The organism is Microterricola viridarii, from assembly GCF_900104895.1.
Classification (GTDB): domain Bacteria; phylum Actinomycetota; class Actinomycetes; order Actinomycetales; family Microbacteriaceae; genus Microterricola; species Microterricola viridarii.
Map to the genome: position 1 here is coordinate 1195073 of NZ_LT629742.1, position 55363 is coordinate 1250435.

At 70.0% G+C, this 55363-nt stretch carries 53 protein-coding genes and 2 riboswitches (2 of these 55 cut by a window edge); of the genes, 17 read left to right on the plus strand and 36 right to left on the minus strand.

Annotated features, from left to right (window positions below):
- The 3 genes in view from nagZ to BLT62_RS05450 are tightly spaced (at most 3 nt apart) and all read left to right on the plus strand, a layout consistent with a single transcriptional unit that may run on beyond the window.
- Positions 1–972, plus strand: the 3' portion of a protein-coding gene (nagZ, locus tag BLT62_RS05440; protein ID WP_083363144.1) for a beta-N-acetylhexosaminidase. The gene continues 552 nt to the left of window position 1, outside the view; only the last 972 of its 1524 coding nucleotides appear in the window; the start codon falls outside the window, past its left edge; its stop codon occupies positions 970–972.
- Positions 969–1892, plus strand: a complete 924-nt coding sequence (locus tag BLT62_RS05445; RefSeq protein WP_083363145.1) for an ROK family protein — start codon at positions 969–971, stop codon at positions 1890–1892. Before nagZ ends, BLT62_RS05445 begins: the two co-directional genes overlap by 4 nt.
- A gap of 3 nt (positions 1893–1895) precedes the next feature.
- The gene (locus BLT62_RS05450) at positions 1896–2681 is read left to right on the plus strand and encodes a glucosamine-6-phosphate deaminase (RefSeq protein WP_083363146.1); all 786 of its coding nucleotides are present in this window, start codon (positions 1896–1898) and stop codon (positions 2679–2681) included.
- Between the two features lie 74 nt (positions 2682–2755).
- Here the strand turns inward: BLT62_RS05450 and BLT62_RS05455 are convergent, their stop codons facing one another.
- Together BLT62_RS05455 and purU are read right to left on the minus strand one after the other, a co-directional pair.
- The gene (locus BLT62_RS05455; protein WP_231919357.1) at positions 2756–3133 is read right to left on the minus strand and encodes a YrdB family protein; all 378 of its coding nucleotides are present in this window, start codon (positions 3131–3133) and stop codon (positions 2756–2758) included.
- A 35-nt stretch (positions 3134–3168) separates the two neighbouring features.
- Positions 3169–4050 (minus strand): formyltetrahydrofolate deformylase, encoded by an 882-nt coding sequence (purU, locus tag BLT62_RS05460; RefSeq protein ID WP_083363148.1) that lies wholly within the window; start codon positions 4048–4050, stop codon positions 3169–3171.
- A 166-nt stretch (positions 4051–4216) separates the two neighbouring features.
- Between purU and BLT62_RS05465 the strand changes: the two genes are divergently transcribed.
- Positions 4217–5422 carry an MFS transporter gene (locus BLT62_RS05465; RefSeq protein WP_083363149.1) on the plus strand — a complete coding sequence of 402 codons (1206 nt, stop codon included), beginning with the start codon at positions 4217–4219 and terminating at the stop codon, positions 5420–5422.
- A 10-nt stretch (positions 5423–5432) separates the two neighbouring features.
- On the opposite strand, the gene nagA is transcribed toward BLT62_RS05465, so the two are convergent.
- The 6 genes from nagA to BLT62_RS05495 are packed head-to-tail and all read right to left on the minus strand — an operon-like array spanning position 5433 to position 11064.
- Entirely contained in the window at positions 5433–6620 is a 1188-nt protein-coding gene (nagA, locus tag BLT62_RS05470; RefSeq protein ID WP_231919358.1) for an N-acetylglucosamine-6-phosphate deacetylase, read from the minus strand.
- Complete coding sequence (locus BLT62_RS05475; protein WP_083363151.1) at positions 6617–7405, minus strand: DeoR/GlpR family DNA-binding transcription regulator; 789 nt, start codon at positions 7403–7405, stop codon at positions 6617–6619. The genes nagA and BLT62_RS05475 overlap by 4 nt, the downstream gene beginning before the upstream one ends.
- Entirely contained in the window at positions 7402–8259 is an 858-nt protein-coding gene (locus BLT62_RS05480; protein ID WP_083363152.1) for a class II fructose-bisphosphate aldolase, read from the minus strand. The genes BLT62_RS05475 and BLT62_RS05480 overlap by 4 nt, the downstream gene beginning before the upstream one ends.
- The gene (locus BLT62_RS05485; RefSeq protein WP_083363153.1) at positions 8256–9203 is read right to left on the minus strand and encodes a 1-phosphofructokinase family hexose kinase; all 948 of its coding nucleotides are present in this window, start codon (positions 9201–9203) and stop codon (positions 8256–8258) included. The genes BLT62_RS05480 and BLT62_RS05485 overlap by 4 nt, the downstream gene beginning before the upstream one ends.
- Complete coding sequence (locus BLT62_RS05490) at positions 9200–10159, minus strand: ROK family protein (RefSeq protein WP_231919359.1); 960 nt, start codon at positions 10157–10159, stop codon at positions 9200–9202. The genes BLT62_RS05485 and BLT62_RS05490 overlap by 4 nt, the downstream gene beginning before the upstream one ends.
- On the minus strand, positions 10156–11064 hold the full coding sequence (locus tag BLT62_RS05495; RefSeq protein ID WP_083363155.1) for an SIS domain-containing protein: 909 nt from the start codon (positions 11062–11064) through the stop codon (positions 10156–10158). Before BLT62_RS05495 ends, BLT62_RS05490 begins: the two co-directional genes overlap by 4 nt.
- Positions 11065–11438: 374 nt before the next feature.
- Between BLT62_RS05495 and BLT62_RS05500 the strand changes: the two genes are divergently transcribed.
- The 3 genes from BLT62_RS05500 to BLT62_RS05510 are packed head-to-tail and all read left to right on the plus strand — an operon-like array spanning position 11439 to position 14609.
- Positions 11439–12695 carry an extracellular solute-binding protein gene (locus BLT62_RS05500; protein ID WP_083363156.1) on the plus strand — a complete coding sequence of 419 codons (1257 nt, stop codon included), beginning with the start codon at positions 11439–11441 and terminating at the stop codon, positions 12693–12695.
- Between the two features lie 40 nt (positions 12696–12735).
- The gene (locus BLT62_RS05505; RefSeq protein ID WP_083363157.1) at positions 12736–13686 is read left to right on the plus strand and encodes a carbohydrate ABC transporter permease; all 951 of its coding nucleotides are present in this window, start codon (positions 12736–12738) and stop codon (positions 13684–13686) included.
- Between the two features lie 2 nt (positions 13687–13688).
- The gene (locus BLT62_RS05510) at positions 13689–14609 is read left to right on the plus strand and encodes a carbohydrate ABC transporter permease (protein ID WP_197675170.1); all 921 of its coding nucleotides are present in this window, start codon (positions 13689–13691) and stop codon (positions 14607–14609) included.
- Between the two features lie 96 nt (positions 14610–14705).
- Here the strand turns inward: BLT62_RS05510 and BLT62_RS05515 are convergent, their stop codons facing one another.
- Positions 14706–15164, minus strand: coding sequence for an endonuclease domain-containing protein (locus tag BLT62_RS05515; RefSeq protein ID WP_156786248.1), 459 nt, complete (start codon positions 15162–15164; stop codon positions 14706–14708).
- 556 nt (positions 15165–15720) lie between these two features.
- Entirely contained in the window at positions 15721–17355 is a 1635-nt protein-coding gene (locus BLT62_RS05520) for a family 20 glycosylhydrolase (RefSeq protein WP_156786249.1), read from the minus strand.
- Positions 17356–17498: 143 nt separating this feature from the next.
- A riboswitch (ZMP/ZTP riboswitch) is annotated at positions 17499–17583 on the plus strand.
- 82 nt (positions 17584–17665) lie between these two features.
- Between BLT62_RS05520 and glyA the strand changes: the two genes are divergently transcribed.
- Together glyA and BLT62_RS05530 are read left to right on the plus strand one after the other, a co-directional pair.
- Positions 17666–18943 (plus strand): serine hydroxymethyltransferase, encoded by a 1278-nt coding sequence (gene glyA / locus BLT62_RS05525; protein WP_083363159.1) that lies wholly within the window; start codon positions 17666–17668, stop codon positions 18941–18943.
- Positions 18943–19824: a bifunctional methylenetetrahydrofolate dehydrogenase/methenyltetrahydrofolate cyclohydrolase gene (locus BLT62_RS05530; protein WP_083363160.1), complete on the plus strand. Its 882-nt coding sequence runs from the start codon at positions 18943–18945 to the stop codon at positions 19822–19824. The genes glyA and BLT62_RS05530 overlap by 1 nt, the downstream gene beginning before the upstream one ends.
- A gap of 67 nt (positions 19825–19891) precedes the next feature.
- On the opposite strand, the gene BLT62_RS17595 is transcribed toward BLT62_RS05530, so the two are convergent.
- Positions 19892–20080, minus strand: coding sequence for a hypothetical protein (locus BLT62_RS17595; protein ID WP_156786250.1), 189 nt, complete (start codon positions 20078–20080; stop codon positions 19892–19894).
- A gap of 77 nt (positions 20081–20157) precedes the next feature.
- Here BLT62_RS17595 and BLT62_RS05535 point away from each other — a divergent pair, with 77 nt between their 5' ends.
- Complete coding sequence (locus BLT62_RS05535) at positions 20158–20559, plus strand: arsenate reductase ArsC (RefSeq protein WP_083363161.1); 402 nt, start codon at positions 20158–20160, stop codon at positions 20557–20559.
- 159 nt (positions 20560–20718) lie between these two features.
- On the opposite strand, the gene BLT62_RS05540 is transcribed toward BLT62_RS05535, so the two are convergent.
- On the minus strand, positions 20719–21255 hold the full coding sequence (locus BLT62_RS05540) for a gamma carbonic anhydrase family protein (protein WP_083363162.1): 537 nt from the start codon (positions 21253–21255) through the stop codon (positions 20719–20721).
- 41 nt (positions 21256–21296) lie between these two features.
- On the opposite strand from BLT62_RS05540, the gene BLT62_RS05545 reads away from it, so the two are divergent.
- Positions 21297–21779 (plus strand): YbaK/EbsC family protein, encoded by a 483-nt coding sequence (locus BLT62_RS05545; RefSeq protein ID WP_083363163.1) that lies wholly within the window; start codon positions 21297–21299, stop codon positions 21777–21779.
- A 15-nt stretch (positions 21780–21794) separates the two neighbouring features.
- On the opposite strand, the gene dhaK is transcribed toward BLT62_RS05545, so the two are convergent.
- From dhaK to BLT62_RS05570, 5 genes are all read right to left on the minus strand, one after another.
- Positions 21795–22790 carry a dihydroxyacetone kinase subunit DhaK gene (gene dhaK, locus BLT62_RS05550; protein WP_083363164.1) on the minus strand — a complete coding sequence of 332 codons (996 nt, stop codon included), beginning with the start codon at positions 22788–22790 and terminating at the stop codon, positions 21795–21797.
- A gap of 32 nt (positions 22791–22822) precedes the next feature.
- Positions 22823–23485 carry a dihydroxyacetone kinase subunit DhaL gene (gene dhaL / locus BLT62_RS05555; RefSeq protein WP_083363165.1) on the minus strand — a complete coding sequence of 221 codons (663 nt, stop codon included), beginning with the start codon at positions 23483–23485 and terminating at the stop codon, positions 22823–22825.
- Positions 23482–24273 (minus strand): HAD-IA family hydrolase, encoded by a 792-nt coding sequence (locus BLT62_RS05560; RefSeq protein WP_083363166.1) that lies wholly within the window; start codon positions 24271–24273, stop codon positions 23482–23484. Before BLT62_RS05560 ends, dhaL begins: the two co-directional genes overlap by 4 nt.
- A gap of 2 nt (positions 24274–24275) precedes the next feature.
- Positions 24276–25136: a class II fructose-bisphosphate aldolase gene (locus tag BLT62_RS05565; RefSeq protein WP_083363167.1), complete on the minus strand. Its 861-nt coding sequence runs from the start codon at positions 25134–25136 to the stop codon at positions 24276–24278.
- Positions 25137–25254: 118 nt separating this feature from the next.
- Complete coding sequence (locus tag BLT62_RS05570) at positions 25255–27078, minus strand: hybrid sensor histidine kinase/response regulator transcription factor (RefSeq protein ID WP_083363168.1); 1824 nt, start codon at positions 27076–27078, stop codon at positions 25255–25257.
- A gap of 369 nt (positions 27079–27447) precedes the next feature.
- Between BLT62_RS05570 and BLT62_RS05575 the strand changes: the two genes are divergently transcribed.
- Positions 27448–27750 carry a GIY-YIG nuclease family protein gene (locus BLT62_RS05575; RefSeq protein ID WP_083363169.1) on the plus strand — a complete coding sequence of 101 codons (303 nt, stop codon included), beginning with the start codon at positions 27448–27450 and terminating at the stop codon, positions 27748–27750.
- Positions 27751–27939: 189 nt separating this feature from the next.
- Here the strand turns inward: BLT62_RS05575 and BLT62_RS05580 are convergent, their stop codons facing one another.
- The gene (locus BLT62_RS05580) at positions 27940–29814 is read right to left on the minus strand and encodes an ABC transporter ATP-binding protein (RefSeq protein WP_083363170.1); all 1875 of its coding nucleotides are present in this window, start codon (positions 29812–29814) and stop codon (positions 27940–27942) included.
- 82 nt (positions 29815–29896) lie between these two features.
- Positions 29897–31255 carry an MFS transporter gene (locus tag BLT62_RS05585; RefSeq protein ID WP_083363171.1) on the minus strand — a complete coding sequence of 453 codons (1359 nt, stop codon included), beginning with the start codon at positions 31253–31255 and terminating at the stop codon, positions 29897–29899.
- 231 nt (positions 31256–31486) lie between these two features.
- Here BLT62_RS05585 and BLT62_RS05590 point away from each other — a divergent pair, with 231 nt between their 5' ends.
- A complete protein-coding gene (locus BLT62_RS05590) occupies positions 31487–31942 on the plus strand; it encodes a DUF2269 family protein (protein ID WP_083363172.1) in 456 nt (151 codons plus the stop codon).
- Positions 31943–32021: 79 nt separating this feature from the next.
- Here the strand turns inward: BLT62_RS05590 and ribH are convergent, their stop codons facing one another.
- The 5 genes from ribH to BLT62_RS05615 form a co-directional block, all read right to left on the minus strand.
- On the minus strand, positions 32022–32504 hold the full coding sequence (gene ribH / locus BLT62_RS05595; protein WP_083363173.1) for a 6,7-dimethyl-8-ribityllumazine synthase: 483 nt from the start codon (positions 32502–32504) through the stop codon (positions 32022–32024).
- Positions 32501–33793 carry a GTP cyclohydrolase II gene (gene ribA, locus BLT62_RS05600; RefSeq protein WP_083363174.1) on the minus strand — a complete coding sequence of 431 codons (1293 nt, stop codon included), beginning with the start codon at positions 33791–33793 and terminating at the stop codon, positions 32501–32503. The genes ribH and ribA overlap by 4 nt, the downstream gene beginning before the upstream one ends.
- A complete protein-coding gene (locus tag BLT62_RS05605; protein ID WP_083363175.1) occupies positions 33790–34425 on the minus strand; it encodes a riboflavin synthase in 636 nt (211 codons plus the stop codon). The genes ribA and BLT62_RS05605 overlap by 4 nt, the downstream gene beginning before the upstream one ends.
- 1 nt (position 34426) lies before the next feature.
- A complete protein-coding gene (gene ribD / locus BLT62_RS05610) occupies positions 34427–35452 on the minus strand; it encodes a bifunctional diaminohydroxyphosphoribosylaminopyrimidine deaminase/5-amino-6-(5-phosphoribosylamino)uracil reductase RibD (RefSeq protein ID WP_083363176.1) in 1026 nt (341 codons plus the stop codon).
- A 99-nt stretch (positions 35453–35551) separates the two neighbouring features.
- Positions 35552–35685, minus strand: a riboswitch (FMN riboswitch).
- Positions 35686–36317: 632 nt separating this feature from the next.
- A complete protein-coding gene (locus BLT62_RS05615; protein WP_083363177.1) occupies positions 36318–37286 on the minus strand; it encodes a sugar-binding transcriptional regulator in 969 nt (322 codons plus the stop codon).
- A 176-nt stretch (positions 37287–37462) separates the two neighbouring features.
- Here BLT62_RS05615 and BLT62_RS05620 point away from each other — a divergent pair, with 176 nt between their 5' ends.
- From BLT62_RS05620 to glpK, 3 genes are all read left to right on the plus strand, one after another.
- Complete coding sequence (locus tag BLT62_RS05620) at positions 37463–39199, plus strand: glycerol-3-phosphate dehydrogenase/oxidase (protein ID WP_083365325.1); 1737 nt, start codon at positions 37463–37465, stop codon at positions 39197–39199.
- Positions 39200–39433: 234 nt separating this feature from the next.
- Positions 39434–40159 (plus strand): MIP/aquaporin family protein, encoded by a 726-nt coding sequence (locus BLT62_RS05625; RefSeq protein WP_231919409.1) that lies wholly within the window; start codon positions 39434–39436, stop codon positions 40157–40159.
- Between the two features lie 53 nt (positions 40160–40212).
- Complete coding sequence (gene glpK, locus BLT62_RS05630; RefSeq protein WP_083363179.1) at positions 40213–41727, plus strand: glycerol kinase GlpK; 1515 nt, start codon at positions 40213–40215, stop codon at positions 41725–41727.
- A 148-nt stretch (positions 41728–41875) separates the two neighbouring features.
- Here glpK and BLT62_RS05635 read toward each other — a convergent pair whose 3' ends face one another.
- From BLT62_RS05635 to BLT62_RS05665, 7 genes are read right to left on the minus strand one after another with little or no spacing between them, the layout of a single operon-like run.
- The gene (locus tag BLT62_RS05635) at positions 41876–42634 is read right to left on the minus strand and encodes an HAD family hydrolase (RefSeq protein WP_083363180.1); all 759 of its coding nucleotides are present in this window, start codon (positions 42632–42634) and stop codon (positions 41876–41878) included.
- Positions 42631–43203 carry a GNAT family N-acetyltransferase gene (locus BLT62_RS05640; protein WP_083363181.1) on the minus strand — a complete coding sequence of 191 codons (573 nt, stop codon included), beginning with the start codon at positions 43201–43203 and terminating at the stop codon, positions 42631–42633. The genes BLT62_RS05635 and BLT62_RS05640 overlap by 4 nt, the downstream gene beginning before the upstream one ends.
- A gap of 8 nt (positions 43204–43211) precedes the next feature.
- Positions 43212–44222 carry a tryptophan--tRNA ligase gene (trpS, locus tag BLT62_RS05645; RefSeq protein WP_083363182.1) on the minus strand — a complete coding sequence of 337 codons (1011 nt, stop codon included), beginning with the start codon at positions 44220–44222 and terminating at the stop codon, positions 43212–43214.
- 55 nt (positions 44223–44277) lie between these two features.
- Positions 44278–45138: an exodeoxyribonuclease III gene (locus BLT62_RS05650; protein WP_083363183.1), complete on the minus strand. Its 861-nt coding sequence runs from the start codon at positions 45136–45138 to the stop codon at positions 44278–44280.
- Between the two features lie 4 nt (positions 45139–45142).
- On the minus strand, positions 45143–46465 hold the full coding sequence (locus BLT62_RS05655; RefSeq protein ID WP_083363184.1) for an ArgE/DapE family deacylase: 1323 nt from the start codon (positions 46463–46465) through the stop codon (positions 45143–45145).
- The gene (locus BLT62_RS05660) at positions 46462–48117 is read right to left on the minus strand and encodes an amidohydrolase (RefSeq protein WP_083363185.1); all 1656 of its coding nucleotides are present in this window, start codon (positions 48115–48117) and stop codon (positions 46462–46464) included. The genes BLT62_RS05655 and BLT62_RS05660 overlap by 4 nt, the downstream gene beginning before the upstream one ends.
- 3 nt (positions 48118–48120) lie before the next feature.
- Positions 48121–49434: an MFS transporter gene (locus BLT62_RS05665; protein WP_083365326.1), complete on the minus strand. Its 1314-nt coding sequence runs from the start codon at positions 49432–49434 to the stop codon at positions 48121–48123.
- 32 nt (positions 49435–49466) lie between these two features.
- On the opposite strand from BLT62_RS05665, the gene BLT62_RS05670 reads away from it, so the two are divergent.
- A complete protein-coding gene (locus BLT62_RS05670; RefSeq protein WP_083363186.1) occupies positions 49467–50441 on the plus strand; it encodes a LysR family transcriptional regulator in 975 nt (324 codons plus the stop codon).
- Positions 50442–50710: 269 nt separating this feature from the next.
- Here the strand turns inward: BLT62_RS05670 and BLT62_RS05675 are convergent, their stop codons facing one another.
- The 5 genes from BLT62_RS05675 to sdhC form a co-directional block, all read right to left on the minus strand.
- On the minus strand, positions 50711–51955 hold the full coding sequence (locus BLT62_RS05675; RefSeq protein WP_231919360.1) for a YihY/virulence factor BrkB family protein: 1245 nt from the start codon (positions 51953–51955) through the stop codon (positions 50711–50713).
- Between the two features lie 91 nt (positions 51956–52046).
- On the minus strand, positions 52047–52814 hold the full coding sequence (locus BLT62_RS05680) for a succinate dehydrogenase iron-sulfur subunit (RefSeq protein ID WP_055834340.1): 768 nt from the start codon (positions 52812–52814) through the stop codon (positions 52047–52049).
- 2 nt (positions 52815–52816) lie between these two features.
- Entirely contained in the window at positions 52817–54631 is a 1815-nt protein-coding gene (gene sdhA / locus BLT62_RS05685) for a succinate dehydrogenase flavoprotein subunit (RefSeq protein ID WP_083363187.1), read from the minus strand.
- A gap of 31 nt (positions 54632–54662) precedes the next feature.
- On the minus strand, positions 54663–55115 hold the full coding sequence (locus BLT62_RS05690) for a succinate dehydrogenase hydrophobic membrane anchor subunit (protein WP_083363188.1): 453 nt from the start codon (positions 55113–55115) through the stop codon (positions 54663–54665).
- A 16-nt stretch (positions 55116–55131) separates the two neighbouring features.
- Positions 55132–55363 carry the 3' portion of a succinate dehydrogenase, cytochrome b556 subunit gene (sdhC, locus tag BLT62_RS05695; RefSeq protein WP_083363189.1) on the minus strand. Its footprint extends 194 nt past the window's final position, so the window shows 232 of its 426 coding nt (coding positions 195–426); the start codon falls outside the window, past its right edge — the gene reads right to left on this strand; it ends in the stop codon at positions 55132–55134.

Below are 55363 nucleotides of genomic sequence, written 5' to 3' on the forward strand. Positions count from 1 at the left end.
GACACAGCCGTCGACTCTCACCTCGCACTGCCCGTGATCGACCGGAGCGCCGCCGAGCTGCGCGAGCGCGAGCTCGTCCCGTTCCGCGCGGCCATCGCCGCCGGGGCGCGCACCATCATGAGCTCGCACATCCTGCTGCCACAGCTGGACGCCGAGCGACCGGCCACCTTCTCGCGCACCATCCTGCAGGGCCTGCTCCGCGAGGAGCTCGGCTTCGGCGGCGTCATCGTCACGGACGCCCTCGACATGAAGGGCGCCAGCGGCGAGCACGGCATCGCGGAGGCAGCCGTGCTGGCCCTCGACGCCGGCTGCGACCTGCTCTGCATCGGAACCGAGAACACCGACGCGCAGCTGGGCGAGATCGAGGCCGCCGTGCTGGCGGCGCACGAGGCCGGGCGCATCGGGGCCGGGCGCATCGCCGAGGCCGCGGGCCGCGTCATCCGCCTGGCCGAGGAGGGCCTCGAGCTGGAGGCGACTGTGCCGATCCCGGCCCCCGTCGACACCGAGCTGGACCCGACGCTGGCCGCCGCCCGCGTGGCCGCCACCTTCGACGTGTCGGATGCCGCAGCGCGCTGGCTCGCCGGCGGCGAGCCGGGCAGCGTCGTGCGGATCGACACCGAGGCGAACATCGCCGTCGGCGTCGCGCCGTGGGGCCCGTTCGCTGCACTCGGCACGGACCCCGGCCCCGCCTGGGCCGAGCAGAGCGTGCAGATCGTGGCAGAGGGAGGCCAGACGCCGACCGGCCTGGCCGGCCGCGTCGTCGTCATCGGCAAGGACAACCATCGGCATGCCTTCGCCCGCGCCGCGATCGACGCGATCCGGGCCAGCGGCGCCGACGTGCTCGTCGTCGACATGGGCTGGCCCTCCGACGACCGGGCCTACGCCGACATCGCCACCTTCGGTGCCTCCCGGCTGCTCGGCCGTGCTCTCCTGGAGCTGCTCGGCGCCCCGGCGGAGGAGCGCGCGGCGTGAGGATCGGCATCGACATCGGCGGAACGAAGACCGCCGCAATCGCCGTCGCCGACAACGGCAGCTTCGGCGAGCCGCTCCGGCGGGCGACGGGGTTCGGCGCGCGGGCCGTGCTGGACAGCGCGGAGGCCAGCGTGCGTGCGCTCGCCGAGCGCGCGGGCCTCGACGTCTCCGCGTTCACCTCGATCGGCGTCGGCATCCCCGGCGCCGTGGACAACGCGAACGGCGTCGTCTCGCACGCCGTGAACCTCGGTGTCTCCGAGCTCGCGCTCGGCCGCGAGCTGGGCGACCGGGTCGGCGTCCCCGTGCGCGTGGAGAACGACGTGAAGGCGGCCGCGCTCGGCGCTCACCAGCTGAGCATCGACGGCGCCACGGCCTCCGGCGAGCTGCTCGGCGGCAGCATGGCCTACCTGAACCTCGGCACCGGGCTCGCCGCCGGCATCGTGCAGAACGGGGTGCTGCTGCGCGGCGCCACCGGCACGGCCGGCGAGATCGGCCACCTGCCGATGGACCCGCGCGGGGTGCTCTGCGGCTGCGGCCAGGTGGGCTGCCTGGAGACTGTCGCATCCGGATCGGCCATAACCCGAATGTGGCCGAGCGATGCGGAGTACCCGGTGCTCGAGCTGTTCGAGCTGGCGGCGGCCGGCGACGCCGCGGCGCTCGCGGTGCAGCGCACCTTCTTCGAGGGGGTGGCCGCCGGGGTGCGTGCGCTGGTACTCACCGTCGATGTGGACCGAGTCGTGATCGGCGGCGGTTTGAGCGCCATCGGTGAGCCGTTGCTTCGCGGTGTGCGCGGCGTACTGGCAGACTGGTCGGTGAGCTCGCCGTTCCTGGCCTCCCTGGCCCTGGCGGAGCGGGTGCGGCTCATCCCCATCGGATTTCCCGCCGCTGCCTTCGGCGCGGCATTAGTAGGAGTGAAATAATACGTGGCTGAAATCGTCATTGTCCCGAACGCAGATGCCGCAGGCGAGCTGGTTGCCGACGCGATCCTGCGCCTCGTCGGACGCACCCCGGATGCCGTGCTCGGGCTGGCAACGGGCTCGACCCCGCTGTCGAGCTACCAGGCGTTGGCCGCCAAGGTCGCGGCACAGCCCGTCGACCTGAGCGCGGTACGCGGTTTCGCCCTCGACGAGTACGTCGGCATCCCGGTCGGCCACCCGGAGAGCTACCGCTCCGTGATCAACAGGGAGGTCGTGCAGCCGCTCGGCCTGAACCCGGACCTCGTGCACGTGCCGAACGGCGCGCTGGACGGCATCCAAACCGCAGGAGACGAGTACGAGGCGGCGATCCTCGCCGCGGGCGGCATCGACCTGCAGATCCTCGGCATCGGCCGCACCGGGCACATCGGCTTCAACGAGCCCGGCTCCTCGCTGACCTCGCTGACCCGCACCAAGACCCTCACCGAGCAGACCCGCATCGACAACGCGCGCTTCTTCGACTCGATCGACGACGTGCCCGTGCACTGCATCACGCAGGGCCTCGGCACGATCCTGCGGGCGCGCCACCTGGTGTTGCTGGCCTTCGGCGAGGCCAAGGCCGACGCCATCGCCGCCGCCGTCGAGGGCCCCGTGTCGGCCAGCCAGCCGGGCTCGGTGATCCAGCTGCACCCGCACGCCACGGTGATCATCGACGAGGGCGCCGCCTCCAAGCTCGCCAACAGCGACTACTACCGCCACGTCTGGAACACCCGCTTCGACTGGGAAGAGCTCTAGGCCGCCGGCCCACGCACGCAGAAGCCCCGCATCTCCTCGAGATGCGGGGCTTCGTGTTTCGCGTCGGGTGCCGCCTAGAGGCGGCTGCGGCCGTTGATCACGCCGCTGACGGTGGCCAGCAGGGCGAAGGCGCCGGCGACGATGGGCAGGCCCATGCTCCACCAGGCCAGGGCGACAGAACCCATCACGATGATCTCGAACAGGGCGCGGCCGAAGGCATCCACCTGGAACACGGCCTTGGGCGAGAGGAAGAGGGCCCAGAGCAGGATCGCGATCAGCGGCGCGCCGATGGCGAAGGCGACGCCCGGCCAGGGCATCGGCCACATCGTGAGGCCCCAGATCGCGAGCGAGATCACCGCGACGACCTCGAGGATGAACCGGATGATGTCGTTCGGGGTCACGCGAGGGGCCGCGGATGCCGTCGGGCTGGGGGTGTCGGGCGTATCAGTCACCCCACCAGCCTAACCGGCGCGGCCCAGCCTCCGGATCAGCGGAAGATGATGGTGCGGGCGCCGTCCAGCAGCACCCTGTCCTCCGCGAACCACTTGACGGCCTGGGTGAGCGTGCGGCTCTCCTCGTCCTGGCCGATGGCGACCAGCTCGGAGGCGCTGCGGGAGTGGTCGACGCGCACCACGTTCTGCTCGATGATCGGGCCCTCGTCGAGGTCGCTGGTGACGAAGTGCGCCGTCGCGCCGATCAGCTTGACGCCGCGGGCGTGCGCCTGCTTGTAGGGGTTGGCGCCCTTGAAGCCGGGCAGGAAGCTGTGGTGGATGTTGATGGCGCGGCCCTCGAGGGCGGTGCACAGCTCGGGGGAGAGGATCTGCATGTAGCGGGCCAGCACGACCAGCTCGATCTCGTGCTCCTCGACGGCGCGGAGGATGCGCTGCTCGAAGGCGGCCTTGCTCTCGGCATCCGTCACCGGGTAGGCCTCGAACGGCACGCCGTAGAAGCCGGCCAGGTCGCGCAGGGTGCTGTGGTTGGAGAGCACGAGCGGGATGTGCACCGGCAGCAGACCGGCCCGCTGGCGGAACAGCATGTCGTTCACGCAGTGCGCGGCCGTGGAGGCCAGCACGAGGGTGCGCAGCGGCCGGCCGACGACGTCGAGCCGCCAGTTCATGCCGTAGTGCGCCACGACGGGAGCCAGGGCCGCCTCGAGCACCTCGCGCCCCGCCTGGGTCTCGATCTGCAGGCGCATGAAGAAGCGGCCGGTGTCGTTGCTGGCGAACTGCTGGCTCTCGGTGATGTTGCCGCCGGCCTGCACCACGGCGCCGCTGATGGCGTGCACGATCCCGGGGCCGTCGACGCAGATGAGCGTCAGCACCCAGTGGTGTTGGGCGGGCGGGGGCGTGAGGGCGGCGTCGAACTCCATCCCTCCAGCCTAGCCACCCGGGGCGCCTGTCTGCGGTGCGCCCCGTGCCCTAGGCTGGACGCGGCTGTGCGATCTGACACGGCCCTGGGCGCGCACAACAGCGCGTAGTCGACCCGCCCCTCCGCCCGCGAGGCCGAGCGGGGAACGCCATTCATGGGTATCACGAATGACTGAAACTGCTCCCTCCCGCCACGCGCCGCCCGCATTCCCCTGGGTGGGCCTCCTCACCCTGGCCGTCGCGGTGTTCCTCTCGATCACGATCGAGATGCTGCCGATGGGCCTCCTGCCCGACATGAGCGCCGAGCTCGGCGCCAGCGAGCCAGAGGTGGGCCTGCTCGTCAGCGTCTTCGCCTTCACCGTCGTCCTCTCCAGCGCCCCGCTGATGGCCCTGACCCGCCGACTGCCGCGGCAACCGCTGCTCGTCGGGGTGCTGGTGATCCTCGCGCTCTCCGCCGTGCTGACGGCCATCGCCCCCAGCTACGAGTTCATCGTCGCCACCCGGGTGCTCGGCGGCGCCGCGCACGGGCTGTTCTGGTCCATCGTCGGCGCCTACGCCGGCCACCTGGTGCCCAAGGAGCAGCTGGCACGCGCCGTGGCCATCACCACGGCGGGCGGCTCGCTCGCCTTCGTGCTCGGCGTCCCGCTCGGCACGGCGCTGGGGCACGCCTTCGGCTGGCGAGTGGCGTTCGCCGGAATCGCCGGCCTCACCCTCCTCGGTGCCCTCCTGGTCTGGCGGCTGCTGCCCGGCGTGCAGCACCGGCACGCTCCGGCCGCCGGCGCCGAGCACGTCTCGGTGCGCCGCGACCCCACCCTCGTCGGCGTGATCGTGGTCTGCGTCGTCACCGGCGTGGTCATGATCGGCCAGTACGCGGTCTACACCTACATCGCGCCGTACCTGATCGAGGTGCTCGGGGCGGATGCCGCGGCCGTCGGCCCGCTGCTGTTCGGCTACGGCATCGCCGGCGCGCTCGGCCTCCTGCTCGCCGGCACGGTGCTCGGCCGGCACCCGACCCGCGGCCTGCTCATCGCCTTCGCCGGCGTCGGCGTCGGGGTCGCCGCGCTCGCCCTGCTCAGCGAGACGCCCGCGCTCGCCATCGCCGCGTTCCTGTTCTGGGGCGTGGCCTTCGGCGCGCTGCCGCCGATGCTCAACACGCGCCTGCTGCACACGGCGTCCGCCCGCATCAGGGACGCCGCAGCGGCCTTCTACACGACGGCGTTCAACCTCGGCATCGGCGGCGGTGCGCTGCTCGGGGCGGCGCTCTACGCCACCCTGGGGCTGCAGGCGCTGCCCTGGGTGTTCGTCGGCATCCTGGCGCTCTCCTTCGTGCTCGTGCTGGTCACCTCGAGGCGCCCGCACGTGCACCCGCACTAGCTGGACCGCGTCAGACCAGCTGCGCCCCGTCGGCCCAGACGGCCGCAACGGTGAAGTCGTCGTTCAGGATGAGCGCATCGGCGGCGAACCCGGCCGCGAGCGTGCCGAGGTCGTCGCCGCGCCCGATGGCGCGGGCGGGGACAGCCGTGACCGCCGCGATCGCGGTCTCGATGTCGATGCCGACCTCGGTGACCGCGCGGCGCACCGCGTCGTCGAGGGTGAGCGTCGAACCGGCGATGGAGCCGCCGTCGACGAGCCGGGCAACGCCATCCGTGACGGTCACCGCGAGGTCGCCGAGCAGGTAGTCGCCGTCGGCCGAGCCAGTCGCGGCCATGGCGTCGGTGATGAGCGCGATGCGGCCGGGGGCGGCGTTGAACGCCATCCGCACGACCTCCGGGTGCACGTGGGTGCCGTCGTTGATGACCTCCAGCGTGACGCCACCCGCGTGCATGGCGGCGGCGACGGGGCCCGGCGCGCGGTGGTGGATGCCGCGCATGCCGTTGAAGGCATGGGTCAGGATGCTGGCGCCGGCGTCGAAGGCCGCGAGGGCCTGGTCGTAGTCGGCGGCGGTGTGGCCGACGGCGACGGCGACCCCCGCGTCGACGAGGCGGGCGATCGCCTCCTGCGCGCCCGGCAGCTCGGGGGCGAGGGTGATCTGGCGGAGGGTGCCAGAGGCGGCATCCAGCATCGCGTCCAGCTCGGCGGGGGCCGCCGAGCGCAGCAGCGCCTCGTTGTGCGCGCCCTTGTAGGTGGTGTCGAGGAACGGGCCCTCCAGGTGCGAGCCGAGCACCAGCGGGTCGATCGAGGCCAGCTCCGCGACGGTGCGCAGGCTGCCGAGCAGCGCCGAGCCGGTGTTGGTGACGAAGGAGATGACAGAGCGGGTGGTGCCGTGCGCGCGGTGCACGGCGAGCGCGGCGCGGATGCCGTCGATGCCGTCGTCGAAGGCGGCGCCGCCCGCGCCGTGGCAGTGGATGTCGACGAAGCCGGGGGTGAGCCAGCGGCCGCCTGCGTCGGTGACCGCGGTCTCCGCGGTCGCCAGCTCGCGCCAGCCGTCCCCGCTGCCGACGGCGAGCACGCGCTCGCCGGAGAACGCCACCCAGGCGTCAGCGGTGACCTGCCCGCCGGTGACGAGGCGGGCGGAGTGGATGACGATCGTTGCGGGGCTGAGGGGATTCGGGTTCACGGCATTAGTGCTCACTGAGCGATGATCACGTCATATCCGTGCTCGGTCAAGGCGGCGCGCTGTTCTGCGGTGATTCCGGCGTCGGTGATGACGGTGCCGAACAGCCGGGCGTCGCCCATGGCGGCGAAGGCCTTCTTGCCGATCTTGCTGGAATCCGTCACAAGCACGGCGCGGGCGGCCCGGGAGGCCATGAGCCGGTTGACGCTGGCCTCGCGCTCGTCGTGCGTGGTCGCGCCGAGCACCGGGTCGAGGCCGTTCGCGCCGATGAAGGCGATGTCCAGCGTGACGCTGTTCAGCACCGCCGCGGCGTAGTCGCCGACCAGCTCGTAGGAGCGCGCGTGCACGACGCCGCCGGTCATCACCGTCTTGATCTGCGGACGCATCGCCAGCTGGGAGGCGATGTTGATGGCGTTGGTGACGACGGTCAGATTGGCCTGCGGGCCGGCCTCGGCCAGATCGGGCCGGATGCCGAGCGCGGAGGCGATCACCGTCGATGTCGTGCCGCCGGAGAGGCCGACGACGGCGCCGCGCGGCGTCATGGCGCTGGCCGCCCTGGCGATCGCCGACTTCTCCTCCGCGTGCTGCTGCAGCTTGTAGCGCAGCGGGAGGTCGTAGGCGACGGTCTGCCCGATCGCCCCTCCGCGGGTGCGGGTGAGGAGGTTCTGCGCAGCCAGTGTGTCCAGGTCGCGGCGCGCGGTGGCGGGCGAGACGTCCAGTCGGCTGACGATGTCGTCCACCTCGACCTGCCCGTCGGCGGCGAGCAGGTCCAGGACGGCGTTCAGTCGTTCGGCGCGGTTCATGCGAAGACCTCCGTCGGGGTGCGCAGGGCGAACAGTTCCAGCAGCCTGGCCGCCTCGGCGGTGACCGCCGCGCGGCCAGGGGCGATGTACCTGCGGGAGTCGACCACGGCGGGGTTGGCGTTCAGGTAGCCGCGCAGCGCCTCCGTGAAGTGCGCGTTGAGGTGCGTGGAGACGTTGATCTTGGTCATGCCGGCCCGGATGGCGGCCTGGATCTGCGCATCGGATGCCCCGGAGGAGCCGTGCAGCACGAGCGGCACGTCGAGCGCCGCGCGCAGCTCGGCGATCAGCGCGGTGTCGAGGCTGGCGGAGCGCTCCGTCATCGCGTGCGAGGAGCCGACGGCCACGGCGAGGGCGTCCACGCCGGTGGCGGCGACGAACGCCGCCGCCTCGGCCGGGTCCGTGCGCACGCCGGGGGCGTGGGCGCCGTCCTTGCCGCCGACCTTGCCGAGCTCCGCCTCCACGTAGACGCCGGCGGCGTGCGCGCGCTCGACGACCCGCGCGGTGATGGCGACGTTCTCGGCGTAGGCCAGGTGCGCCCCGTCGTACATGACGGAGCCGAAGCCGAGGTCGATGGCCCGGTGGGCGAGCTGCTCGTCCTCGGCGTGGTCGAGGTGTACGGCGACCGGGGCGGTGGACGCCCCGGCGATGGCGAGCGTGGCCAGGGCGATCGGCTCCAGCGCGCCGTGGTAGCGGGCGCAGTTCTCCGAGATCTGCAGGATGACGGGCAGCCCGGCGGCCTCGGCGGCGGCAACCAGCGCCTCGGCCGTCTCGAGGTGGATCACGTTGAACGCGCCGATGCCGGTGCCGGCGGCCGCGGCATCCGTCATCAGGGTGCGGGTCGGGGTCAGCGTCATGAGGGGGTCTCCGTGTGGCGTTCGATGCGGATGGTGGTCGACAACTCGTCATGCAGGGGGGAGATCTCGCCGGCCAGCGGCATGAGCACCGCGGCGGCCGACCACGCCGTCGCCCGGCGCAGGATCGCCTCGGTGGGCGGGGTGGTGCCCGGCGACTCCGCGAAGCAGCTCGCGGCGGCGGCGACGGCGGCGTCGCCGGCCCCGGTCGGGTTGCCGGCCAGCGGCTCGGGCAGCCGGGCGCTCAGGTAGCCGGACGGGTCATCGGCGCTGACGGCGATCATGCCGGCGCTGCCGAGCGAGAGCAGCACGAGCCGGGCGCCGCGCGCGATCAGGGTGCGCGCGCCGCGGATCGGGTCGGCGATGTCCGTGGCCGCGACGAGCTCGTCGCGGTTCGGCTTGAGCACCGTGGCGCCCGCATCGGCGGCCGCGAGCAGGGCCGGGCCGGAGGTGTCGATGATGCTCGGGATGCCGGCCGCCGCGGCCCGGCGCACCAGCTCGAGGTAGAAGTCGGTGTCGGCGCCGGGCGGCAGGCTGCCGGAGCCGACCAGGCAGCTGGCGCCGGGAAGCGCATCGTCGACGGCGGCCAGGAGCTCGGCCCACTCGGCGGCGCTGTGGTCCTCGCCGTACTCGTTGAAGATGCTGGTCTCGTCTGCGCCCGCGTCGTAGAGGGCGAGGGAGCGCCGGGTGCTCGCAGCGACGGGAACCAGGGTGTGCGGGACGCCGCTCGCGCTCAGTTCGAGTTCGAGTTCCGCCCCGGTCGTTCCGCCCGCGGTCGCGATGGCGAGAACGGCGAGGCCCTGCTGGTCGGCGACGCGCGCCACGTTGAGGCTCTTGCCGCCCGCACGGGCCATGCCGCTCGGCACCCGGTGGGTGGCGCCGGGCTCGATCCTGTCCACCCACCAGGTGAGGTCGAGGGCGGCGTTGGGGGTCACAGTGATGATCATGCCGTGTGCTCCGTCTGGACCAGGTCGCGGGCGCGCAGGGCCGCCCCGATGAGTCCGGCATTCTCGCCGATCTGGGCGGCGACGATGCGCGGCCGCCGGTGAAAGGTGAGCATGCCGTCGAGTGCCGCCTCAAGCGGCTCGAACAGGGCGGGTCCGGCCTGGGCGAGCCCGCCGCCGAGCACGACGACCTCGGGCGCGATGATCGTGATGACCTGGGCGATGCCCAGTGCCAGGGCGTGCACGGCCTCGTCCCAGACCGCCTGCGCGAGCGGGTCGCCGGCCTGGGCGCGCTGCAAGACGGCGCGGGCGCCTTCCGCGGGCGTGCCGCTGCGCTCGGCGTAGCGGCGCGCGATGGCGCCGGCCGAGGCGATCGCCTCCAGGTGGCCGCGGCCGCCGCACGAGCAGTCGGGGCCGTCCGCCACGATGGAATGGCCGATCTCGCCGGCGTAGCCGCCGGCGATGTGCGGCCGGCCGTCGACGAAGAAGGCCCCGGCAAGACCGGTGCCGATCACGAGGACGGCGGCGTCCTGCGTGCCGCGGGCCGCCCCGAGGCGGAACTCGGCCTCGCCGGCTCCGCGCACGTCATGGCCGAAGGCGACGGGCAGGCCGAGGCGATCCACGCCGAGCTCGCGGAACGGCGCGTCCCGCCAGCCCAGGTTGGCGGCGAACACGCCGATGCCGTTCTCATCGTCGACGAGGCCCGGCACGATGATGCCCGCCGCGCGCGGGGCGACGGCGGGGAACTCACGGGCATACCGGGCGGTGATCTCGGCCGCGAGGGCAAGGACCGCGCTCGGGGTCTCCGCGCCGGCAAGCGGCGTCGGTGTGCGGGTCAGCCCGAGCATGGTGCCGTCGCCGGCGAACAGTGCGGACTTCGTGTCGGTGCCGCCGACGTCGAAGGCGACGACGGCGGCACCGGCGCCGAGCGGGTGCGGGGGCATGGGAGCGGGAATCACTCGCTCAGGATGACAGAACGCGTGAGGTTGCGGGGTGCGTCTGCGTTCAGGCCCTTGGCGCGGGCGCGCTCCAGCGAGACGCGCTGGGCGCGGATCAGGTCGGCCAGAGGGTCGAGCGAGCTCGTCTCGAAGCGTGCGCCGGTGCGCGCGACATCCGCCGCCAGCCCCACCGGGGCCTCGCCGAACATCCAGGTGACGCGGCCGGGGGCGGCGATTGCGATCGGGCCGTGGCGGTACTCCATCGCCGGGTACGACTCGGTCCAGGACTGCGAGGCCTCGCGCATCTTGAGGCCGGCCTCGTGGGCGAGCCCCACCGTCCAGCCGCGGCCGAGGAAGGTGTACTGCTCGGCGGTGAGCAGCTCCTCGTCGAGCGGGGCGTCAACGGCGGTCTGGGCGTCGGCGATGGCCTGGTCCAGGTTCTCGCCGAGCGACGCGCGCAGGAACGTGAGGGCGGTGGTGGCGAAGCGGGTCTGCACGACGGACTGCTCGTCGGCGAAGGGGAGCTTGACCAGATCGTCGACGTCGTCGACGAAGGGGGAGTTCACGTCGCCGACGATGCCGATGATGCGCTTCGCTCCGCGCTGGGCGCGCACCAGCTCGAGCACCTCTGAGGTGGTGCCGGAGCGGGTCAGCGCGATGATCGCGTCGTAGTCGCGGTCGACGAAGGCCTCGGATGCCGCGTACGCGTCGGTCACGCCCTGGCCGCTGCGCTCGCGCAGCTCGGCGTAGGCCTGGCCCATGAACCAGGAGGTGCCGCAACCGACGATGGCGACCTTCTGCCCGGCGGCCGGCATCAGCGACTGCTCGGCCGTGAGCGCCGCGGCGCGCGCCCAAACCTCGGGCTGGGAGGCCAACTCGATGGCCATGTGCTCCGGTGTCAGCGCTGTCTGCTGGGGGTCCGTCATGGGAATCTCCTCGGTGTTGTGCGCCTGGGTGGCCGATTCGGCGACGTGCTCGCAATGACTGCTTCAATGATCGAAGCTGATCTTATCTGCGAGATAACCATCACTGCAACGCACGTTGGGGAGCGAAGACTGCAGCAACATGATTTGTTAGGAGTGCTAATGAAGTCTCGGTAACGATTTGGTCGCGGTATTGACTGGGCGCGTGATGCAGGTCATGATTTCGAGCATCCGGTGAATGATGTTGATTGTTTACCGGCTATAACAGTCACGAAACACCAGACGAGCACCCGCGAGTCGCTGTTTCCGACACAACGCACTGTCGCGTGAGGCTCCTTCGGCGGCAGGGCATCCCATTCAAGAGTGAGGAAGCACCAATGAAGAAGTCTTTGCGCGTCGGCGCCATGGTCGCAACCGCGGCGCTGGCATCCATGACGCTCGCGTCCTGCGGATTCGGAGGCGGCACGAGCGGCGACGCCGGTGACGCCGGCGGCTCGGCCACGACGCTGAACCTGCTCGTCCCCAGCTACTCCGACAGCACCAAGGGGTTGTGGGAAGACGTCATCGCCGGCTTCGAAGCCGCCAACTCCGACATCAAGGTGAAGCTGGAGGTGCAGTCGTGGGACAACCTCGACTCGGTCATCACCACCAAGGTCTCCGGCGGCCAGGCCCCGGATATCTTCAACGGCGGCCCGTTCGCCGGTTTCGCGGCCGACGAGCTGCTGTACACGACCGAAGAGGTTGTCTCGCCGGCGACCTTCGCCGACTTCCAGGACACGTTCATCGAGAACGCCGCGGTCGACGGCACCCCCTACGGCCTGCCGCTGATCGCCTCGGCCCGCGCGCTGTTCGTCAACAACGACCTGCTCGAGCAGGCCGGCGCGACCATCCCCGCCACGTGGGATGAGCTGCTCGAAGCGGCCAAGAAGGTCTCCGCGCTCGGCAACGGCATCGCCGGCTACGGCATGCCGCTCGGCTCTGAAGAGGCGCAGGCGGAAGCCGCTGTGTGGCTCTGGGGCGGTGGCGGCACCTTCGGTGACGAGACGACCATCACGGTCGACACCCCGGAGAACCTCGTCGGTGCCCAGTTCATCCAGAAGATGGTGACCGAGGGCGCGACCCAGGCGGATGCCGGGTCGACCGATCGCACCCCGCTGATGGACATCTTCGTCCAGGGCAAGATCGGCATGCAGGTCGGCCTGCCGCCGACCGTCGGCCAGATCGCGGCCGGGAACCCGGACCTGAACTACACGATCGCCCCCATCCCGACCAAGGACGGCAGCGCCCTCACCGTCGGCGTCGCCGACCACCTGATGGCGTTCAAGAACGACGGCACGAAGCAGGAGGCGATCACCAAGTTCTTCGACTACTACTTCTCTGCCGATGTCTACGTGCCGTGGGTTCAGACCGAGGGCTTCCTGCCCACCACCAAGTCCGGTGCCGAGCAGCTCAACGGCGAGGAGTCGCTGAAGCCGTTCCTCGACGCGCTGCCCGCCGCGGAGTTCTACCCGAGCACCAACCCCAACTGGTCCGCCACCGACGCAGCGTTCAAGGCGCTCTTCGGCCAGCTGGCACAGGGCAAGGATGCCGCGGGCGTACTCGCCGAGATCCAGGCGCAGTCCGACGCCGGATAAGCAAGAGAACCGACACCGTGGGATCGATGAGAGCAGCGAGATGAGCAAGACGACGAAGCAGAAGACATCGATCCCTGCGGGGGCGGCCACCGGCCGCCCCCGCAGCGGGACGGGCGGGAAAGACCTGCTCGACGCGTTGCCGTGGATCGCCCCCGTGCTGGCCCTCATCGTCGGCGTGGTGTTCTTCCCCGCCGGCGTCATGTTCTACAACTCGACCCGCGACATCAGCCAGAGCGGGATCGACAAGGGGCCCGTCGGCTTCGACAACTACCTCGAGGTCTTCAACTTCGCCTACTTCTGGCCGATCTTCGGCAGGACGATCGTCTGGGTCATCGCCGTGGTCGTGCTGACCGTGCTGCTCTCGCTCGCGCTCGCACAGCTGCTGAACAAGGCGTTCCCCGGGCGCCAGCTGGTGCGGCTCGCCGTGATCGTGCCCTGGGCGGCATCCGTGGTCATGACGACGATGGTCATCTACTACGGCCTCGAGCCGTACTTCGGAATCATCAACAAGTTCCTGGTGGACATCGGCCTGATCGACACCCCGGAGGGCTTCGGCTGGACGAGGAACGCCGACACGGCATTCGCCTGGTCCATCGTGATCGCCGTCTTCGTGTCGCTGCCGTTCACCACCTACACGCTCCTGGCCGGCCTGCAGGGCGTGCCGGGCGACGCCATCGAGGCCGCCAAGATGGACGGGGCGAGCCCGTCCCGCACCTACTTCAGCATCGTGCTGCCGCAGCTGCGCGGGGCCCTCAGCGTCGCCGTGCTCATCAACATCATCAACGTGTTCAACTCGCTGCCGATCCTCAAGGTGATGACAGGGTCGATCCCCGGCTACGACGCGGACACCATCATGACGATGATCTTCAAGTACATCCAGAACCAGCACAAGATCGACGTCGCCAGCGCGCTGAGCGTCGTCGCGTTCGTGATCGTGATCGTGATCGTGGCGATCTACGTCAAGGTCGTCAAGCCCATGAAGGAGGTCTGATCGTGAGCACCGCGACCCTGCCGGAGCAGAGCACCCACGCCCCGGCCGTCTCCCGGCCGCCCGTCAAGCGCAAGCGGCGCTACACCGAGGACCAGGTCTCGGCCGGCAAGGTCGCCTGGCGGATGGCGGCCGGCCTGGCCGTGCTGCTGATCTTCATCCTGCCGTACCTGATCATGTTCTTCGGCTCGGTCAAGTCCAAGTCCGAGATCCGCTCCGTCGACCCCACCTACCTGCCGACGGAGTGGCGCTGGGAGAACTACATCACGATGTGGTCGACGCCCGAGACGCCGCTGGTGCAGAACCTCGTGTCGACGATCATCATCTCGGTCTGCGCCACGCTGCTCGTGCTGCTCGTCGCGCTGCCCGCCGCGTACTACACGGCACGGTTCCGCTTCCCGGGGCGCATGGTGTTCCTGTTCCTCGTGATCGTCACCCAGATGCTGCAGCCGGCTGTGCTGACCTCCGGCCTGTTCCGGCAGTTCATGACGCTGGGGCTCTCCGACACCTGGCTCGCGATGATCCTCGTGAACGCGGCCTTCAACCTGTCGTTCGCCGTGTGGATCATGCACAGCTTCTTCGCCGGCATCCCGAAGGAGGTCGACGAGGCCGCGCAGATCGACGGCGCCTCCCGGCTGACCGTGCTGTTCCGGATCAACCTGCCGCTGGTCTGGCCCGGCATCGTCACCGCGATCGTGTTCACGTTCGTCGCCTGCTGGAACGAGTTCGCGGCCTCGCTGGTCATCCTCTCCACCGACGGCAACCAGCCGCTGTCCGTGGCGCTGACGAAGTTCGTCGGGCAGTACGAGACCAGCTGGCACTACGTCTTCGGCGTGTCCATCGTGGCGATCGTGCCCGTCGTGGTGCTGTTCATGCTGATCGAGAAGCGGCTCGTCGGCGGTCTGACGGCCGGCAGCGTGAAGTAGCCGGCGCGCCTCCTCGGGAGGTGAAAGTGGGCGAGGGAGGCCCGATTCTGCGGAATCGGCCTCCCTCGCTCGCTTGTGCCTCCGGTGTGGGCGTGGTCAGCGGGCCAGGTGTGCCCCGCGCGCCATCGCGGCGAGGATCTGTGCCTCCACGGTGGGCCAGTCGAACAGGATCTGCCTATAGTCGAAGCGGAGAACCGTGTAGCCGCGCAGCACGAGGCGGCGATCCGCGGCGATGTCCCTCCCGCGCTGATCGGCCTGATGGTAGGCGAAGCCATCAATTTGGAGGACGAGCCGTTCCCCGATCAGCCCGTCGAGCCGGTGGCCATCAACCAGCACCTGCTGTTGCATCCGGATGCCGAGCCGCTCCAGGCGTACCCGCGGGATCGTCTCGATGCCTGAATCGGAGAGGCTGGTGCTCGCCGTTCGCACGCGGTTCGCGGCGGCGCTCCTGAGCTGCAGTCCCGCCAGGTAATCGGGGCTGAACGCGTCGCGGTTCTGCGCCGACTCCCACACCGCGAGCGCATTCTCGAACGGCTGGCAGTCGGCGATGTGCACGAGCGCATTCTCCAGGGGCTCGACGAGGCCGTACCGCGGACTCGGCAGGGGGCCTCTGCCCCAGTGGGCCCGGTGCGGGCCCGCATCGAAGTGGCCGGCATTGGGCGGAACCGAGAGGTGTAGCAGGCCGTCGTCCAGATGCCAGAGCCCGAATTGTGCCGCGGCGCTCAAGCAGCTGAGTCGCGCCCCGAGCCTGGCCGCCACGACGAGATTCTCGGGGGCCGCGGGGGTCGCGAACCATCGACGGCGGATACGGCGGACTCGGCGATCGGCGATCGGCGATCGCGGCGCGCACGGCGTAGCTGGTGTAGCCGGCGCGTTCCACGTCGTAGAGGTGGGCGATCCCGGAGCGGGTGTTGAGCCAGTCGGCGAGGTGCATGCGCTCAGTGTCGCCCGCAGCTCCCGGTCGCGGAATGTCCGCGGGGACCGCTGTGCACAACTCGCGTGCGTGGCGCCCTGTGGACAGCTCCCGTTCGTGCGGGCGGGAGGTGAAGGCGATCAGGGGAGGCCACTCCGCGCGGGAACGGCCTCCCGTGCTCACTCTTGCCTCCCGTGGCTAGCGCCAGTCGAGCTCCGGCGTGCGGTGGTAGCCGACGCCCAGGGCGTCGAGGCGCTCGGCGAAGGCGAGCAGGCGGGGCGAGAACTCCGCGAAGCTCCGCTCGGCGCCGGGCTGCGCCCAGGCGATCTCGGCGACGGATGCGAGCCGGGGGAACACCATGAACTCGACGTCGGCGATGCCGGAGAGGGTCTCGGTCCAGACGGGGGCCTCGACGCCGAGCAGCGCCGCCTCGTCCACGCCGGGCACGATGGCGGCCGGGTCCCAGGAGTAGGCCTCCTCGATCGACGTCGGGCCGTCGGCCCAGTCCTGGCCGAGCCGGTCCGTGTCCGGGTAGTGCATGTCGAGGTAGGCGACGTCGGCGGGCGACATGATGACGCGGCCGCCCTGCTCGACGAAGCTCAGCGTGTGCGGCGCCGCGTCGGCGCGGGGCGCGACGAAGTCCCAGTACTGCCCGATGGTGCCGGGGGCGAGCTCGCGGGACTGGCCCATCTCGTGCCAGCCGATGACGGTCTTGCCGCTGGCGGCGCCGATCGCGCTGGCGCGGGCGACGAACGCCGAGAAGTCCTCGGCGCTGAGCTTCAGCGACTCGTCGCCGCCCAGGTGGATGTAGGGGCCGGGGGTGAGCTCGGCGAGCTCGCGCACGACGTCCTCGACGAAGCGCCAGGTGGCCTCGGCGGTGGTGTCGACGTTGCTCATGCCGACCTCGGTGCCGCGGTAGGTCTCGGTGGCGACGCCGCCGATGTTGAGCTCCGGGTAGCTGGCCAGGGCCGCGTTGGTGTGCCCGGGCAGGTCGATCTCTGGCACGATCGTGACGAAGCGACTGGCCGCGTACTCGACGATCTCGGTGTAGTCGGCCTTCGTGTAGAAGCCGCCGCCGCCCAGCACCGAGGTGGAGCCGCCGATCTCGGTCAGCCGGGGCCAGCTGTCGATCTGCAGGCGCCAGCCCTGGTCATCGGTCAGGTGCAGGTGCAGCACGTTGAGCTTCAACAGGGCGATGTCGTCGATGTAGCGCTTGACCTCGGCCACGCTGTAGAAGTTGCGGGCGACGTCGAGCATGGCGCCGCGGTAGGCGAAGCGCGGCGCGTCCTCGATCTGCACGGCCGGGGCGACCCAGGCCACGTCGTCGGCCACGCGCGAGGAGCCATCGAGGGCGGCCTCGATCTGTGCAGGGAAGAGCTGGCGCAGCGTCTGCACGCCGAGGAAGAGGCCCTCGGCGCTCGCCGCGGCCAGCGCCACGCCTTCGGAGTCGACGTGCAGCGAGTATCCGGGCGCCGCCGAGGGGTCGATGACGAGGCGGATGCCGGCTGCGGCATCCGTGCCGGCCGGGTTCACCGGCAGGTCGAAGCCGGTGCGGGGGCGCAACAGCTCGGCGAGGTACTCGCCGACGGCTGCAGCCTCGGCGCCCTGCTCGGCGGTGTCGCCCGCCGTGACGATGGCGTCGTCCGCGGCCAGGGTGAAGCCGGCGCCGGGGAGTTCGGTCAACGAGGTGGGGGCTGGCACGATCGCGATGGTAGGCATGCGTTCTTTCTTCTCCGGTGAACCGACCCAGGATGCCGCGACGGCCACGGTCGCCCCGCCCAGCGCGAGAACGGCGATCACGCCGCCCGCGAGCTGCCAGCGCTTGCGATTCATGGCCACCCCGTCTCTCCGCCGCGGGGCGCGCCGGGTGCTGCAGGAAATCAGTTGCCCGAGTATGTCAAGTTTCCTTACTACTGCGCAAGTGCGCGGATCACCCGGCCGGCGGGGTTTCGGGCGGCCCGGGGGAGCAGCTAGGCTGGACAGGTCGCAACTGGCGTTCGGATGGGTCACCATCGGGGAGCGACTGATCACGGTTAGTGGCCGCACGCCTGGGCCACGACGACTCGCTTTATCCTGTTAAAAACCGGGGTGGGGCGTGAAGCACGTCCACCGTTTGATCAGTACCTCTCTCTAGGAGTTGCCCGTGTCTGTACCGTCTACGTTTAACCAGCCGCTTGAGGTTGTCGACCCCGAGATCGCCGCCGTGCTCGAGCAGGAGCTCGGCCGCCAGCGCGACTACCTCGAGATGATCGCGAGCGAGAACTTCGTTCCCGTCTCCGTCCTGCAGTCGCAGGGGTCCGTCCTCACCAACAAGTACGCGGAGGGCTACCCCGGCCGCCGCTACTACGGCGGCTGCGAGTACGTCGACATCGCCGAGTCGCTGGCCATCGAGCGCGCGAAGAGCCTGTTCGGCGCCGAGTACGCCAACGTGCAGCCGCACTCGGGCGCGACGGCCAACGCCGCCGTGCTGAGCGCCATCGCCACCCCCGGCGACACCATCCTCGGCCTGGAGCTGGCCCACGGCGGCCACCTCACCCACGGCATGAAGCTCAACTTCTCCGGCAAGCTCTACAACGCCGTCTCCTACGGCGTCGACCCCGAGACCTTCCTCGTCGACATGAACGTCGTGCGCGAGAAGGCCCTCGAGCACCGCCCGCAGGTCATCATCGCTGGCTGGTCGGCCTACCCCCGCCACCTCGACTTCGCCGCCTTCCGCGCGATCGCCGACGAGGTCGGCGCCAAGCTCTGGGTCGACATGGCCCACTTCGCCGGACTCGTCGCCGCCGGTCTGCACCCGTCGCCGATCCCCTTCGCGGATGTCGTCTCCACCACGGTGCACAAGACGCTCGCCGGCCCGCGCTCCGGCCTGATCCTCTCCCGCGACATGGAGCTGGCCAAGAAGCTCAACTCCAACGTCTTCCCCGGCCAGCAGGGCGGCCCGCTCATGCACGTGATCGCCGCCAAGGCGACCGCGTTCCTGCTCGCGGCCCAGCCCGAGTTCGCCGACCGCCAGGCCCGCACCCTGAGCGGTGCCCGCATCCTGGGCGAGCGCCTCGTCGCCGACGACTCGCGCGCCGCCGGCGTCGACGTGCTCACCGGTGGAACCGACGTGCACCTGGTGCTCGCCGACCTCCGCAACTCGCCGATCGACGGCCAGCAGGCCGAGGACGCGCTGCACGAGGTGGGCATCACCGTCAACCGCAACTCGGTGCCGTTCGACCCGCGCCCGCCGATGGTCACCTCCGGCCTGCGCATCGGCACCCCGGCGCTGGCCACCCGTGGCTTCGGCGACGTGGAGTTCACCGAGGTCGCCGACGTGATCGCCGAGACGCTCAAGCCGGGCGCCGACATCGCCGGCCTCCGCGCCCGCGTGAAGACGCTCACCGACGCGTTCCCGCTGTACCCGGGACTGCAGCAGTAATGACGGCGATCACGCTCGACGGGGTTGCCACGGCATCCGCCGTCAAGGCAGAGCTCGCCGACCGCATTGCGGCGCTCCGGGCCCAGGGCATCGTGCCAGGGCTCGGCACGCTGCTGGTCGGCGACGACCCGGGCTCGCGCAGCTACGTCGCGGGCAAGCACCGCGACTGCGCCGAGGTCGGCATCGAGTCGATCCGCGTCGACCTGCCGGCGACGGCGAGCGACGCGGACGTGCTGGCGGCGATCGAGGAGCTCAACGCGAACCCGGCCGTCACCGGCTACATCGTGCAGCTGCCGCTGCCGAAGGGCCTCGACGAGCACGCCGCGCTCGAGGCGATCGACCCGGCGAAGGACGCCGACGGCCTGCACCCGACGAACCTCGGTCGTCTGGTGCTCGGCATCGAGGGCGAGCTGGACTCGCCGCTGCCCTGCACGCCGGCCGGAATCGTCGAGATGCTGCAGCGCTACGACGTGCCGATCAGCGGCAAGCACGTGACCGTCGTCGGTCGCGGGCTCACCGTCGGCCGCCCGCTCGGCCTGCTCTTCACCCGCAAGGGCCTCGACGCGACCGTGACGCTGACGCACTCCCGCACGGCCGACCTGGCCGCCGAGGTGCGCCGGGCCGACATCGTGGTGGCCGCCGTCGGCGTTGCCCACCTGATCAAGCCGGAGTGGATCAAGCCCGGCGCCGCCGTGCTGGACGTGGGCATCACCCGCGTGCAGGACGAGGAGACCGGCAAGGGCAAGCTCACCGGCGACGTCGACCCCGGCGTCGCGGAGGTGGCCGGCTACCTGTCGCCGAACCCCGGCGGGGTGGGCCCGATGACCCGCGCCATGCTGCTCAGCAACGTGGTGCAGGCCGCCGAGAGGCTCGTCCGCTAGCGGGATTTCTGCTGATGCATGACGGATGCCGCGGGCTGTTGCCCGCGGCATCCGCCCGTTAAGGCGTCTAGAACGTGCCGGAGCGGCCCTGATCGATCTGGCGCTGGATCTCGGCCTGCGCGCGCGCCGCCTCGGCGTCGTCGCCATCGACGGCCACGCGGTGGAACGGCCTCCTGCCCACGACCAGTGCCAGGATCAGGATCCCCGCCAGGATCACTCCACCGCCGGCCACCACTGCCGCCACAAGTCCAGTCATCGCACACCCCCTTGATTCCGGCCAGCCTAGCCTCGGGGCGGGGAGGAGGGAAGCGCGGCACCGTCGATAATGGAAGCATGGCCCAACCCAGCGTGCTCTTCGTCTGCGTCCACAATGCCGGCCGCTCGCAGATGGCGGCGGGGCTCGTGCGCGAGCTCTCCGGCGGCCGGGTGGAGGTGCTCTCGGCCGGCTCGCTGCCGGCCGATCAGATCAACCCGGTCGCGGTGCAGGCCATGGCCGAGCTCGGCATCGACATCGCCGGCGAGCAGCCGAAACTGCTCACCGTTGACGCCGTGGCGGAGTCGGACGTCGTCATCACGATGGGCTGCGGCGACGTCTGCCCGATCTTCCCCGGCAAGCGCTACGAGGACTGGCAGCTGGAGGACCCGGCCGGCCAGGGCATTGAGTCCGTGCGGCCCATCCGCGACGAGATCAAGGCGCGCGTCGAGGCGCTGCTGGCTGGGCTGCTGCCCGCCTAGGCGATCGGCACCAACCCGTTGGTCGAGTAGCGAGGAACGAGCGTATCGAGACCTCGCACGGGGCTCGGTTTCTGGCGCTGGCGCGGTCTCGATACGGCCCTGGCGGGCCTACTCGACCAGCGGGGGATGGCTGTCCCGGCTGGCTGGGCTGCTGCCCGCCTAGTCGACCGGGGTCGTGTGCAGCTCGACGTGGCGCAGGTAGCCAACGGCATTGTTGCGGATGCCGTCGCGCTCGGCATCCGTCAGCGCGCGCCGCACCTTCGCCGGCACCCCGGCCACGAGCGAGCCGGGCGGAACGATCGTGCCCTCGAGCACCACGGCCCCGGCGGCCACGAGCGAGCCGGCGCCGATGACCGCGCCGTTCAGCACCGTCGCCGACATGCCGACGAGGCTGTCGTCCTCGATCGTGCAGCCGTGCAGCACGGCGCCGTGCCCGACGGACACGTTGCGGCCGATCGTGAGCGGGTACCCGGCGTCGACGTGGCAGGAGACGTTGTCCTGCAGGTTGGAACCGGCGCCCAGGGTGATGGGCTCCTGCTCCGCCCTGAGCACCGCGTTGTACCAGACGCTGGAATCCTCGGCCAGGATCACCCGGCCGACGATCACGGCGCCGGCGGCCACGAAGGCCGACTCGGCGATCTCGGGGGCCGGCAGGCCGTTCAGCGGGAGCACGCGCGCGAGCGGATCGATGTTCATGTCGCCAGCCTAATCTGCGCCGGCCGCCCTAGGATCGGGGCATGGTGAACACCGAACATCCCGCTGTCGACCGTGTGCGCGAGGCTCTGGCCGCGCACGGCGTGACCCCCGAGATCCGCTGGTTCGAGGAGGCGACGCCCACCGCGCAGGCGGCGGCCGACGCCATCGGCATCGAGGTGGGCCAGATCGCGAACTCGCTCGTCTTCACGCTGGACGGGGAGCCGCTGCTCGTGCTGACCTCCGGCGCGCACCGCGTCGACACCGCCTGGCTGGGCGAGCAGCTCGGCGGCACGATCGCCCGGGCGAGCAAGGAGACGGTGAAGGAGGCCACCGGCCAGGTGATCGGCGGGGTGGCCCCGCTCGGGCACCCGGCGCCCGTGCGCACCCTGGTCGACGTGGCCCTGGAGGGGTACGGCGAGGTGTGGGCGGCCGCCGGGCACGCGCACACCGTCTTCCCGACCAGCTACACCGAGCTGCTGCGCGTCACCGGCGGCACCCCGATCGCCGTCGAACCGCCCGCCTGAGCGACCGCCCGCGCCTCAGAAGATCCGGACGCCGACCTCCGCCGGTGCCGCGAGCAGCCCCTCGATCTCGTCGTCCAGCTTGACGAGGGTGATCGAGGCCCCCGCCATGTCGAGCGAGGTGCAGTACTCGCCGACGTAGCTGCGGGCCACGCTGATGCCGAGGGCTTCCAGCTTGTCGTGGGCGATGCCGTAGACCAGGTACAGCTCGCTGATGGGCGTGCCGCCGAGCCCGTTGACCATCAGGGCGACGCGGTCGCCGGCGACGAACGGCAGGTCGGTGATGACCGGGTCGAGCAGGATGTCGACGAGCTCGTTCGCGGGGGCGATCTTCGCCCGCCGCCGGCCGGGCTCGCCGTGGATGCCGACGCCGATCTCGATCTCGTCCGGGCCCAGCTCGAACAGCGGGGCGCCCTTCGCCGGGGGCGTGCAGGCCGTCAGCGCCAACCCCATCGAGCGCGTCACCGACACCACCTTCTCGCCGATGCGCATGAGCTCGTCCAGGTCTGCCCCCGCCTCCGCCGCCGCGCCGACCGCCTTGATGACGAAGAAGTTGCCCGCGACGCCGCGCCGGCCGACGGTCCAGGTGGAGTCCTTGACCGCGACGTCGTCGTCGATGAACAGGGTCTTCACGGTGATGCCGTCGGCGAGGCTGAGTTCTTGGGCCATGTCGAAGGCCATCCGGTCACCGGTGTAGTTGTTGACGAGCAGCAGCACGCCCTTGGCCGAGTTCACCAGCTTCGTGGTCTCGTAGACGTAGTCCATCGGGGGCGCGGCGAACACGTCGCCCGGGCAGGCGGCGTCCAGCATGCCCGGCCCCACCACCATGACGTGGGCCGGCTCGTGCCCAGAGCCCGAGCCCTGCACGATCGACACCTTGTCGTCGCTCGGCCCGCTCTTGCGCATGATGAGGTTGTACTCCGGCACGTACGTCAGGGTGTCTGGATTGGCCAGTGCGAGCCCCTTGAGCATCTCCGGTACGAACTGCTGGGGGTCGTTGACGAATTTCTTCATGGGATTTCCTCCACGGATCGGTGCTGCTGTTCTCAGTTGGTGGTGCTCTGTTGCGTGTGTTCTGGGGAATCCCAGTTCGCGGCCAGGGCCTCCGCGATCACCGCGACGGCGACGCCCCCGGCATCCGGCGAGCCGATGCTGCGCTCGCCGGTGTAGGCCGCCCGCCCGCGCTTGGCGATCATCGGGGCCGTCGCCTCGGCTGCGGCCCGGGCGGATGCCGCGGCCGAGGCCATGACGGCCGCGCCGCCCTCGCCGTTCGCGACCCCCTGCTCGATCGCATCCGTCATGGGCGCGAGCACGTCGAGCAGCGTCTTGTCGCCGAGGGAGGCGCCGCCGCGCGCCATGATGCCCTCCATCGCCGAGCGCAGCATCGCCACGACGTCGTCGCCGCCGAGTTCGCCACCGTTTGCCTTCGCCACCGACGCGGAGCGCAGGAACGCCGTGCCCCAGATGGGCCCGGAGGTGCCGCCGATCCGGCCGGTGATCGTGATGCCCACCTTCTGCAGGAACGTGCCGGCGTCGGTGCGGTCGAAGCTGTCCCAGTCCTTCAGCACGATTTCGAAGCCACGCGCGAGCGAGAACCCCAGGTCCCCGTCGCCGACGACGGAGTCGAGGTCGCCGAAGTACTTCTCGTTGTCGACGGCGGTCTGGGCGATGGTGCGCACGATGAACTCGGCGTCGCTGAGGCTCGTCATTTCTGCTCCTCTGTGGGTGGTGTGGGCTGCTCGAGGATCTCCTCGACGGTGGCGAGGGTGATCAGCTCCCCGGGGGCCAGGCCGAGCGGGTCGGCGAGCACCCGGGCCGGCTCCTGCTCGTCGCCGAGCGAGCTGACGACGAGGGAGGCCCCCGTGAAGTCCTCGTCGGCGGTGTAGCCACTGACCGTGACGAGCGTGCGGAGCCCGGCCGCGAGCGCGGCCTGTGCCCCGTTGCCGCTGTCCTCGACCACGACGGCCTGATCGGCGCCGATGCCGAGCTCGCGCAGGGCGAGCAGGTAGATGTCGGGGGCCGGCTTCTTGTGCGCCACGATGTCCCCCGCGAACACCAGGAAGCGGGCGGCATCCGCCCCGACCGCGTGCTCCAGCACGGCGCGCACCGCCGGCTCGGCCGATGTCGATGCGACGGCGAGCTGCCAGCCGGCCGCCGCGGCCTCCGCGACGAGGCGGGCGACGCCGGGGCGTGCCGGCAGGGCGCCGCTCTCAACCAGCTCGGTGTAGATGGCCGTCTTGCGTTTGTGCCAGGCGGCGAGCATCTCGCGCTGGCCCTCCGCATCGGCCGGGAGGCCGTTGGCCGCGACGAACTCCGGGGTGAGCAGGCTGGCCATGCGCTCCTTGCCGCCGCCGATCAGCACCTTGACGGCGTAGTCCGCGTCGCTCCAGTGCACCGGGATGCCGAACTCGGCGAAGGTGGCGTTGAACGCCGGCAGGTGGCCGTTGCGCTCCGTGTCGGCCAGCACGCCGTCGCAGTCGAAGATCAGCGCCGGCATGGTCACCACGCCTTGCCCGCGCTGCCGAAGGTCTGGGCGAGGCCCGTCGTGAGGGCGACGATGTGCGAGCGGACGTCGGCGAACAGCGCGGGCGGGTCCCACTTGTTCGCGGCCTCCGCCTTCTTCAGGAATGCGAGGCTCGAGGTCATGAACTCGATCTTCAGCGCGGTGGAGATGTTGACCTTGGCGCAGCCGCGCGCGATGAGGTCGGCGAACTGGGCGTCCGTCATGCCGCTGCCGCCGTGCAGGGCGATGGGCGTGCCGGTGGCCTCGACGAGGTCGCTCACCCGCTGGAAATCGAGGGCGGGGGTGGCCGAGTAGACGCCGTGCGCGTTGCCGATCGAGGGGGCGAACACGTCGACGCCGGTGGCGCGGATGAAGCCGAGCGCCGTGTCGAGACTCTGCCTGCGGGTCTCGGTGTCCACGCCGATGCCGTCCTCGACGCCTTGGATCGCCTCGATCTCGCCCTCGACGTGGGCGCCGTAGCGGCGCGCCTCGGCGACGACCTCGATGGTCTGTCGCTGGTTCTCCTCGACGGGCAGGGTCGAGGCGTCGAAGAGCACCGAGTTCCAGCCGATCTCGAGGCACTGGCTGATGACGGCCCGATCCGGGCAGTGGTCCAGGTGCAGGGTCACGGGCACGTCGATGTCCTTGGTCATCGCGGTCCACATGGCGAACAGCACCTCGGCGCCGATCGACTTCACCGTCTTCACGGATGTCTGCACGATGACGGGGGAGCGGGCCTCGACCGCCCCGGCCAGCACCGCCTCCAGGGTGAGGTCGTTGACGATGTTGATGGCGGGCACGCCGTATCTCTGCTCGAATGCCCTGTCGACGATCTCGCGCAGCGATACGACAGCCATGGTCAAACCTCCTCGTTGCCTGTTGTCACGGTAGGTGTGCGACGGGTCGCCGGACATGGAGGGTTCCCCTACCGTGCGCGGTAGGGGAACCCTCCATGTCCCAGCGATCGAATCGGCGTCAGAGCGAGTGCAGCGCCGACTGGGCCGCGAGGGCGGTGCGGTTGGGCGCACCCGTCTTGCGCAGGATCGCCCCGACGTGCTTCTCGACCGTCTTCACAGAGATGCGCAGCCTGGCCGCGATCTGCTTGTCGGGCACGCCGCGTTCCACGAGTGCGCGCACCTCGCGCTCGCGGGCGGTGAGGGGCGCGGTGCCCGGCGGGTCGAGGGTGGCAGCCAGCCGGCTGAGGAAGGCAGAGGACAGCAGTGACTCGCCGCGCGCGGCCGCGACGACGGCGCGGGTCACGTAGACCGGATCGGCATCCTGGGCGACGAAGCCCGTCGCGCCGATGCGGGCGGCCCCCCGCATCCGCTCGTCGGCGAGGTCGTGCACGATGAGCACGACGGAGGACTGCGGGTCGATGGCGCGCAAGTAGGAGGTGAGCTGCGCGCCGTCGATGTGCGGGAGGTCGAGGTTGGCGAGCACGACGTGGGGGCGAAGCAGCTCGTAGGCCTCGATCGCCGCGGAGGCGTCGGCGATCTCGCCGACGACCTCGATGCCCGGCTCGACCTGGCCGAGCACGCGCACGAGCCCGGCCCGCACGATCGCGTTCTGGTGCACGACGAGCACGCGCCAGCGGGAGCGGGCGTCGACGGCGCTCGCCGCGGAGGACGGCAGTTCGGCGCGCACCCGTGTTCCCCAGTGCGGCGTCGACTCGATCTGCACGGTGCCGCCCAGGCGGCCGGCGCGGGCGACGAGGCTCTGCAAGCCGAGCCCCTTGGCCGCGGACGGGCGCGCCTCGGCGAGGGCATCGACGTCGAATCCCTGGCCGTCGTCCTCCACCAGGACGCTGACATTCTCGCTGCCGTAGACCAGCCCGACCCGCACATGGCGCGCGGAGGCGTGCTCGACGACGTTGGTCAGCGACTCCTGCACGATGCGAAAGAGCTGCCTGGCCGTCTCGGCCGGCAGCGGCTCCGGGTCGCCGATCACCACGAGGTGTGTCTCGACGCGCACAGTGGATTCGACCCAGGCGAGCTCCAAGGCGATCGCGTCGCTGAGGGACCGGCCCTCCAGCAGTGCGGGCCCGAGGCCGTCGGCGGTGCGCCGGGTCTCGTCCAGGGCGGCGCGGGCCGCCGCGCGGGCCGCGCCGAGCGACCGTCTCGGCTCCGCCTCCGTGCTGGACTTCTCGGCCGCGTCCAGATGCAGGAGCACCGAGACCAGCCCCCGCCCGATCGTGTCGTGCATGTCGCGCACGACACGCTCCCGCTCGTCGAGCACGGCTGATGCGCGCTCCCGGTCGGCGGTCAGCGCGTGCAGCCGCGCGTTCGTGATGGCGATGGCCGCATGCGTGGCGAAGAGCTCGACGAGGTGTGCGTCGGCATCCGTGAACCGGCGCCCGGCCTCCCTGCTGAACACGACGGCGCTGCCGATGATGCGGCCGTCCCAGCGGATGGGAACGCCGATGACCCCGTGCAGGGAGGCCCGCTCCCGCTGGGCGATGTGCCCGCCGGCCACCTCGGCATACTCGTCGAAGAGCACGGAGCCGCGTGCGCGGACGATCTCGCCGGTCACACCCTCGTCGAGGGGGAACGTCTGGCCGGAGAGGCAGCCGACGCCGACGTCGACCTCCTTGCGATAGGTCCCGGCGACCTCGTCGACGGTGCAGATCGAGCCGCTGTCGCAGCCCAGGAGCGCCATGGTGTGGCGCAGGATGCGCTCGAGGAGCGGCCGGAGCTCGAACTGCCCGACCAGGTCGGCCGCCAGGGCGCTCAGCGCCTGGTACTGAGCGGCCTCGGTAGCGGAACTGGCAGAGGGGCTGGCGGATGCCGGCGAATTCTCCATGTGCAACACTCTCCGTTGATGTGCGCGTGCTTCCCACCCACATCATGCGCCGCGGCGCGCCGAAACGCTAGGCGCAGCCGTCCCCGGGCGCCCACCGCCGCGGGTGCGAGGTCTCGATACGCTCGTTCCTCGCTACTCGACCAGCGGGCGTGGGGCGGGCGGCGGGGTGTAATGCTCCCGTTGGTCGAGTAGGCCCGCCAGGGCCGTATCGAGACCCGGTTTCCGGCAGGATGCTGTTTCCCGTGCGGGGTCTCGATACGCTCGTTCCTCGCTACTCGACCAGCGGGCGCGGGGCGGGCGTGGGCGGGCGGTCGAGCATCCTGTGGACAACTCCGGACGGGTGTCGGCAGCTTCGGCGATACTCGGCGCATGCCGTACATGTACATCCTCGAGTGCTCGGACGGGTCCTACTACGTGGGAAGCACGTTCGATGTCGAGGCGCGCCTCTGGCAGCACAACCACGAGGGTGGCGCCGCGTACACGCGTCGGCGCCAACCCGTGAAGCTCGTGTACTTCGAGGAGTACGAGCGGATCGACGAGGCGTACGCGCGCGAGAAGCAGGTCCAGAACTGGAGCAGAGCCAAGCGCCGTGCGTTGATCGACGGTGTCGGCATGGAGTTGCTGCCCGAGCTGGCGAAGAAGCGCCGGAGGCCTCCACCGTTGGTCGAGTAGGCCCGCCAGGGCCGTATCGAGACCCGGTTTTCGGCGGGGGACTCTGTGCGGTGCGAGGTCTCGATACGCTCGTTCCTCGCTACTCGACCAGCGGGCGTGGGGCGGGCGGCGGGGTGTGCTGCTCCCGTTGGTCGAGTAGGCCCGCCAGGGCCGTATCGAGACCCGGTTTCCGGCGGGGTGCGGCGGCCGCTAGACGAGAAGCTGGTGCTTCGCGAGCTCCTTGTAGAGCGGGGTGCTCGCGACGAGCTCCGAGTGCGTGCCGGTGCCGACGACCTCGCCGTGGTCGAGTACCACGATCTGGTCGCTGTCCACGACGGTGGAGAGCCGGTGCGCGATCACGATGAGCGTGCGCCCCTCTGCGACGGCGTCGATGGCGGCGCGCATCATCTGCTCGTTCACGCCGTCGAGGCTGGACGTCGACTCGTCCAGCAGCAGGATCGGGGGCGCGGCCAGCAGTGCGCGGGCGATCGCGAGGCGCTGGCGCTCACCGCCGGAGAGCATGACGCCGTCCTCGCCGACCGGCGCACTGAGCCCGAGCGGGTTGCGCTCGAGCACCTCGCCGAGGTTCACCGCGCGCAGCACCTCCTCGCACTGGGCGTCGGTGGCATCCGGGGTTGCCAGCGTGAGGTTCTCGCGCAGGGTGCCGGCCAGCACCGGGGCGTCCTGCTCGACGTAGCCGATCTGGGCGCGCAGCTCGGTGCGGGGCAGGGTGCGGATGTCGAGGCCGGCGAGCCGCACGACGCCGACGCTCGGGTCGTAGAAGCGCTCGATCAGCGCGAGGATCGTGCTCTTGCCCGCACCGGACGGTCCGACCAGGGCGGTGCGCTTGCCGCGGGGAGCGTTGAACGAGACGCCGCGGAGCACCGGCTGCCTGTCGGTGACGTTGCCCTCCGGCGTGTGCTCGTCGACGCTCTCGTTGGCGGGGTCGGCCTCGTCGGAGCGGTTCAGCGCGTAGGCGAAGTGCACATCGTCGAAGGCGATGGCGGTGTCATCCATCGACAGGAGCGCCGAGAGCTCGTTCGGGGTGACGTCGGCGAGCGGGGCGATGTCACGGTCGTGGTCGCTCTCGCTGGGCAGCTCGATGATCTCCTGGATGCGGCCGAGCGCGCCGAGGGCCGAGTTCACGGAGGTGATGGCGCCGAAGGCGGTGCCGAGCGGCATGATCAGCATGAACAGGAACAGGATGAACGCGACCAGGCTGGCCACGGTGATGGCGCCGCTGGCGACGCGGAAGCCACCGACGCCGAGCACGACGAGCAGCGAGACCTGCATGGCGATGCCGGCGACGGGCACGACGAGCGCCGAGATGCTGGCGACGCGGATGCCGGCGCTCCAGGCGCCCTTCGCCTCCTCGCCGACGGCGGCGATCTCGCGGTCGGTGGCGTTGGAGGCGCGCACGGTGCGCACCGCGCTGATGGCGCGCTCGACGCTCGCGGCCAGGTCGCCCACCTTGGTCTGCGCCTGCAGGCTGGCGGTGCGGATGCGGCTGGAGAGCAGCACGACGGTGACGACCGAGACGGTGATGACGAGCAGGGTGAGGCCGAGCAGCACCGGGTCGATGATCAGCATGGCGATCAGCGCGCCGAAGAAGGTGAGGGAGCCGCCGAGGGCGTCGACGAGGCCCTGGGTGAGCACGGCCCGCAGTAGGGTCGTGTCGCTGCCGACGCGGGAGACCAGGTCGCCGGTGCGGCGGGTGTCGAACTCGGCGATCGGCAGGTGCAGCATCCGGGCGACCAGCTGGCGGCGGCTGGAGAGCACGACGCCCTCGCCGGTGCGCTGCAGCAGGTAGTGCTGGTAGCCGCTGATCAGGGCGGCGACGACGACGAGGGCGACGAGCACCCAGACCAGGTTGCCGAGCGGCTCGTTCGCCTGCACGACGGTGATCAGCTGGCTGACCAGCAGCGGCTGGGCGAGGCTCGCGGCCGCACCGAGGATGCTCAGCACGATCACGACGCTGAGCACCGCCTTGTGCTCGAGCAGGTACGGAACCAGCTGGCTGAACTTCGCGCGCGGGCCGGTTTCTTGTTTGCGTCTGCTGCGACCCAGTGTGCGTGCGTTGCTCATTGCTCCCTTTCGGCGGGCGGATGCCAGCTACAACCCTAAATCAGTTGGCTGTGGCATCCGCCCAGAAACGGGGGACAAACGACTAGGCGTCGATGTCGTTGTCCTTCGTCTCCTTCGAGACCAGCAGGGCGATGAGCGTGATGACGCCCATCACGGCGAGGTAGACGCCGACCCAGAACGGGCTGCCGTCTCCGGCGCTCCACAGGGCGACGGCGATGAACGGGGCGACGGCCGCGCCGAGGATCGACGACACGTTGTAGCTGATGCCGGAGCCGGTGTAGCGCACGTTGGTCGGGAACAGCTCGGGCAGGAGCGCGCCCATCGGCCCGAAGGTGAGCCCCATCAGCGAGAAGCCGACGATCAGCCAGATCATGACGCCGGCGAAGCCCGCGCCGAGCAGCGGCACCCAGAGCATGCCGAACACGATGATGCCGAGCGTCACCCAGATCAGCGTCTTGCGGCGGCCCCACTTGTCGGCGAGCGGCCCGGAGACGAGCGTGAAGACGCCGAAGAAGAGCACGCCGGCGATGAGCATGAGCACGAAGGTGTTGTAGGAGTAGCCGAGGCCGGGCTGGACCGAGGGGTCCTCCGGGTTCAGCGGCGAGCGGCCGTAGCTGAGCGAGAACGTCGTCATCAGGTAGAACAGCACGTAGGTGGCGAGCATGAAGAAGGTGCCGAGGATGAGCTCGCGCCAGTGCAGCTTGAACACGGTGACGAGCGGCGTCTTGGTGAGCTTGCCGGTGGCGGATGCCTTCGAGAAGGCGGCGCTCTCGACCAGGCGCAGGCGCACCCAGAGGCCGACGATGACCATGACGACCGAGAACAGGAACGGGATGCGCCAGCCCCACTCGAGGAACGCCTGCGACGGCATCGACGGGTCGTCGGAGGGGAGCACCGCGGCGATGATCAGGAACAGGCCGTTGGCGATGATGAAGCCGATCGGGGCGCCCAGCTGTGGGAAGGTGCCGTACCACGCGCGCTTGCCCTTGGGGGCGTTCTCGGTGGCGACGAGCGCCGCACCGGACCACTCGCCGCCGAGCGCGAAGCCCTGCGCGATGCGCAGCACGACGAGCAGCAGCGGGGCGAGCCAGCCGACCATGGCGTAGGTGGGCAGCACACCGATCAGGAACGTCGCGATGCCCATGGTGAGCAGAGCGCCCACTAGGGTCGCCTTGCGGCCGTGCTTGTCGCCGAGGTGGCCGAACAGGATCGCCCCGAGCGGGCGGGCCACCATGGCGGCACCGAACACCGCGAAGGACTGCAGCAGGGCAGTGGTGGCGTCACCGGTGGGGAAGAAGAGGTGCGGGAAGACGAGGACGGCGGCCGTGGCGTAGACGTAGAAGTCGTAGAACTCGATCGTGGTGCCGATGAGGCTGGCCAGAACGACTCGGCTGCGGGGATTGACGGGTGCGGTCTGGGCGACCGCGGGTGATGCAGACATGCGAGGAAGGACTCCGATGCGACGCACTCGAGGGTGCGCGAAAATGATGGGCCGCCTGTGCGGGCGTCGATCTGGCGTCACGGACTGCGGTGGGGAGAGCTTGCTGCTTGTGGCAACTGCTCAAGTTTACGCGGAGCCGAGAACGACTCATGAACAGGGGAGCGGGCGCCGGCCGCCAGATCCCCATCGAAAGACTGATGCGGCAGGCGGGCTGCTGGATAAGCTGGGGATATGGAAACCCTGTTCAGCATCTTGCACGTCGTCACCGCCGTGTTCATCGTCGGCCCGATGGCCATCCTGCCCATGACCGCCATGCGCGCGGTCCGCGCCGGCAACGCCTCCCAGGTCGCCGTGCTGGCGAAGTCCACCAACCTGTTCAGCCTGCTCTCGCTGCTGGTCGTCGTCTTCGGCTTCGGCGTGATGGGCATGGCGGACGAGAAGTACAACCTCTCCGTCACCACCCCGTGGGTGCTGTGGTCGATCATCCTCTACATCGTCGCGCTCGGCCTCAGCCTCTTCGTCGTCGTCCCGACCATGCGCAAGGCCGCCGAGGCACTCGGCGCCGTGGACGCCGCCAACCCCGCGGCCGCCGCCGCGCCGTCCCGCTACCCGGCCATCGCCGCCGGCAGCGGCGTCGCGTCGCTGCTGCTCGTCGCCGTCGTCGTGCTGATGGTCTGGAAGCCGTAGCGACTCCCGGGAGCCCGCTGGTTGGGCTTGCCGAAGCCCCTCTCGGGGTCCGGCAAGCCCGACCAGCGGGTTTCTGCGTTTAAGCGCGCAGCGCCCGCAGCGTGAGCGCCGTGGCGATGGCCGCGGCCGCGGCCTCCTCGCCCTTGTCCTCCTTGGAGCCGGGCAGGCCGGCGCGGTCGATGCCCTGCTGCTCGTCGTCCAGGGTGAGCACGCCGAAGCCGACCGGCTTGCCGGTGTCCAGGGCGACCCGGGTGAGGCCGTCGGTGGCGGCCGCCGAGACGTACTCGAAGTGCGGTGTGCCGCCGCGGATGATGACGCCGAGCGCGACGACGGCGTCCGCCCCCGCCTCCAGGGCCGCCGTGCAGACCACGGGCAGCTCGAAACTGCCCGGCACCCGCACGATCTCGTAGTCTGCGCCGGATGCCTCGAGCACCCGCACCGCGCCGGCGATCAGCCCGTCGGTGATGATCTCGTGCCAGCGCCCGGCGACGATGACGACGCGCATCCCCGTCGCGTCGAGGTTCGGGGTGAGTGCCGCCGTTGGTGATCCTGCTCCGCTCATGATGCGTGCCCTTCCAGTGTGTTGAGGAGTGTCTCGGCCGTGGCATCTGCCAGCTGGCCGTTGTCGATGGAGTGCCCCATCCGGGTGCGCTTGGTGTCGAGGTAGCCCTCGTTGTACGCACCGACGCCGACGACCAGCGGCACCTGCTCGCTCACCCGCACGCCGTGCAGCTCGAGCTGGCGCACCTTCTCCGGGTTGTTGGTGAGCAGGCGCACGGAGCCGACGCCCATGTCGTCGAGGATTGCCGCCGCGGCGCCGTAGTCGCGGGAGTCGGCCGGTAGGCCGAGGGCGAGGTTGGCGTCGAGGGTGTCGAGCCCATCCTCCTGCAGTCGGTAGGCGCGCAGCTTGTTGATCAGGCCGATGCCGCGTCCCTCATGCCCGCGCAGGTAGATGACGATGCCGCCGTCGCGCTGCACGGTCTCCAGCGCGGCGTCCAGCTGCGGGCCGCACTCGCACTTGAGCGAGCCGAAGGCCTCGCCGGTCAGGCACTCGGAGTGCACCCGCACGAGGGGGGAGTCGCCCAGCACGCCGGCGGTGATCGCGACGTGGTCGGCGCCGCTGACCCGGTCGCGGTACGCGCGCACCTGGAACGGGCCGTGCCTGGTCGGCACCGTCGTCTCGACCTCGAAGGCCACGCGGGCGTTCTCGACCACGGATGCCGGGGCGCCGGCCTCCACCTCGTGCTGCGCGTGCAGCCACTCGGCGATCGCCGCGACCGTGGTGACGGGCAGGCCGTCGCGCTCACCGAGGGCGAGCAGCCCGGGCAGGCGCATCATCTCGCCGTCATCCGCGACGATCTCCCCGATGACGCCCACCGGGGCCAGCCCGGCCAGCTTCATCAGGTCGACGGCGGCCTCGGTGTGCCCGGCGCGCTCGCGCACGCCGCCGGCGACGGCGCGCAGCGGCAGCACGTGGCCGGGTCGGATCAGGTTGGCCGGCAGGGAGTGCGGGTCGGCGAGCACCCGCAGGGTGCGCGCGCGGTCGGCGGCGCTGATGCCGGTGGTCACCCGCTCGGCGGCATCGACGGTGATCGTGTACGCGGTGTTCCGCGCGTCCTCGTTGTCGACGACCATGAGCGGCAGGCCGAGCCGGTCGGCGTACTCCGCCGGCATCGGGGCACAGAGGAAGCCGCTGGTGTTGCGCACCATCCAGGCGATCCACTCCTGGCTGGCCAGCTCGGCGGCGAGGATGGCGTCGCCCTCGTTCTCGCGGCCCTCGTCGTCGGCGACGATCACGGGCCGACCCGCGCGCAGCGCCTCGAGAACCTCGGGCATGGTGGACAGGCTCATGAGTTGCTCCTCACTGGGGTAGCGGCGTTCTGTAGTGCGAACATTCGTGCAACGTGGCGGGCGAGGATGTCGGTCTCGATGTTGACCGTGTCGCCGACGACGCGCTGGCCGAGAGTCGTCGCGGTGAGCGTCTCGGGGATCAGCGATACCTCGAACCACTGCTCGGCCTCCTCGGCCGGGCTGACGTTGCTCACGGTGAGCGAGACACCGTCGACGGCGATCGAGCCCTTGTCGACGACGAGCGGGGCGTGCTCGGCGTCCAGGCTGAACCGCACGACCCGCCAGGCGCTGCCCGGCGTGATCGCCAGCACCGTCGCGGTGCCGTCGATGTGGCCCTGCACGATGTGCCCGCCGAGGCGGCCGTTGACCGCGGCCGCGCGCTCGAGGTTGACGGCCGTGCCCTGCACGGCGCCGCCCAGGGTGCTCATGGCCAGCGTCTGCGCCATGACGTCGACGGTGAAGGAGTCGGCGTCGCTGCCCACGACTGTCAGGCAGACCCCGCTGACGGCGATGGAGTCGCCGTGCCCGGCGTCGCTGACGACGAGCGGCCCGCGCACCGTGATGCGCGCCGCATCGCTCGTGCGCTCGATCCGCTCGATGCGGCCGAGCTCCTCGATGATTCCTGTAAACACCTCAGTGTCCTTTCACGGGTCGGGCCACGACGAGGATGTCGTCGCCCAGTTGTTCAACGCTGGCCAGCTCGAGGCGCAGTGCCTCGTCGATGGAGGCGATGCCGAGCTCGCCGAGGGCGAGTTTCGGGCCGCCGAGCAGCACGGGGGCAAGGTAGACGAGCAGCTCGTCGGCGAGGCCGGCCGCGATGAACGCGCTGGCCAGTGTCGGCCCGCCCTCGACGAAGAGCGAGCGGATGCCGCGGCCGTGCAGGTCGGCCAGCTGGGCGGGCAGGTCGCTGCCGTCAGCGAAGACGGGCTCGTGCGGGTGGCGGCGGAGCGCGGCATCCGCCGGCGTCTCGCGCCGACCGAAGACGATGGGCACGGGCTGGCTGGGGAGCAGGCCGCCGTCGGCGTCGCGGGCGGTGAGGGAGGGGTCGTCGGCCAACACGGTGCCGGTGCCGACGGCGATCGCGTCGGCGGCGGCGCGGCGGCGGTGCACGTCGAGGCGCGCGGCGGACCCGGTGATCCACTGGCTGCTGCCGTCGGCCGCGGCGGCGCGGCCGTCCAGGCTGGACGCCCACTTGACGGTGACGACCGGGCGGCCGAGGCGGGCGGCCTGCAGCCAGTCGCCGAGCAGCGCCTCGCCCTCGGCGCGGAGCACGCCGCCCTCGACGTCGATGCCGGCGGCGCGGAGCCGGGCGGCACCGCCCGAGGACGAGTCGCCCGGGTCGTCGACGGAGTAGATGACGCGGGCGACGCCGGCCTCGATCAGGGCCTCGGCGCAGGGGCCGGTGCGGCCCTGGTGGTTGCAGGGTTCGAGGGTGACGACGGCGGTCGCGCCGCGCGCGGCTCCCGCGGGCAGCTCGGCCAGCGCGGCGACCTCGGCGTGCGCGGTGCCGGCGCCCCGGTGCCAGCCCTCGGCCAGCACGGTGCCGTCGTCGGCCAGCAGCACGCAGCCGACCTGCGGGTTCAGCCCGCGGGCGGGACCGTTTGCGGCCAGCGCGAAGGCGCGGCGCAGAACGTCTTCGATGTGTGCGCGGGATCCCATGGCAGTCCTTGTACTCAGGTACTCCGGGGGTCGCGAGCGTGCTCGAGGTTCGCCGACGGCCGAGTGAGCAGAGAAACCCTGATCACTACAAACAATCGACGCGTGCATCCTCCCATCCGGACTTTAACCGTCGGTGCCGGAATTTCACCGGCTCAACCGTTCCCTCCTTGCGGAGGGCACGGCTCGCGGACTTTCACCGCCGGTTCGGATTCTCACCGACCCCGGAGCACGTTTCTTGCTTCTGAGTCTAGGCCAACGCGCCCGGCCAGAATCTATTCCCGCAACGCCCCGTTACGTAGCTCTCGCCCATCCCCGTTGGCTCGAGGGAGCGCCAGCGACCGCAGCCAGCAGCGGTGATCCGCGCGTGGGGGTGGGCGTCGGCCCGTCCCGTTGGTCGAGTAGCGAGGAACGAGCGTATCGAGACCGGGTCGCCCGGGTCTCGATACGGCCCTGGCGGGCCTACTCGACCAGCGGGAGGGTGGGCGTCGCCATTTCCCGTTGGCTCGAGGGAGCGCCAGCGACCGAAGCCAAACCCCGGGCACGCCTCGCTCGGGTCGGCTCCGGGGCTTCGGGGGCTGCGCTGCTCGTTCCTCGCGGCGCGGCCCCCTCCAGCCGACGTGGGGAGGGGCATCGGCCCGTCCCGTTGGTCGAGTAGCGAGGAACGAGGGTATCGAGACCGGGTCGCCGGGTCTCGATACGGCCCTGGCGGGCCTACTCGACCAGCGGGAGGGTGGGCGTCGCCACTCCCCGTTGGCTCGAGGGAGCGCCAGCGACCGAAGCCAGCAGCGGAGGCCCGCGCGCGGGGAGGGTGGCGCACTTTTCCCGTTGGCTCGAGGGCGCGGCAGCGACCGAAGCCGGCCGTGGCCTACTCGAGCAGGGCGCGGGCAGTCGACTCGTCAATGATGAGGTCGGTGATGAGCTCGGCCCTGATCGCGCCGCGCAGGCTCGGCAGCTTCGACAGCCCGGCGACCACGCAGACGCGGCGCGGCGTCGCCCGCAGCAGGTCGAAGCTCGGCCCGGTACCGCGCTCGTTCAGGGCGATGCCGTCGGTGGAGCCGTCCGCGCGGTAGAACACCGTCGCGACGTCGCCGACCGCGCCGTCGCGGCTGAGGGACTGGAAGTCCTCCGGCTCGAGGTAGCCGCCGGCGTAGACGTGGCTCGGCACCTCGGCGAAGGGGGAGCCGATGCCGAAGAGCGCGACATCCATGTTCTCCTGCATCTGCAGCACCCGCTCGGTGGAGCGCTCCCGCCACATCGCCTGCTTCGTCGCCGGGTCGTCGAAGAACGCCGGGACGGGGAACTGCTGCACGTGCGCGCCATAGGCATCGCCGAAGCGGCGCAGGATCTCGGAGGCGTAGAGGATGCCGGTGGTGCGCATGTTCCCCGCGCCGTTCAGCTGCACGATCTGCGAGTTGTGGGTCTGCTTGGGGATGAGGTGGCGGCTGAGCGCACCCATCGTCGAGCCCCAGGCAATGCCGAGCGACATGTTGGAGTCGAAGAACTGGCCGAGAATTCGTGCAGCCGAGAGCGCGACGCGCTCCAGACGGTCCACGTCGCTGGCGTTCTCCGGCACCGGGACGATGTGCGCGCGCACCCCGTGGCGCTCGAGAACGGCCTCCTCGATCCGGCCGGGCATGTCCCGCGGCGAGCGGATCTGGATGTCGACCAGCCCGCTGGCCCTGGCGTGGCTGAGCAGCCGCGAGACCGAGGAACGCGAGGTGTGCAGCTCGTGGGCGATGGCATCCATCGTCAGATCCTGCATGTAGTAGAGGTGAGCGGCGCGCAGCGCGTCGCCGGTCTTGCCGCTCTCGGATGTCTCGTCGAGCTCGTTCATCACGGGTCCTGTCTCTCTCGGCTAGCCCTGCACATATGTGCACGAGCTTTGAAAGATTGTGCGTATGTGTTCAAGATGTATTCATACACACGCGGTGGCGAAGACGCAAACAGCGGGTGTTCCCTGAACTGAGGAACGACGACGAGCGAACGGCCGTCGGGAAGCGAGAGAACGAGATGTCGGCATTCCAGAACAACGACACCCGCGAAACCGTCGCTGCGCTGCAGCAGAAGCCGCACAGCAGCGTGCTCATCATCGGTGCAGGCATCAATGGCATTGCCACCTTCCGCGACCTCGCCCTGCAGGGCGTCGACGTTACCATCGTCGAGCGCGGCGACTACGTCTCCGGCGCGTCCAGCGCGTCCTCGCACATGATCCACGGCGGCGTCCGGTACCTCGAGAACGGCGAGTTCCGCCTCGTCAAGGAGTCGGTCGAGGAGCGCAACAGCCTCATCAAGATCGCCCCGCACTACGTGAAGCCGCTGAAGACCACGGTGCCGATCTTCTCCACCTTCTCCGGAATCCTCTCCGCCCCGCTGCGGTTCCTGACGCACCGCTCCGGCAAGCCCACCGAGCGCGGCGCGCTGCTGATCAAGGTCGGCATGACGCTCTACGACTCCTTCTCCCGCGACGGCGGCAGCGTGCCCCGCCACGAGTTCCGTGGGCGCACCGAGTCGCTGCGCCAGCTGCCGGCGCTGAACCCGGCGCTCAAGTACACGGCCACCTACTACGACGCCTCGATGCACGACCCGGAGCGCCTCGCCCTCGACGTGCTGCACGACGGCCTCGCCGCCGGCCCGCTCGCCCGCGCCGCCAACTACGTGGAGGCCGTCGGCATGGACGAGGACGGCGTGCGCCTGCGCGACACCGTGACCGGCGAGGTCTTCACCATGACCGCCGACGTCATCGTGAACACCACCGGCCCCTGGACCGACCTCACCAACCGCGCACTCGGCCGCCCGAGCACCTTCATGGGCGGCACCAAGGGCTCGCACATCGTGCTGGACAACCCGGAGCTGCTGGAAGCCACCGACGGCCGCGAGATCTTCTTCGAGCACGAGGACGGCCGCATCGTGCTGATCTACCCGCTGAAGGGCCGCGTCCTCGTCGGCACCACCGACCTCGAGCACGACATGACGAAGCCGATCCGCTGCACAGAGGACGAGGTCGACTACTTCTTCGATCTCATCGCGCACGTTTTCCCAAACATCGCCGTCGACCGTTCCGACATCGTGTTCCGCTTCTCCGGCGTGCGTCCGCTGCCCCGTCACGACGACGAGGCACCCGGCTTCGTCTCCCGCGACTACCGCATCGAGAAGACCGAGCTCACCGAGCTGCCCGGCAGCACGCTGCTCAGCCTGGTCGGCGGCAAGTGGACGACCTTCCGCGCCCTGGCCGAGCACCTGAGCACCGACATCCTGGGCCTCATCGGCCAGCCCCGCACCCAGAGCACCGAGGGCCTGGCCATCGGTGGTGGCAAGGGCTTCCCGCAGACGGATGCCGCCCGCCAGGTGTGGCTCACCAGCCACGGCGAGGAGCTCGGCCGCGAGCGTGCAGCCCAGCTGCTCGCCCGCTACGGCACGCGCGCAGAGCCGCTGATCGCCGAGCTGCTCGCCGACGAGGGGACGCAGGACGCCCCGCTGACCGGCGCCGCCGACTACTCGCGCCGCGAGATCGCCTACCTCGTCGCCACTGAGCAGCCCGTGCACCTGCAGGACCTCGTCCTGCGCCGCACCAGCCTCGCCTTCGTCGGCGCCCTGAGCACCAGCCTGCTCGAGGAACTGGCCGGAATCATGGCCGAGGTGCTCGGCTGGAGCGAGGCCCGCACCGCCGTGGAAATCGCCTCCACCCGCGCGGACCTGGCCGAGGTGCACGGGGTGCAGCTGGAGTCCGGTCAGCTCACCAACGCCTGAGCGAACGCCCTCGTCGACGCCTGGGCGAACGACGGTTGAACAGTCAGAGAATGCACGGATGTGCACTCGTTCTGGCTGTTTTGCCGTCTGAGCGCCGGATACGGTTCTAAGCGGATTCCTCGAATCCGCCACAGTTCGCCCGGATCTCGCCGGCGTGGATGACGAAAGAAATATCGGAAGGTCAACGTGGACAACCTCGGAATTGTGTTCCTCTCGGAGCTGGTCGGTACCGCCATGCTCGTGCTGCTCGGTGGAGGCGTCGTCGCAAACGTCATCCTCGCCAAGACCAAGGGCTTTGGCGGCGGCACCCTGATGATCAACTTCGGCTGGGGCCTCGCGGTCTTCGCCGGTGTCATCGTCTCGTACGCGTCAGGTGCACACCTGAACCCCGCCGTCACGCTCGGCCTCGTCGCCAGCGGCGCGGAGGAGTTCGGCAACCCCGCCATGGGCACCACCGTCGCGGTGTCCGTCGTCTCGGTGCTGGCCTACATCGCCGCCCAGCTCATCGGTGCGATCATCGGTGCCGTCGTGATGTGGCTCGGCTACAAGCAGCACTTCGACGCTGAGCCGGATGCCGCGACCAAGCTCGGCGTCTTCTCCACCGGCCCCGCCATCCGCTCCTACGGCTGGAACCTCGTCACCGAGATCATCGCCACCTTCGTGCTCGTCTTCGTCGTCATCGGCTTCGGCCGCAACGGCGACGGCGGCGGCCTGGCCGCCCTTGGCGCCCTGCCCGTTGCCCTCCTGGTGATCGGTATCGGCGCCTCCCTCGGCGGCCCGACCGGCTACGCCATCAACCCGGCCCGTGACCTCGGCCCGCGCATCGCGCACTTCTTCCTGCCGATCAAGGGCAAGGGCGGCTCCGACTGGAGCTACTCCTGGGTCCCCGTCGTCGGCCCGATCATCGGCGGCGTGCTCGCCGGCCTCGCGTCCACCGCTCTGCTGCCGATCCTCGGCTAGTCAGCGGAATCCGAACCTCACTCATCTCATTCGATAGCAAAGGAGTTATCAGCATGGCTGACTACGTACTCGCGATTGACCAGGGCACCACGAGCTCGCGCGCAATCATCTTCGACAAGGCGGGGTCGATCATCTCGACCGGCCAGCTCGAGCACGAGCAGATCATGACCCAGGCCGGCTGGGTCGAGCACAACCCGCTGGAGATCTGGGCGAACGTGCGCGAGGTGATCGGCCAGGCCCTCGGCAAGGCGAACCTCACCCGGCACGACGTGGCCTCGATCGGCATCACCAACCAGCGCGAGACCGCCGTCGTCTGGAACAAGAACACCGGCGAGCCTGTCTACAACGCCATCGTCTGGCAGGACACCCGCACGCAGGACATCGTCGACCGCCTCGCGGGCGCCGAGGGAGTCGAGCGCTTCAAGAAGACCGTCGGCCTGCCGCTGGCGACCTACTTCTCCGGCACCAAGATCGTCTGGATCCTGGAGAACGTGCCCGGGGCCCGCGAGGCGGCGGATGCCGGCGAGCTGCTCTTCGGCACCACCGACACCTGGGTGCTGTGGAACCTCACCGGCGGCGTCAACGGCGGCGTGCACGCCACCGACGTCACCAACGCCAGCCGCACCCTCTTCATGGACCTCGAGACCCTGCAGTGGGACGACGAGATCCTCGCGGCGTTCGATGTGCCGAAGTCGATGCTGCCCGACATCCGTTCGTCCTCCGAGATCTACGGCTACGCGTCCGAGCACTCGCTGCTGCGTGAAACCCCCATTGCCGGAATCCTCGGAGACCAGCAGGCGGCGACGTTCGGCCAGGCCGCATTCCAGACCGGCGAGGCGAAGAACACCTACGGCACGGGCAACTTCCTCATCTTCAACACGGGGGAGGAGATCGTTCACTCGGAGAACGGCCTGCTCACGACCGTCGGCTACAAGCTCGGCGACGCACCGGTGCACTACGCGCTGGAGGGATCCATCGCGGTCACCGGCTCGCTCGTGCAGTGGATGCGCGACAACCTCGGCATCATCGAGTCGGCCTCCGACATCGAGGCGCTGGCGAACACGGTCGAGGACAACGGCGGGGCCTACTTCGTGCCCGCGTTCTCCGGCCTGTTCGCGCCGCACTGGCGCGCGGACGCCCGAGGCGCCCTCGTCGGCCTCACCCGCTACGTGAACAAGGGCCACATCGCCCGTGCCGCGCTCGAGGCGATCGCGTTCCAGACCCGTGAGGTCATCGACGCGGTCAACGCCGACTCCGGCGTCCCGCTGACCGAGCTCAAGGTCGACGGCGGTGCGACGGCGAACAACACGCTGCTGCAGTTCCAGGCCGACATCCTGAACGTTCCGGTCGTGCGCCCCGTCGTGGCCGAGACCACCGCGCTCGGCGCGGCCTACGCGGCCGGCCTGGCCGTCGGCTTCTGGAGCGGTCTCGATGACCTCTCCAAGAACTGGCAGGAGGACAAGCGCTGGGAGCCGAACATGGACTCCGCTGAGCGCGACCGCCTCTACCGCAACTGGAAGAAGGCCGTCACCAAGACCCTCGACTGGGTCGACGAGGACGTCAAGTAACACCCCGCGAAACCACGAAGCCCCCGCACTCCTCGGAGTGCGGGGGCTTCTGCCTTCAGCGCTGTCGGGTTCGGTCGCTGGCGCTCCCTCGAGCCAACGGGGAAACCCGCTGGTCGAGTAGGCGCGCCAGCGCCGTATCGAGACCCAGCTAGAGAGCAACCAGTGCGGCCACGAGATCGTCGAGCCCGGCGATCTCGAGCACGCCGAGGGCGGCGGCCTCCGCGGCATCCGAGGGCTCGGGGGTGACCTCGCCCGCGCGGTTCAGCCACACGCCGGTGAGCCCGGCGGCGGCGGCGCCGATCGCGTCCGTGTGCAGCCGGTCACCGACGTACACGCTCCGCCCGGGCTCCGCGTCAAACGCCGCGCAGGCGGCCGCGAAGATGCGCGGGTCGGGCTTGGCGAAGCCGAGTGCGCCGGATGCGATGAGCCTCTCCGGGTGCTCATCGAGGCCCATCCTGGCCGTCAGCCCGACCCGGTCGAGCTTGCGTCGCTGGAAGGCGGGGTCGCCGTTGGTGATGATGCCGAAGCGCACGCCGGGCAGGGCCGCCTCGAGGGCGTCGAGGCACGGCAGGGCGTCCTCGTGCAGCGTCCACGCGGCGATGTAGTGCTCGAAGTAGTCGTCGAACCAGACGCCGGAGGCGTCGTCCTCGAGATGCACGCCGTGCGCGGCCGCGAAGTCGCGGGCGCGCGCCCGGCGCTGCCCCTCGAAGTCGAGCGTGCCCTCGAGGTAGGAGTGGTAGTGCTTCTCCTCCAGTGCGTGCCAGAGCGAGACGGCATCCGGCTGGTGCACGCCCTCGAAGCCGCCGATGTTCTCGATGTGCGCGACGATGCCGTGGGACACCGCGTTGCGGTGGGCGAACAGGGTGTCGTCCAGATCGAACAGGATCACGCTGGGCGGCTTGCTCATGGCTGCACGACCCCGGTCGGCCAGCCCTCGTGGATGGAGCGGATGCCGCGGCCGAGCGTGCCGTACCAGCTCTCCGGGTGGGCGTCGTCGCGATCGGGGATGCTGGAGGGCGCCGTGCGCGTGAAGCGGAATCCGGCCTTGCGGGCGACCCGGGCGGAGGCGACGTTTCCGGCGATGCACTCCCAGCCGACGGCCTGCAGGCCGGGGACGGCCTCGTCGAACGCCCAGTCGGCGACGCGCGAGACGGCCTCCGGCATGTAGCCGAAGCCGCGGTGCTCCTCGCCTATCCAGAAGCCGAGGTCGTGCTTCGGCATCCGGAAGGAGAGGACGCCCATGAGAGGGCCGCCCTCCTCCCGGCGCAGCGCCCACGTCGCCTCCGCGCCGCTCTGCCACCAGGCCGGCGCAAGCTCGTTCACGAACCCGGCGGCGTGCTCGCGCCGGTACGGCCACGGCACGGTCAGGTAGCGCTCGAACAGCGGGTCCTGGCAGTAGGCGGTGATCGCATCGACATCGCCCTCCTGCAGCTGGTCGAGCACGAGCCGTTCCGTGCGCAGTGCGACGATGTCCATGTGTGCTCCTAGCGTGCCCGGCGGAGGAAGCCGATGCGGTCGTAGACGGTGTCCAGCGTGGCGTCGGCGATCGCCGACGCGCGTTCGGCGTTGCCGGCCAGCAGGCGGTCCAGCTCGGCCGGGTCGTCGAGCAGCGCGGTGGCGCGCTCGCGGATCGGCGAGAACTCGGAGACGACGAGCTCGACGAGCTCCTTCTTGAAGTCACCGTAGCCGCGGCCGGCGAAGGCGTCCTCGATCTCGGCCAGCGAGCGGCCGGAGAGAACCTGGAACATCGTCATCAGGTTGGAGACGCCCGGCTTCTCTGCCCGATCGAAGCGCACCACGCCGTCGTCATCCGTGACCGCGCGCATGATCTTCTTCTTGATCGCGCCCGGCTCGTCCATCAGCCAGAGGATGCCGGCGGGCGACTCGCCCGACTTCGACATCTTCGAGCCCGGGTTCTGCAGGTCGTAGATGCGCGCCGTCTCCTTCTGGATGACGGGCTCCGGCACCGTGAAGGTCTCGCCGAAGCGCGCGTTGAAGCGGGTGGCGAGGTCGCGGGTGAGCTCGACGTGCTGCTTCTGGTCGTCGCCGACCGGCACGACCTCCGTCTGGTAGAGCAGGATGTCGGCCGCCATCAGCACCGGGTAGGTGAAGAGTCCGACCGAGGTGGCGTCGGCGCCCTGCTTCTTGGACTTGTCCTTGAACTGCGTCATCCGGCCGGCCTCGCCGAAACCGGTGATGGTGTTGAGAACCCAGGCCAGCTCGGCGTGCGCCGGCACGTGCGACTGCACGTAGAGCGTGGAGCTGGACGGGTCGATGCCGGCGGCGATGTACTGCGCGGCGGTGCGGCGGGTCTTCTCGCGCAGCTCGGCCGGGTCCTGCGGCACGGTGATGGCGTGCATGTCGACGACGGAGAACAGGGCGTCGTGGCTGGACTGCAGCTCCTTCCACTGCAGCAGGGCGCCGATGTAGTTGCCGGCGTGCAGGGAATCAGCCGAGGGCTGCATGCCCGAGTAGAGGCGGGGCAGAGAGGTCATGTCACTCTTTCAAACGAGGGTCGCGGATGCCGGGCATCCGACTAAGAAATGGGGGCTAGATCGCGTAGTCGACGACGACGGGGGCGTGGTCGGACCATCGCTCGTCGTAGGACTCGGCCCGGTCGATCGTGTAGTTCACGACGGTGGCAGCCAGGGCGGGGGAGGCCAGGTGGTAGTCGATGCGCCAGCCGGTGTCGTTGTCGAAGGCCTGGCCGCGGTTGGACCACCAGCTGTACGGGCCCTCGACCTCGCCGGCCCACTTGCGCCCGACGTCGACCCAGCCGAGGCCGGCGCCGTTGTTGTAGTCCGGGTCGCTCTCGGCGCCGATGAAACGGTCGAAGTAGGCGCGCTCCTCCGGAAGGAAGCCGGCCTTCTTCACATTGCCCTTCCAGTTCTTGATGTCGAGGGTGCGGTGGCCGACGTTCAAGTCGCCCAAGACGAGTGCGTACCTGGAGTGGGCCTCGAGCTGGGGGAGTCGCTCCTGCATGGCATCGAGGAACTTGTACTTCTCAACCTGCTTGGGGGTGCCGACCTCGCCCGAGTGCACGTAGGTGCTCACCACGGTGATGATCTTGTCGCCGACGCGGTAGTCGGCCTCCAGCCAGCGGCCGGCGCTGTCGAAGTCGACCGCGCCGAGCTCGACGCGATGGATCTCGGCACCGCGGTGCTTGTCCGAGCTGCGGCGGCTGGCGAGGGCGACGCCGGCACGGCCCTTGGCCGTGGCGGCGTCGTGCAGGATGTCCCACTCGTCACCGAGCAGCTCGGTCAGGTGGCTGGTCTCGGCGCGAACCTCTTGCAGGGCGAGGATGTCCACGTCGCGGTCGGCGAGCCACGGGCCCATGCCGTTGCGGAAGGCGGCGCGCACGCCGTTTACGTTGACAGAGGCAATACGCAGTGGCGCGGACGCGGATGACATGCACTCAGTCTAGATTGTCGGACTGACCCGTCGCTGGCGCCGCCTCCACCCCGCACCATTCGGCGATGAACAGCGCGACGGCTTTCGTGACGTGGCGCACCGACTCGATGTTGACGCGCTCGTCGGCGCCATGCAGGCGTTCGCCGAGCGGGCCGTAGACCAGAGCGGGCACCCCGGCGAAGAGCCCGTAGCAGCGCGAGTCGATGTAGCCGGGCATGGCCACCTCGCCCAGGGCGGAGCCTGTGGCCTGCTCGTGTGCCGCAGCCAACACGGCCTCCGCGTCCGAGCCCGGCTCCAAGACGTAGCCGTCGGAGAAGAAGCCGAGCTTCTCTGTCAGCGCGGTGGCGCCCGCCAGGGCGGGGTCGACCTGCACGGCGCGCTGCACCCGCTCGACGATCTCCTCCCAGCACTCCTCGACGTCCATCTCCGGCAGCAGCGCGACCCGGATCCCGAGCTCGCAGGCGTCCGGGACGCTCGACGGCCAGTCGCCGGCCCGGATGGTGCCGATGTTGAGGTTCAGCGGATGCGGCTGCTCGGCGAAGTGCGCCGACTCCGGCACCCGCGTGTTCCAGTCCGCTTCCATCCGGCGCAGCTCGGCGATGACCGCGTATGCCCCGTCGATCGCGTTCGCGCCGACCGACATTTCGGAGGCGTGCGCGGCGCGGCCGGTGACGACGACCCGGAACCAGATGACGCCGGTGTGGGCGCGCACGACGGCGTTCGAGCTGGGCTCCGTGATGAGCACGGCATCCGCCGTGTAACCGTGCTGGAGAGCGGAGAGGGTGCCGTTGCCGGTGCTCTCCTCCTCCGGCACCGACTGCAGGTGGATGCGCCCCCGCGGCGTGAGCCCGGCGCGCTGCAGGGCGCGCAGCGCGAACACGTTGGCGGCGAGGCCGGCCTTCATGTCGCCGGAGCCGCGCCCGTACATCCAGCCGTCCTCGATCGCGGGCTCCCAGGGGGAGCGCGACCAGAGCCGGGGCGAGCCGAGGGGAACGACGTCGACGTGCCCGTTCAGGATCAGGCTGCGCCCGACCGCCGCCCCGACCGCCGCAGCGGGTTCCAGGGTGCCCACGACGACGTCCGTGTTCTCGTAGGAGACGGCGACCGCCCCGGCGCCGGGGTGGGTGGCCAGCTCGGCCGGGTCCAGGGTCCAGCGGTCGATGTCGAGGCCGACCTCGCGGAAGGCCTGCTCCATGAAGTCCTGGCCGTCGTTCTCCTCGCCGCGCAGCGAGGGGATCGCGATGAGCGCCGCGGTGAAATCGAGCTGCTCGTCGAAGGCGGCATCGACCGCGGCGAGGATGGCGTCGCGCTCCGCTGAAGTTGTCATTGTGCTGCTTCCTTTCCGAAGGCGCCGGCGTCGTAGACGACCTCGCCGCCGATTACCGTGCCCGTCACGGTGATGTCTTTGATTGCCGCGCTGTCGACGGCGAAGATGTCGTCGCTCAGCACGACGAAGTCGGCGAGCATGCCCGCGGCGAGGGTGCCGACGCGGTCTTCCTTGCCCACGGCGTAGGCCGAGCCATAGGTGTAGGCGCGCACCGCGTCCTCGATGCTGACCCGTTCCTCCGGGGCGAATGGCCGCCCGGATGCGGTGAGCCGGTTCACCATGTCGTGGATGCTGCGCAGCGGGTTGCCGTCGGAGACGGGGGAGTCCGTGGACCCGGGCACGACGATGCCGGCGGCCAGCAGCGAGGCCACCCGGTAGCAGGTCGCCGTGCGCTCCTCGCCGAGGGCCGCGCTCATGCCGTCCCCGAAGTCGGAGATGAAGGTGCCCTGGGGCACGGGGATGACGCCGAGCTCGGCGGCCCGGGCGACCTGCGCGTCGCTGGCGACGGCGAAGTGCTCGATCCGGTGGCGCACGCCGGGGCGCGGGTAGCGCTGCTGCGCTTCCGCGACGGCATCCAGCACATGGTCAACGGCGCTGTCGCCGATGGCGTGCGTGGCCACCGTCCAACCGGCGGCGTGGGCGCCGATGATCTGCTGGCGCAGTTGCTCCGGCCCGACCAGCATGAACCCGGCGTTCTCCGGCTCGCCGTGGTAACAGTGGTGCATCGCGGCCGACTTGCCGATGAGCGAGCCGTCGGAGACGATCTTCACCGGCCCGATGGAGAGCCGGTCGTCGCCGAAGCCGGTGCGGATCCCGAGATCGATCCCGAACCAGTCCGGCTCCCTAGTGCCCGTGATGTCGTGCAGGGTGCTGATGTAGGGCATGACGGTCATGCGCGGCCGGATGACGCCCGCCTCGACGGCCACCTGGTAGCTGTGCAGGTCGACCTGCGTGTTGCCGATCATCTCCGGTGCGCCGATGCCGGGCTCCGTCAGACTGGTCAGCCCGTAGGCGACGGCCTGGTCGGAGGCGAGCTGCAGGTTGCGCTGCACCTCCTCCAACGCGAGCGGCCGCGTGACCGCGTTGATGATCTCCTGCGCCCGCTCCTGCAGCAGCCCGGAGGCCCGGCCGGACGCGTCGCGTTCGACGTGCCCGCCCGCCACCTCTGGCACGCCGATGCGGTCGGCGAAGCCGGCTCGTGCGAACGCCGCGGTGTTGGCGACCAGCATGTGGCCGGAGACGTGCTCAACGGATGCGGGCCGCCCACCCACGACGGCGTCGATGCCCTCGGCGGTCGGGTGCGCGCCCAGCACGTTCTGGTCGTAGCCGGATGCCTTCACCCACGCGTCGGGAGCCAGCCCGGAGGCGTACTCGCCCAGCGCCCGGTACAACTCGTCGAGTGTTGTGACGGCGCTCGGGCGCAGATCGAGTGCGGCCAGCCGCGCCCCGGTGAGGGAGAGGTGATAGTGCGCGTCGTGGAACCCGGGGAGGACCCGCGCGCCGTGCAGGTCGATCGATTGGCGCGGCCGCCCGACGATCTCGTCGTCGAGGGCGATGATGCGGCCGCCGTGCACCGCCAACCGCGTTGCGGCCGGGTGGGCGGGGTCACCGGTCGCGATGACCCCGTTGTGGAAGAGGGCGTCGAACTCCATGGCCTAGTCCTCGATCCCTGCCTGCTTCTTCGCCCGGGCCAGGGCGGAGACGCCCAGCAACGTGATGATCACGAGGCTGGCGTAGAGCGTGGCGACGGCCCACGGGTTGCCGCCAGAGGAGGTGAGCACCCACTGGGCGAGCAGCGGGGTGGAACCTCCGAAGATGGTGGCGCAGATCTGGTAGGCGGCAGAGACGCCGGTGTAGCGCACGTTTGCGGGGAACGCGCTGGCCAGGAAAGTCGCGAGCATCGCGTAGTACGCCGAGCCGCCGAGCACGGTGGCGGCGAGCATGACGGCGATGAAGGGCACGTTGGCCGATTGGATCGCCAGGAAGAACGGCACCGTGAGCAGCAGGTTGAGCAGGAGCCCGCCCATCATCACCTTCATGGCGCCGATGCGCTCGGCGATGAGGGCGGCGAGCGGCTGCCAGATGAACTGCAGGATTGCGGTGGCGAGCAGCACATTGAGCATGACCTGGCGTTCGATGCCGAGCTGGCCCGTCGTCCAGGAGAGCAGGAACGTGTTCGTGAAGTAGGCCAGGGCAATGCCGAGCACGGAGGCGAAGATGCCGGCGACGAGGAGCTTCGGCGTGACGCGGAAGACCTCGAGGATCGGCACCTTGACGACGATGTTCAGCTTCTGCGTGTTGAGGAAGTCCTCTGACTCCTCGACCTTGAGGCGAATGACGAGCCCGACGACGACGAGAACGGCCGACAGCAGGAACGGGATGCGCCAGCCCCAGCTCATGAAGGCCTCGTCAGGCAGGGTGCCGACGATCAGGAAGATCAGGGTGGCCAGGATCGACCCGGCTGGGGAGCCCTGCTGCACCCAGGCACCGGCAAAGCCCTTCTTCTTCGCCGAGGAGTTCTCTGTCGCCAGCAATACGGCGCCACCCCACTCACCGCCGACGGCGAGGCCTTGGAGGGCGCGCAGCACGATGAGCAGGATGGGCGCGGCCACGCCGATCTGGGCGTATCCGGGCAGCACGCCGATGAGCGCGGTCGCGATGCCCATCAGGAGCAGGGTGACGACGAGGGTGTTCTTGCGCCCGAACTTGTCGCCGAAGTGGCCGAAGATCAGGCCGCCGATCGGGCGGGCGATGAAGCCGACCCAGAAGGTCGCGAAGGAGGCCATCAGCGCGGCGGCCGGGTCGATGTCCGGGTAGAAGACCCGGCCGAAGACGAGCGCGGCCGCGGTGCCGAAGATGTAGAAGTCGTACCACTCGATGGCGGTGCCGACGAAGGCTCCGGTGATGGAGCGGCGCTGGCGTGCCGCCTTCTCTGCGGTGGAGCTCGTCGCGTTTGTCGTCGTTGACATCATGTCCCTTGGGGTCGAGGAAAAGCTGAGACATGCAACTCTGCCCGCCATCATCCATAATCGCTAATACTCATAAAGTTGCTCATCCATGCCTGGGAGGCATAGTGGATCTCCGTGTCATCACCTACTTCCTTGCGGTCGCCGACACCGGATCAGTCTCCGCGGCTGCCCGCGAGTGCTTTGTGGCCCAGCCGTCGATGTCGAGGCAGATCAGGGCTTTGGAGAAGGAGCTCGGCGTCGCGCTGTTCGACAGGAGTGCGGGCGGAATGAAGCTGAGCCGCGCGGGCCAGCGCTTCCACGTCATCGCCAACGACATCAAGACCCGAGTCGATCGGGGAGTGAAGATCATGGCATCGCTGGGCGATGAGAGTTCGACGCTCGAGTTGGTGTGCCCGCCGAGCGTGCGCGACATGATGGTCGTCCCGTGCCTGGCGGCGACGGGCTTCCTGCTCGGCGACGTGCAGGAGGCCGAGCCCGACGACGTGTATGCGCGGCTGGACCAGGGGCAGGCCGACCTCGCGGTGGGCACGTTTACCCCGCCCGCCCGCTTCGCCCGGCACAAGCTGCTGTCGGCGAGACTGTCGCTGCAGATGCCGTCGACCGCGAATCCCTTCGCGGGGCAGACGCACGTCGACATCCGCGAGGTGACGGACCTGCCGCTGCTCAACGCCCGGCACGGCAGCGCCGTCCGCGCCGCCTTCGATCAGGCAGGCTTGGACCAGGGGCTGACCTTCAGCTACCAGAACCAGGTGTCATCCACCGTGGTCGCGCAGTCGCTCGCCGCAGCCGGGCGCGGAATCGCCGTGGCGGTGGGGCCCGCCAGCTTCGGGCTCGACCGGGTGCTTCTCACTGCGGGCGGGGAACCCCTGGCCATCACGGATTGGGTGGCCTGGGATGCCGGGCACTACGCGGTTCCCGCCATTCACGCGTTCATCGAGAACCTCGTCGCGTGGCTCGCGACGCGGGTCGAGGAGCTGGCGATCACACTGCCCGACGCCACGTCCTAGCTCGCTGTCGACTCGAGCGAGGCCCCGGGGCGCACGCGCAACGCGGCCACGCGTCGTGCGGAGGTGAAAGTGAGTTCGGGAGGCAGCCTCTCGGCACTTTCGGCCTCCCCAGCCTCCTTGTGCCTCCCGACGGACGACGCGAGCGCGGATCCGACGGGGAACGGGCAGCGGAGCGCCGGGGGAGCGCCGCGGCCGGGATGCGCCGTCAGGCAGTGTCAGGCAGTGTCAGGCAGTGTCAGGCAGTGTCAGGCGCCCACAGGCAGCGCCGCCTACTGCTTCGGGGGATTGGAGCCGGTGGGCGTCCCGGACGAGCCGTCATCCGGCCGTTCCGCAGTCGAGTCGACGACGACCTCGTTGTAGCGGTCCGTGGCCTGGCGCAGCCGGAAGGCCGTTGCCGGGCGGCGGTACCAGTTGGCGGCCTCGTGCGCCGCGCGGGCGTTGCGCAGCTCCACCTCGGCGGCCAGGCGGATGGCCTGCAACTCGCGCTCCCGCCGCTCGAGCGCCAGTTGCTCGTTGGTCACCTTGCGCAGCGACTCCCCGCGGTCGCCGGCCGCCACGGCGATCCAGGCGGCGGAGACGAGCGTCACGATGCTGGTGAGTCGGAACCACAGCAGGAGTCCGACGAAGACGGCGAACGTGGCCAGCAGCGGGTTCTTGGTGACGCTGCCGAGCAGCGTGCTCCCGAGCACCTGCATCACGGTGAGCGCGATACTGCCGAGGAGGGAACCGCCCCAGAGCCTGCGCCACTCCACAGCGGCACCGGAGAGGAAGCGGAACATCGCCGCGAGCACGCCGGCGTTGATGAGCAGCACGAGGAGGAGCCCGAGCGAGCTGCCTGCGAGGTTGTACCAGAACGAGTCGACCGGCAGGCCGAACACCTGGAACAGCCAGGACAGGGCCGCCGTGCTGATCACCGTGATCGTCGAGGCCAGCAGCAGCGTGAAGCCGAAGGCGAGCGCGGCTACGAAGTCGCGCGCCTTCAGCAGGACGTAGGAGCGGGTGTCCTTGGCCAGGCCGAACACCGTGCGCACGCTGATGCGGGAATAGGTGACCCAGCCGATTGCGGTCCAGATTAAACCGGCGGCGGCGATCACGCCGGTCGAGCTGAGGAGGAAAGTCGAGCCGGATGCGAGCCCGGTGAGCTCGCTGGAGCTGATCGCCCCCGTCTGGCCGTCCTGCCCGATGAGTCCGGGGATGTAGGTGTTGATCAGGTCCTCGAGCGCCCGCAGTGTCGAGGGGTGCGAGGCCAGCCAGAGCCCGGCGACCGAGAAGACGACGTAGACGGCGGCGAAGGCGGCGAACAGTGCCTGGTAGCTCATCCCCGCCGCCAGCAGGAAGCCGTTGCGTGCCAGGAAGTGCCGCCAGACCCGCACCGGGAACAGGGCGAGTGTCTTCTGGGTGAGCGCGGTGACGCGCTGCACCGGCTCCCCGAAGCGCTCGCGGATCGGCTCGCCGAATGCGTCCAACGCCTCGCGAACCTTGTGCTCGCTGCCGTTCCCCGGTGTCTGACTCACAGTGCCACATTAGCGCCGCAACGCGAAGAGCCCCCGTCACAGTGACGGGGGCTCTTCGCGTTGCGGCGGGTTGCGTGTTGCGGCGTGCGTGTTACGGCTTGCCGCGCATGATGGCCTGCTTGACCTCGGCGATGGCCTGGGTCACCTGGATGCCGCGCGGGCATGCCTCGGAGCAGTTGAAGGTGGTGCGGCAGCGCCACACGCCTTCCTTGTCGTTCAGGATGTCGAGGCGCACCTTGGCGTCTTCGTCACGGGAGTCGAAGATGAAGCGGTGGGCGTTGACGATGGCGGCCGGGCCGAAGTACTGGCCGTCCGTCCAGAACACCGGGCAGCTCGAGGTGCACGCGGCGCAGAGGATGCACTTGGTGGTGTCATCGAAACGCTCGCGCTGGGCGACGGTCTGGATGCGCTCCTTGCCGCCCTCCGGCGCCTTGTTGGCGATGAGGAAGGGCTGGACCTCGCGGAACGACGCGAAGAACGGCTCCATGTCGACGATGAGGTCCTTCTCCAGCGGCAGGCCCTTGATGGCCTCGACGTAGATCGGCTTCGAGATGTCGAGGTCCTTGATCAGCGTCTTGCAGGCCAGGCGGTTGCGGCCGTTGATGCGCATGGCGTCCGAGCCGCAGATGCCGTGTGCGCAGGAGCGGCGGAAGGTCAGCGAACCGTCCTGCTCCCACTTGATCTTGTGCAGCGCGTCGAGCACGCGGTCGGTCGCGTACATCTCGACGTCGAAGTCCTGCCAGCGCGGCTCCTCGTCAACCTCGGGGTCGAAGCGACGGATCAGGAACGTGACCGTGAACGGGGTGATCGCCGGGTCAGCGTTGCCCGGGCGGTCGGCGGCAATCGTCGTGGTGCTCACGATTAGTACTTCCTTTCCATGGGCTGGTAGCGCGTGACGGTGACGGGCTTCCAATCCAGACGGATGTGGTCGGCGGCATCTGCCGAGTGGGCGTCGCCCGAGAGGTACGCCATGGTGTGCTTCATGTAGGTCTCGTCGTCGCGGTTGGGGTAGTCGTCGCGCATGTGGCCGCCACGGCTCTCCTTGCGGTTGCGCGCGGAGTAGACGACGACCTCGGCGAGGTCGAGCAGGAAGCCGAGCTCGACGGCCTCGAGCAGGTCGGTGTTGAAGCGACGGCCCTTGTCCTGCACGGCGACGTTCTTGTAGCGCTCGCGCAGGCCGTGGATGGTCTGGGTGACCTCGGCCAGCGACTCGTCGGTGCGGAACACCTGAGCGCCGGCATCCATCTTGTCCTGCAGCTCCTTGCGCAGCACCGAGACGCGCTCGGTACCGGTCGAGTTGCGGATGCTGTCGATCAGACCGCGCACAGCGGCGGCCGGGTCCTTGGGCAGCGGAACGAACTCGGCCGTCTTGACGTACTCGACGGCGTTGTTGCCCGCACGCTTGCCGAACACGTTGATGTCCAGCAGCGAGTTGGTGCCGAGGCGGTTGGAGCCGTGCACCGAGACGCAGGCGCACTCGCCGGCGGCGTAGAGGCCGGGGACGACGGTGGTGTTGTCGCGCAGCACCTCGGCGTTGACGTTGGTCGGGATGCCGCCCATGGCGTAGTGCGCGGTCGGCATCACGGGAACGGGCTCGGTCACCGGGTCGACACCGAGGTAGGTGCGGGCGAACTCGGTGATGTCCGGCAGCTTGGTCTCGAGGACCTCTGCACCCAGGTGGGTGCAGTCGAGGTAGACGTAGTCCTTGTTCGGGCCGGCGCCGCGGCCCTCTGCCACCTCCTGGACCATGCAGCGGGCGACGATGTCGCGCGGGGCGAGGTCCTTGATGGTGGGGGCGTAGCGCTCCATGAAGCGCTCACCGGAGGCGTTGCGGAGGATCGCTCCCTCGCCGCGGGCGCCCTCGGTCAGGAGGATGCCGAGGCCGGCCAGTCCGGTCGGGTGGAACTGGAAGAACTCCATGTCCTCGAGCGGCAGGCCCTTGCGCCAGATGATGCCGACGCCGTCACCGGTGAGGGTGTGCGCGTTCGACGTCGTCTTGAAGATCTTGCCGAACCCGCCCGTCGCGAAGATGATCGCCTTCGCCTGGAAGACGTGCAGCTCGCCGCTGGAGAGGTCGTAGGCGACAACGCCCGACGGCTGGTCGACGCCGTCGACGTTCGTCATGACCAGGTCGAGCACGTAGTACTCGTTGAAGAAGTTGATGCCGTGCTTGACGCAGTTCTGGTACAGCGTCTGCAGGATCATGTGGCCGGTGCGGTCGGCGGCGTAGCAGGCGCGGCGAACCGGTGCCTTGCCGTGGTCGCGGGTGTGGCCGCCGAAGCGGCGCTGGTCGATCTTGCCCTCCGGCGTGCGGTTGAAGGGCAGGCCCATGTTCTCGAGGTCGAGGACCGCGTCGATGGCCTCCTTGGCCAGGATCTCCGCCGCATCCTGGTCGACGAGGTAGTCGCCGCCCTTGATGGTGTCGAAGGTGTGCCACTCCCAGTTGTCTTCCTCGACGTTGGCGAGCGCTGCGGCCATGCCACCCTGCGCCGCACCAGTGTGCGAGCGCGTCGGGTACAGCTTGGAGATCACGGCCGTCTTGGCGTGCGGTCCGGCCTCGATGGCCGCGCGCATGCCGGCGCCGCCGGCGCCGACGATCACGACATCGAACTGGTGGTAGTGCACGCCGTCAACGATGGTGTGGTCGGCGCTGTCGAACGATGAGGACTGGGTCACAGTGGCATCCGTACTTTGTGGTGATTAGGTATTAGCGGGCCGCGCAGAGCGCAGGCAGCAGGTCGGCCGGCTGTCCAGGGGGGCAGGGGTCGAAGGTGAAGACGACGAGGGTGCCGAGCACGATGAGCACGACGACGGCGGCGAGGACCGCCGACTTGAGCACGCCGCGGGTCATCGGCAGCGTTGCGTAGTCGTTGATCAGGGTGCGCATGCCGTTGCCGCCGTGGATCAGCGCGAGCCAGAGCATCGCGACATCCCACCACTGCCAGAACGGGTCGGCCAGCTTGCCGCCGACGAAGCCGAAGTCGATCGCCGAGATGCCGTCACCCAGCATGAGGTTGAAGAACAGGTGGCCGAAGATCAGCACGATCAGCACGATGCCGGAGGCACGCATGTAGATCCAGCCCCACTTCTCCCAGTTCACGCCGCGGCGCTTCACCGGGCGAGAGGGGGAGCGGGGGGCTTCGATGGTTGTTGCAGTCATGATGTGCTCCCCTTTCCTAGTGGCTGAAGACGTTGATCAGGTGGCGCGGCGTGAAGCCGAGCATGGTGATCACCCAGAGCGCGATGACGATGTAGAACATCAGCTTCTGGTACTTCACGCCGCCGGCCCAGAAGTCGATCAGGATGATCCGGATGCCGTTGTAGGCGTGGAACACGATCGCACCGACGAGGGCGACCTCGCCGAGACCCATCAATGGCGTCTGGTACGTGCCGATGACGACGTTGTAC

Excerpts from the sequence above, each read along its gene's own strand:
- purU (WP_083363148.1), bottom strand. The coding sequence starts at position 4,050 with ATGGAGTTCGACGCCGCCCTCACGCCCCCGCCCGCCCAACACCACTGG.
- BLT62_RS05465 (WP_083363149.1), top strand. The coding sequence starts at position 4,217 with ATGACTGAAACTGCTCCCTCCCGCCACGCGCCGCCCGCATTCCCCTGG.
- BLT62_RS05475 (WP_083363151.1), bottom strand. The coding sequence starts at position 7,405 with ATGAACCGCGCCGAACGACTGAACGCCGTCCTGGACCTGCTCGCCGCC.
- BLT62_RS05480 (WP_083363152.1), bottom strand. The coding sequence starts at position 8,259 with ATGACGCTGACCCCGACCCGCACCCTGATGACGGATGCCGCGGCCGCC.
- BLT62_RS05485 (WP_083363153.1), bottom strand. The coding sequence starts at position 9,203 with ATGATCATCACTGTGACCCCCAACGCCGCCCTCGACCTCACCTGGTGG.
- BLT62_RS05495 (WP_083363155.1), bottom strand. The coding sequence starts at position 11,064 with ATGACGGACCCCCAGCAGACAGCGCTGACACCGGAGCACATGGCCATC.
- BLT62_RS05500 (WP_083363156.1), top strand. The coding sequence starts at position 11,439 with ATGAAGAAGTCTTTGCGCGTCGGCGCCATGGTCGCAACCGCGGCGCTG.
- BLT62_RS05505 (WP_083363157.1), top strand. The coding sequence starts at position 12,736 with ATGAGCAAGACGACGAAGCAGAAGACATCGATCCCTGCGGGGGCGGCC.
- BLT62_RS05520 (WP_156786249.1), bottom strand. The coding sequence starts at position 17,355 with ATGAATCGCAAGCGCTGGCAGCTCGCGGGCGGCGTGATCGCCGTTCTC.
- BLT62_RS05530 (WP_083363160.1), top strand. The coding sequence starts at position 18,943 with ATGACGGCGATCACGCTCGACGGGGTTGCCACGGCATCCGCCGTCAAG.
- BLT62_RS17595 (WP_156786250.1), bottom strand. The coding sequence starts at position 20,080 with ATGACTGGACTTGTGGCGGCAGTGGTGGCCGGCGGTGGAGTGATCCTG.
- BLT62_RS05535 (WP_083363161.1), top strand. The coding sequence starts at position 20,158 with ATGGCCCAACCCAGCGTGCTCTTCGTCTGCGTCCACAATGCCGGCCGC.
- BLT62_RS05540 (WP_083363162.1), bottom strand. The coding sequence starts at position 21,255 with ATGAACATCGATCCGCTCGCGCGCGTGCTCCCGCTGAACGGCCTGCCG.
- BLT62_RS05545 (WP_083363163.1), top strand. The coding sequence starts at position 21,297 with ATGGTGAACACCGAACATCCCGCTGTCGACCGTGTGCGCGAGGCTCTG.
- dhaK (WP_083363164.1), bottom strand. The coding sequence starts at position 22,790 with ATGAAGAAATTCGTCAACGACCCCCAGCAGTTCGTACCGGAGATGCTC.
- dhaL (WP_083363165.1), bottom strand. The coding sequence starts at position 23,485 with ATGACGAGCCTCAGCGACGCCGAGTTCATCGTGCGCACCATCGCCCAG.
- BLT62_RS05560 (WP_083363166.1), bottom strand. The coding sequence starts at position 24,273 with ATGCCGGCGCTGATCTTCGACTGCGACGGCGTGCTGGCCGACACGGAG.
- BLT62_RS05565 (WP_083363167.1), bottom strand. The coding sequence starts at position 25,136 with ATGGCTGTCGTATCGCTGCGCGAGATCGTCGACAGGGCATTCGAGCAG.
- BLT62_RS05570 (WP_083363168.1), bottom strand. The coding sequence starts at position 27,078 with ATGGAGAATTCGCCGGCATCCGCCAGCCCCTCTGCCAGTTCCGCTACC.
- BLT62_RS05575 (WP_083363169.1), top strand. The coding sequence starts at position 27,448 with ATGCCGTACATGTACATCCTCGAGTGCTCGGACGGGTCCTACTACGTG.
- BLT62_RS05580 (WP_083363170.1), bottom strand. The coding sequence starts at position 29,814 with ATGAGCAACGCACGCACACTGGGTCGCAGCAGACGCAAACAAGAAACC.
- BLT62_RS05585 (WP_083363171.1), bottom strand. The coding sequence starts at position 31,255 with ATGTCTGCATCACCCGCGGTCGCCCAGACCGCACCCGTCAATCCCCGC.
- BLT62_RS05590 (WP_083363172.1), top strand. The coding sequence starts at position 31,487 with ATGGAAACCCTGTTCAGCATCTTGCACGTCGTCACCGCCGTGTTCATC.
- ribH (WP_083363173.1), bottom strand. The coding sequence starts at position 32,504 with ATGAGCGGAGCAGGATCACCAACGGCGGCACTCACCCCGAACCTCGAC.
- ribA (WP_083363174.1), bottom strand. The coding sequence starts at position 33,793 with ATGAGCCTGTCCACCATGCCCGAGGTTCTCGAGGCGCTGCGCGCGGGT.
- ribD (WP_083363176.1), bottom strand. The coding sequence starts at position 35,452 with ATGGGATCCCGCGCACACATCGAAGACGTTCTGCGCCGCGCCTTCGCG.
- BLT62_RS05615 (WP_083363177.1), bottom strand. The coding sequence starts at position 37,286 with ATGAACGAGCTCGACGAGACATCCGAGAGCGGCAAGACCGGCGACGCG.
- BLT62_RS05620 (WP_083365325.1), top strand. The coding sequence starts at position 37,463 with ATGTCGGCATTCCAGAACAACGACACCCGCGAAACCGTCGCTGCGCTG.
- BLT62_RS05625 (WP_231919409.1), top strand. The coding sequence starts at position 39,434 with ATGCTCGTGCTGCTCGGTGGAGGCGTCGTCGCAAACGTCATCCTCGCC.
- glpK (WP_083363179.1), top strand. The coding sequence starts at position 40,213 with ATGGCTGACTACGTACTCGCGATTGACCAGGGCACCACGAGCTCGCGC.
- BLT62_RS05635 (WP_083363180.1), bottom strand. The coding sequence starts at position 42,634 with ATGAGCAAGCCGCCCAGCGTGATCCTGTTCGATCTGGACGACACCCTG.
- BLT62_RS05640 (WP_083363181.1), bottom strand. The coding sequence starts at position 43,203 with ATGGACATCGTCGCACTGCGCACGGAACGGCTCGTGCTCGACCAGCTG.
- trpS (WP_083363182.1), bottom strand. The coding sequence starts at position 44,222 with ATGACCTCTCTGCCCCGCCTCTACTCGGGCATGCAGCCCTCGGCTGAT.
- BLT62_RS05650 (WP_083363183.1), bottom strand. The coding sequence starts at position 45,138 with ATGTCATCCGCGTCCGCGCCACTGCGTATTGCCTCTGTCAACGTAAAC.
- BLT62_RS05655 (WP_083363184.1), bottom strand. The coding sequence starts at position 46,465 with ATGACAACTTCAGCGGAGCGCGACGCCATCCTCGCCGCGGTCGATGCC.
- BLT62_RS05660 (WP_083363185.1), bottom strand. The coding sequence starts at position 48,117 with ATGGAGTTCGACGCCCTCTTCCACAACGGGGTCATCGCGACCGGTGAC.
- BLT62_RS05665 (WP_083365326.1), bottom strand. The coding sequence starts at position 49,434 with ATGTCAACGACGACAAACGCGACGAGCTCCACCGCAGAGAAGGCGGCA.
- BLT62_RS05670 (WP_083363186.1), top strand. The coding sequence starts at position 49,467 with ATGCAACTCTGCCCGCCATCATCCATAATCGCTAATACTCATAAAGTT.
- BLT62_RS05690 (WP_083363188.1), bottom strand. The coding sequence starts at position 55,115 with ATGACTGCAACAACCATCGAAGCCCCCCGCTCCCCCTCTCGCCCGGTG.